The following is a 57,671-nucleotide window of genomic DNA, read 5'->3' as shown; positions in this document are numbered from 1 at the left end:
ACACTTCACTCTCTTAAATGCTTGTCATTCTTGTCTCATACGTGCATATAAATTATTGTAAATCATTCCATTGATTTTGAGAAGGTAGGAGAAGAGTATGACGAGACAAAGCTTTTTAAAAGGTGCATTTATTTTAATGATAGCTGGCTTTATTACAAAAATCCTTGGATTTATTAACCGCATTGTAATGGCACGTATACTAGGAGAAGAAGGCGTTGGCCTTTATATGATGGCTGTCCCCACCTTCATTTTAGCGATTACTTTAACACAAATCGGCCTTCCTGTGGCAATCGCAAAATTTGTAGCAGAAGCGGAAGCGGTGAATGATAAACAAAGAGTCAAAAAAATATTAACTGTCTCCTTAGCTGTTACATCCGTTATTAGTATCATTTTAACAATTGGGATTATGCTCCTCACACCTATTTTAGCAAAAACATTATTAACCGATGAAAGAACGTATTACCCGTTAATGGCTATTTTGCCTGTCGTTCCTGTTATTGCAGTTTCTTCCGTTTTACGTGGTTATTTCCAAGGGAAACAAAATATGAAGCCAAGCGCTTATGCTCAAGTTATAGAACAAGTTGTCCGCATTACAATTATCGCTGTATGCATTCGGTTATTTTTACCTTACGGCGTAGAATATGCTGCAGCCGGTGCTATGTTATCAGCCGTTCTCGGTGAAGTTGCATCCTTATTATTTTTACTCACTTTATTCCAGCGTGAAAAACATTTATCTATTCGTTCTGGATTTTTCACTACTGCAAGAAACAGCAAAGGGACATTTTATTCTCTTATGGACATTGCCCTTCCTACTACAGGGAGCCGTTTAATCGGTTCCGTTTCATATTTTTTTGAACCTATCGTCGTTATGCAAAGCTTAGCGATCGCTGGCGTTGCTGCTTCTGTCGCAACTCAGCAATATGGTATATTAAACGGCTATGCATTCCCACTTCTATCACTGCCAGCCTTCATTACATACGCTCTTTCTACAGCACTCGTTCCATCCATTAGCGAGGCGATGGCGAAAAGGCAGCACAAATTAGTAGAACACCGATTACAACAAGCTCTTCGCATCTCATTAATTACTGGTGGATGGTCAGTCGTTATACTATACGTATTTGCTTCTCCTGTTTTAACCCTTATGTACGGATCAGACAGTGCAACAGCATTCATTCAGCTCCTTGCACCTTGCTTTTTATTTCATTATTTCCAAAGCCCACTTACCTCTGTTTTGCAAGCTTTAAACCTAGCACGAGCTGCAATGATGAATACATTTATTGGCGCCATCGTGAAATTAATCGTTATTTTTGTACTAGCTTCAAGACCAGATTTTCAAATGATGGGCGTTGCACTGGCCATTGCAGCAAATATAGTAACGGTAACCTTCCTTCACTACGCTACCGTTTTAAAAAAGATTACATTTACCATTTACGCAAAAGACTATATTTTTGGCGGGCTTGCCATCGGTATTGCAGGTGGCTTCGGTTTTTACCTTCATAAGTATATTGTTTTTTCTCATTCACTTGGTGTGCAAACATTATGGGAAATCATTTTAACAACAATCGTTTATATCGTTCTCCTCTTCACTTTCAAACTGATTCGAAAAGAAGAGCTAAGTCGTCTCCCTATCATTCGTAAACTTTCATTTTTGAAGTAAACAGGCTTACTATTTCATATGGTAAGCCTCTATTTTTCTTTTAAATCAACAAAAAATTGTCCATTTTGAAAGCTGCAGTACAAAACTTGTGTTATATCGTTATAACCTAAGTTTTTTAATTTTCCAATAAGCCATTCGTTTGTATGTTCAATCATTTGCAAATGATTCGATTGAATTTCCCCATCAATAATAAGAGGAAAAGTAAACTGCAATGCATCCTGCTCACCTTTTTGTTTTTGAAAGACAGATAGCCTCCCAGACGGTTCTAAAATAGCGTATTCTACATCCCTAATGTCTCCAACACCTTGTTCCCTTAATTGCATCATCAAATCATCTATGTTATAACGCTGCTTTCTCATCTTCTTTTCATCGATCTTTCCTGCATTTACAAGAATAGCCGGCTCCCCTTCTATTAAATGCCGAAAGCGTTGAAACTTTAAAGAAATAATCGACAAAACGATTTGGATGCACATAAGAAAAGTCATCGGAACTAATTGATGCCAAAGTGATTTATCTGTATTTTCAATTGCCACTACAGCCATTTCGCCAAGCATAATAAATACGACTAAATCTAATACACTTAGTTCTCCAATTTCACGTTTACCCATAAGTCGAAAAATAATTAAAATGATAATATACAAAAGCATCGTCCGGCCAATGATTGATACCCATTCCATTTCTACATCTCCTTTTTTAATTATCTCGCATGAACGCCCGATTGGTGAGAGCTAATAATTAGCGGGGATGGTACCCACTGATTAAAGTTTCACTTTATAGATTCCCCTATAAAAAAGAAACTAGTCTAACCTGAGCAAAATGAAAATATGCTTGTATTAAAAAGGGGGAATGTATAAATGGATGGAACGAAAAAATTATCAACTGCAATTGGCTTCGGTATTATTACCTTATTAATTCTTGCCTCTATTACAAGTATGGTCATGGCTCTTTTATTAAAGTTTACGAATATTAGTGAAGGGACATTAGTAATTACGATTTTTATACTAGCCCTCCTATCCATGCTTATGTCTGGATTTATCGCTGGCAAAAAAGCGCAAGGGAAAGGTTGGCTAGTAGGTTTCACAACAGGACTTACATTCACCGCACTTGTTTTTCTAGTTAACTATTTAGGCTTTTCTCAAACTTTATCAAACTCACAGTTACTTTATCAATTAGCATTAATGGGTGCGAGTACACTCGGTGGTATTTTCGGTGTAAATATGTCAAAGCAAAATAATTAAAAAAAGGCCCTGCACATTTCATGCAGGGCCTTCCTCATTAGTTTTTCACAACTTCACGAATCGCATTGCGATCGAAAGTTAAGTGTGAACCACCAGATTTAACAACGATTTTCGTTTCATCTACTGATTCGATTGTACCGTGTAAACCACCGATTGTTACGATAGCATCACCTTTTTTTAACTCACTTTGCATTTGAGCAACTGCTTTTTGACGCTTTTGTTGCGGGCGAATTAATAAGAAATAGAAAATCGCAAACATCGCAACGATCATAACGATATTCATCATACCTGCATTCATCTTTTGTTCCTCCTTTTAAATTATGTATTAGAAGTTTTTAGCATTCGGTTTATTAAAGCCATACTGTTCAAAGAATTCTTCACGGAAATCGCCAAGACGGTCTTCACGAATAGCTTGTCTCACCTGCTCCATTAAGTTTAACAGAAAATGAAGGTTGTGATAAGACGTTAAACGAATTCCGAACGTTTCATCACATTTCATTAAGTGACGAATGTACGCACGAGAGTAATTTTTACATGTGTAGCAATCACAGTTTGGATCAAGCGGACCGAAATCTCTAGCAAATTTCGCATTTTTCACAACAAGGCGACCTTCACTTGTCATACATGTACCATTTCGAGCGATACGAGTTGGAAGCACGCAATCAAACATATCAATACCACGAATTGCACCATCAATTAACGAGTCAGGAGAACCTACTCCCATTAAGTAACGCGGTTTATTATCTGGAAGAAGTGGTGTTGTAAACTCAAGTACACGGTTCATAATATCTTTTGGCTCCCCAACAGATAACCCACCTACAGCGTAACCAGGGAAGTCCATTGAAACAAGATCTTTCGCGCTTTGACGACGAAGCTCTTCAAACTCCCCACCCTGTACAATACCGAATAAACCTTGATCTTGTGGACGTTCATGTGCTTTTAAGCAACGTTCTGCCCAGCGGCTTGTACGCTCTACAGACTTCTTCATGTATTCAAAAGTAGCCGGGAATGGTGGACACTCATCAAATGCCATCATAATATCTGAACCTAATGCATTTTGAATTTCCATCGCTTTTTCTGGTGATAAGAATAATTTATCTCCATTTAAGTGGTTACGGAAGTGAACGCCTTCCTCTTCAATACGGCGGAAGTCACTTAAACTGAATACTTGAAAACCACCAGAGTCTGTTAAAATTGCACGGTCCCAGTTCATAAACTTATGCAAACCGCCTGCTTCACGAATAATTTCGTGACCTGGACGTAGCCATAAATGATACGTATTACTTAAGATAATGCCAGAATCCATTGCTTTTAATTCTTCTGGTGACATCGTCTTAACTGTTGCAAGTGTACCAACTGGCATAAATGTTGGTGTATCAAATGAACCGTGTGGCGTATGTACACGTCCTAAACGCGCACCCGTTTGTTTACAAGTTTTAATAAATTCATAACGAATTGCTGTCATAATTTACTCCTTTTATTTGTTTCTCATTTTAGCGTGAGATGCAACGAACATCGCATCACCGAAGCTAAAGAAACGATATTTTTCTTTTACTGCTTCATTATAAGCATGAAGTACATTATCTCTGTTTGCAAATGCACTTACAAGCATAATTAATGTTGATTTTGGTAAATGGAAGTTTGTAATTAAACCATCAATTGCTTTAAATTCATAACCTGGGTACATAAAAATATCTGTCCAGCCAGAAGCAGCAAAAAGCTTACCATCATGATCTGTTGCAATTGTTTCTAACGTACGAGTTGATGTCGTACCTACTGTAATAATACGTCCACCATTCTCTTTTACGCGATTTAATAATGCCGCTGTCTCTTCAGACATATGGTAATATTCTGCGTGCATATGGTGTTCTTCAATCGTGTCTGCAGAAACTGGTCTAAATGTTCCAAGCCCTACGTGAAGTGTAATAAATGCTAACTCAACGCCTTTTTGTTTTAACTTCTCAAGTAACTCTTCTGTAAAGTGAAGTCCCGCAGTCGGCGCTGCTGCTGAACCGATTTCTTTCGCATATACCGTTTGATAGCGGTCGCGATCTTCCAGCGTTTCTTTAATATATGGAGGAAGTGGCATTTCCCCAAGTTCATCTAAAATTTCATAGAAGATGCCGTCATATGAAAATTCAAGCTGACGTCCACCTTGATCTGCAGTTCCTATGCAAGTTGCTTTTAATTTCCCTTCGCCAAAAGAGATAACAGTTCCTTCTTTTACACGTTTCGCTGGCTTCACAAGCGTTTCCCACTTATCGCCTTCTTCTTGTTTCAAAAGAAGCACTTCAATGTGCGCGCCTGTATCTTCTTTCACACCGTGCAAGCGAGCAGGCATAACTTTCGTTTCATTTAAAACTAAGCAATCCCCCTCATGTAAGTAAGAAAGAATGTCTGTAAAATGTTTATGCTCAATATCACCTGTTTCACGGTCTAACACCATTAATCTTGATGTTTCACGATCTTCTAACGGGACTTGCGCAATAAGTTCTTCTGGTAAATGAAAATCAAACAGATTAATATCCATAACTATATCCACCTATTTCTTATTTGAATCGATTTATTATATACATAATAAAAGATAATACAATACTTAACACAATACATGTGATGATAGGAAAATAAAAGGTAACGTTTCCCTTTTTCACAAAAACATCGCCTGGAAGTCTTCCAATAAACTTCCAAGCTAATCCAACAACGATAAGTAAGATACCTGCTGTAATAAGCAATTTTGGCATCTCCGTCATACTTTTGGCATCTCCATTCCGAAATGATCATATGCAAGTGGCGTTACGATGCGTCCTCTTGGCGTTCGTTGTAAAAAGCCAATTTGTAATAAATACGGCTCATATACATCTTCAATCGTATGAGATTCTTCTCCAATCGTTGCCGAAACCGTTTCTAATCCAACTGGACCACCACGGAACTTTTCAATAATACCAAGCAATAATTTATGATCGATATGATCGAGTCCTAATTTATCTACTTGCAATAGTTCTAACGCCATTTGTGTAATTTCTATTGTAACCGTTCCGTTACCACGAACTTGCGCAAAATCACGTACACGTCGTAATAGACGATTTGCAATACGAGGTGTACCACGGGCACGTCTTGCAATTTCTAGTGCGGCTAACGAGTCAATCTCAACTTCGAATACTTCTGCTGTACGTTCAACAATCTCAGAAAGCTGATCTACTGTGTAATATTCTAATCTTGAAAGTACACCGAAACGGTCACGAAGCGGCGCTGATAATGCCCCCGCACGCGTCGTTGCTCCAACTAATGTAAAGGGAGGTAAATCTAATCGTACAGACCGTGCTGACGGTCCTTTTCCAATTACAATATCAAGACAGAAGTCTTCCATCGCAGGATATAGTACTTCTTCAATTGATCTATGCAGACGATGAATTTCATCAATAAATAATACATCCCCTGGCTGAAGCGCTGTTAATACAGCCGCTAAATCACCTGGTCTTTCAATTGCAGGCCCTGAGGTTGTTCTAACATTAACGCCCATTTCATTTGCAATAATATTCGCAAGCGTCGTTTTACCAAGCCCTGGCGGTCCATATAAGAGCACGTGATCCAACGTTTCTTCACGCATTTTTGCCGCTTCAATAAACACCTCTAAATTATGTTTCGCCTTATCTTGGCCAATATACTGACGGAGCGTCTGTGGCCGTAATGAATATTCTAAATCCACATCTTCATATGCAGATTCCCCTGAAAGGAGACGTTCGTCCATTATACTCACCTCTTACCATTTAGTAAAAGACTAAGTGCCTTTTTAATATACTGATCCGTCGTTAATGATTCTTTTAATAACTCTGGTACAACACGAGAAACTTCTCGTTCTGCGTATCCAAGTGCGCGCAGAGCTTCCAACGCCTCATCAAGCTCAACTGAAGAACCTTTCTTCTCATCAAAACGTTCTTCCTCTGAGAATAAATCAACAAATGCATCTGGCACGACATCTGCTAATTTTCCTTTTAAATCTAAAATCATTTGGCGCGCTGTTTTCTTCCCGACACCTGGGAACTTCACTAAAAACTTCTCATCTTCATGTTCTATCGCTTGCACAACCTGTCCGGTTTGACCAGAAGCTAAAATGGCAAGAGCACCTTTTGGTCCAATACCAGACACACCTAACAACTTTGTAAATAATAAACGCTCTTCACGTGTTTTAAACCCGTAAAGTGCCATAATATCTTCTCTCACATAATGATATGTATAGACACGGATTTCTTGCTTACTTCTTTGAAATACATACGGATTTGGTGTAAAAATTTGATAACCAATTCCATTATGGTCAATTACGACATATTCCGGTCCTACATATTCCACGTGACCTGTAACATATTCAAACAAAATACGATCTCTCCCTCTTAAATCATGTATTCCATTTTAACATATTTAACGATAGAAAAGCGAGACTGCCCCAACAAATGTTCTCCAGTTAAAACTTCTGTTATTTTCCATTGACAGAAAGTATAAAGCCCCTTAATATACAGTGATCGATAATGATTATCAATATTAATTAAAGGGGTTACATTAGGATGAAACGCAAGCTATTTATTTTATTTACTATTATGTTAGTTGTTCTTTCTATTGTTGGCTGTTCTTCCCAAAAAGAAGAAACAAAAGCAAAAGAACAACCGAAAACAAAAGTTGTCAAACACGCTAAAGGAGAAGCTACAATTCCAGTAAATCCAAAGAGAATTGTAGACCTATCGGGATCAACAGAAGACTTGTTACTTCTTGGACACAAACCTGTTGGTACGGCAAATACGTATAAAGATAAAATCCAAAATCATTTAACAGAAAAGTTAGACGGAGTAAAAGCAGTTGGCTGGTACTGGGCACCTAAAGTTGATTTAGAAGCTGTTACGGCTTTAAAACCAGACTTAATTATTTTAAACAATCGTCAATTAAAAATTTATGATCAACTAGAAAAAGTAGCACCGACAGTTGTTCTAGAAACGAACTTAGAAGACTGGCGCGGTAAGTTTAAAGAAGTAGGCAAGCTATTTGACGAAGAGAAGGAAGCTGACAAATGGATTGCAGACTACGATAAAAAAGCAGACTCTTTATCTAAAAAAATTAAAGAAAAAACAAAAGATGAAAACTTTATGTTCGTTGCAGTTACACCACAAAACTTCCGTGTATACGGTAGCTTCGGATATGGTGATATCCTCTTTAACGACTTAAAACTTCCAGCAACAAAAGGTACAGATTTAAAACAAACGATGGCACAAGTATCACTAGAAGGTCTTGTTGCATTCCAACCTGACCAAATGTTTATTGTAAACTTCGGCGGAGAAGCTGATAAAGTGTACGAAGACTATAAAAACAGTGCCGTTTGGAAAGATAATAAAGCAGTAAAAAGCAATCACGTATATGAAGTATCAAACGAAGTCTTCAATACACAAGCATTCAATCCAATCGGAAAAGATATGCTAATTGATGAGATCGCAAAACAAATTTTAGATAAAAATAAATAAGAAAAAGCAGCTCACCATGAGCTGCTTTTTTTCTTACTTTGCACTGCATATTGCTTCATTTTTTCAATTGTCTTCACAAAACCTTCTTTTGATTTAATACGAATACCACGTTTCAATTTCGCACGCTCATAACTCTCAAGCTTTTTCATATCAATTTGAAAGAAGGAATGAATCGCATTATCACTTTTCGGCACACCTTTGAAAATTTGTAATATCCCTTCCTCTGAAACACCAAAATAACCACTCGTTTTCAATAAAGGAGAAATATCATCAACTTTCTTTTGTAATACAATTTGTACATCATCACGATCAACAAGTTGCCACTCTTTATATTGCTGTAAAAACTTTTCTAAATCCGCTACTTTTTCTGTAAATATTTCTTCACTTACTTCTCCATCAACATACATACGCTCTAATAAAATTGTAACTTGAGGGTCTTTCTCTGTTACTTCTGGTACTGGCCCTTCCGCCCTCGCACTCGTTTCATAAACTAAACAAAACAGCATAACGAAAGCTTGTACTGCAATCAGTATCCATTTCATTTCCGTTCACCTCTTTTAGGCAAGATCAAACTTTCATTTGTAGCTTTTCCGGAAATGAGGGTTTTATCCCTAATTCATAGATTGCTCCTATTAAAACTTATAGAGTTCAATATTTTCTGACTTTAAAACCAACAAAAAAGAGAAGCTTGGATTAATCCAGTCTTCTCTTTACATTCATATAAAATGAAAGACGCCTGCAAAGCAGGCGTCTTGATGCGTTTACGGCGAGAGACCAGGCGACCACATTCGCGTGTTTAGCACTTAAGCATATCTCTCGTCTTACGTAAATTAGCTCATCGCTTTGCTAATATAACATTAATAACGTATACGTGCAACATATTTATAAAAAATATTTTATTTCCTCTTTCATACAAATTTTTTTATGTAAATTATAAATTGATAAATGCAATATATATGTTACAATAAATATAACAGCGAAATCATAATAAACAGGGGATGTGTATTGTGAAAAAAATAAAGGATGAACGTCTCATTCTTCAAACATTAAAAAATATACGTATCGCTTTTCTTTTTCAATCCATTGGTATAATAGGTATTTTGGGTTATATCGGATTCACTGAAGGAATGGATCAAATTACGAAATCTCCATTATGGTTATTATTTATTCTTACAAGTATTGTACTTAGCTATTTACAGTTAAGTGTTTCAATCGATGTAGAAGAAAGTGAAAAGGAAATAAAGTTAACTCCTTATTATAAACTTGTCTTCCGCTCCCTTATTGTAGGAATCGTTATGGCTATTATTTATATTATTTTCAGTCCAGAAAGACCTCTGTTTGAAGCTATTTTAACAGGTAGTATTCTTTTCATATGCTTTTTAGTTTCTTACTCCGTTAGTTATTTTATTAAAAAACGTCGTTTACAAGACAACGATGAATAAAGAGGAAGGGCTACCCCCTCCTCTTTTGTTTTGCTATCGCACTGTACCAGTTAAACCGTAACGAATATCTCGGAACATATTCGCTATGTCACGATTAAAGTCGTTTGTAACTGTACCGTTACGTAGACGTGTACTCATTGCATCGACACGAGTAAACATGTCATTTCTTACAGAAACGTATACGTTTCTGTTTCCAACTTCATTTGCAACCGCTTGGCGAATTTCGTTCGCCATTGTTGTTTCATTTGTCACTGGATTACGTGGTTTTACCGCAATCGCTACATCGTTTCCATATACAACTGTAGATACTCGATCTACGTTATCCATACGTTTCACACGATTTGTAATTTTTTCTGCAGTTTTACCATCGTTGTTAACATATGAATTGTTCATTGTAATATTACGAGTCGGATTCGGATTCGCAATTTGCCCGTTATAATTTACATCGCGGTAATAATTATATCCTGTATCGTTACGACCATTCTTATATGTTACATAATCTGTATATTGATTGTTACGCGTTACATTATCGCGATACTGGTGTGTATCATTATAAGATGTATGCTCATAATTGTAATTACGTCCATCCATTGCGTTGTTATCTTTTGGTGTACCACATGCAGCTAATGCACTGGTAACTAACAAAGAAGCAGCAATCACTTTTACTTTCGTATTCAATACAAAAACCCCCTCTGTTAGAATGAACTTCTCTTCTGAAAAGCTCCCTCTTATGATGAGTAACAGAGGATGTTTTTACACTGTTAATATTTCACTAGGAATTTTCTAACACTTCATGCAAACATTCATTGTTCTTAATTAACATGAATACAAAAAAGGCGGGAATACTCCCACCTTTTTTAAACTTCCTCTTCGTCCTCTTCTTCTGAAACTGGCTCGCCAAATACATTTGGTGGCTCTGGTTGGTAATACATCGTCCCTGGCTGCGGCGCATAGGCTGACTGAGTTGGTTGATAATACAAAGGATTCGCATATTGTGGTCCTCCAGGTTGCGGACTATACAATCTACTCTCTCCTCCGCATCCACAGTCTTCTTCACCTTGCACGAGCGGTGGCATATTATTATCCATTGGCATCATATTTGGATTTGGCATAGACGTATATTGTGGCCCAAATGGTGCTCCTTGTTGATACGGCATATTATAGTACGGATTTTGTTGTTGATAATACGGATTCGGTGGCATCATAGGCTGTTGATATGGCATTTGATACGGCATCATGTTCGGTGGCTGATTGTTATCCATAATCGGCATCATGTTTGGCATTTGGTTGTTATCCATAATTGGCATCATATTTGGCATTTGATTGTTATCTATAACCGGCATCATGTTTGGCATTTGGTTGTTATCCATAATTGGCATCATGTTTGGCATTTGGTTGTTATCCATAATTGGCATCATATTTGGCATTTGATTGTTATCCATAATCGGCATTATGTTTGGCATTTGATTGTTATCCATAATTGGCATCATATTTGGTGGCTGATTATTATCCATGATTGGCATCATATTTGGTGGCTGATTGTTATCCATAATCGGCATCATATTTGGTGGCTGATTGTTATCCATAATCGGCATCATATTTGGCACTAGAATATTTGGTGGTATTACTTGTGGAATAACTACATTTTCTTTCGATACGTTTGGTGACACAATATTCCCTATATTTTCTTTCTTCACTTGTGGTGATACGATATTTCCTATATTTTCTTTCTTCACTTGCGGTGATACGATATTTCCTATATTTTCTTTCTTCACTTGTGGTGACACGATGTTATCTTTTTTCGCTTGCGGAGAAATGATGTTATTAGGTTTCATTTTCGTAATCTGCGGAGCAATTAACTCGCTTCCTTTTTTTATTACGTCTGAAATTTTATACTCTTTTTTCTGTTTTATTGGTGGTTGCGGCGGCTGTGGTAATACATTTACCGAAAACTTCGTATTTTCTTTTTCCGCCGGTTTTTGTTTTTCTATAACAGGTGGTTTTTGAATGACAGACGGTTTTTCAACTGGTTGTTCTTTTTGAATCGGCTGTTCTTTTTGAATCGGCTGTTCTTTTTGCGGTTGTACCTGTACTTCTTTTTGCGGCTTCACTTGCATTTCCTTCTGGGGCTTTACTTGCACTTCTTTTTGTGTTTGTTGCATAGCAGGCTGCTGTGTAATTGGTGCCGATTGATACGTAACTTCTTCCTCATCCTCTATTCCAAGCGGAGTTGGTGTTGCTGCAAATTCTTTTTGTTGCACTTCTTTTACGTATTGTTTTGGAGGTGCTGAACCTGATCCAGCATGTTGTTTCACGTGGACGCTGTTTGATGGTACTTTAATTTTCATACCTGGCATGATTAAATCTGGATTACTAAGTTGTGTATTTGTTTTTTTCAACGTGTCAAAATCCACTCCGTACTTTTTCGCAATTTTCCAAAGGGTATCCCCTTTTTGCACGATATGAATTTTCAAATTTTCCCCCTCCTGTATAACTTATCTATAAGTAACAAATCTCATGAAGTAACACTTTCACGTTAACTTCTCTTCACTTTTATCACTTCTTCTATTTTCAATATAGTTCGAAGTGGAATAAGCATAAGAAAATCACAATGATTTCTTCAAAACAATGTATGCCCATTTCGTTCTCGTTATGATTATATGTATGAAAAAAGCAACGGGAATCCCGCTGCTTCACACGCGCTCTAACATACGATTTAATGCAAGAACCGCCTCTTCTGTCACCTGTTTATCTACGGTAATAACGTTAATTTCTTCTCCTCTTTCTATCGTTTCAAGTACCCATAATAAATGCGGTAAATCAATTCGGTTCATCGTTAAACACGGACACATAAAGGGATTAAGTGAAACGATTTCTTTATCTGGATGTTGTTGAATAATTCGATTCACCAAATTCATTTCTGTACCAATTGCCCATTTACTTCCAGATGGAGCCGATTCAATCATATCAATAATATATTTCGTCGAGCCTGCATAATCTGAAGCTGCTACAACTTCATAGCAACATTCCGGATGTACAATAATGTTCATATCCGGATGATTTTTTCGTACACTCTCAATATTTTTCACTGTAAAGTTTTGATGAACAGAGCAATGACCTTTCCATAAAATCACTTGAATTTCTTCTATATCTCCATCATACTCTAATGAATCTGTATGCGGGTCCCATACTGCCATTTTATCTAACGGGATACCTAAATCGTACGCTGTATTTCTCCCTAAATGTTGGTCTGGCAAAAAAACGAGACGTTCTTTTTGTGTAAACGCCCAAGATACCATTTGTTTTGCATTTGAAGACGTTACTGTTGCTCCTCCGTTACGACCACAAAATGCTTTAATTGCAGCTGTAGAGTTTACATACGTTAACGGAATCATCGTATCTCCAAATAATTTCGTTAGCTCTTTCCATGCTCTTTCCGTTTGTTCAATATCTGCCATATCTGCCATTGAACAACCTGCACGCATATCTGGTAAGATAACAATTTGTTCATCTGTCGTTAACATGTCTGCTGTTTCTGCCATAAAGTGAACGCCACAAAATACAATATATTTCGCCTCTTTATTACTTGCTGCAACTTGCGCAAGCTGCAGCGAATCCCCTGCTGCATCTGAAAATTGTACAACTTCATCTTTTTGATAATGATGCCCCGGAATAAATAACGTTTCTCCCATTTTTTCTTTAATTTCGCGAACGCGCTTTTCCATATCTTCCGTTGACATCGTGTAATAACGCTCTGGTAACATCGTTTCAATTGGCTGTACTTTTTCTAAAATACTCATATACCGTTCTCCCCCTCTAAGCCACGTTCCTTACTCTTCAATATTGAAACTAATATCAAGTGCTTTCACTGAATGCGTTAACGCTCCAAGTGAAATATAATCTACCCCTGTTTTTCCGTATCCCGATAAATCTTCAACTGTAATTCCTCCTGAAGCTTCCGTAACGATGGCGCTTGGCACAATCTTTGAAAACTCCCGAATCTCATCTGGCGTACGATTATCGAACATAATAATATCCGCACCAGCAGCTACAGCTTCTCTCACTTGCCCCTCCGTTTCTGTTTCCACTTCCACTTTCACCATATGTCCTAATTTTTCTTTCACCGATGTAACGGCTTTCGTAATAGAACCAGCAAAAGCAATATGATTGTCTTTAATCATGACACCATCATATAAACCGAAACGATGGTTAAATCCACCTCCGCATACAACTGCATACTTATCAAACATACGTAGCCCTGGCATCGTTTTTCGCGTATCACAAATGCGTGTATGGCTGCTATCTAAAGCAAGAACAGCTTTATGTGTCATCGTCGCTATCCCACTCATACGCTGGATAACGTTTAATATAACGCGCTCTGCCGTTAATAACGATGCGATTGGTCCTTGCACAGTTGCGATTATTTCGCCTTTTTCTACAAGATCCCCATCTTTTTTATGAAGCTCCACTTCAATTCTCTCATCAATTAATTTAAATCCTGCTTCAATTACTAAACGTCCCGCAAAGACCCCTGTATCCTTCGCCAGAAACGTTCCTTTTGAAAGTAAATTGTCTGGAAAAATAAGCTGAGATGTTACATCTCTTTCTCCTATATCTTCTAGAAAAAATCGATTTAATGCTTCTTTCACTTTTATCGTGTTCATAAAGCCCCTCTTCCCCTCATCACACAAGTTGTAGTTTTCTTTTCACTCGAACGATTTCTTTTTTTACGCTATTTTTCCCTGGATAATCACTTCGATAATGTCCACCAAGACTTTCTTCTCTTTGCAGAGCTGAAATGACTATGAGCTCACAAACCGTTAACATATTTATAAGCGTTATCTCTTCATTTGTAAGAGCATTATGTTGCAATATCATATTGCGAACACCATACTTACTAAGCCATCTCCTTGCATAAGATAAACTTTGCTCTGTTCGTACAATCCCAACATATTTCATCATGCATTCTTGTATTTCTTCTTTCGCCGGCAAATGATTCAGAACAATAAACTTATCTTCCTTCTCCGCTAGGGTGTTCAATCTTTCTTTTGTCGCTTTAGTTAAAATATGTTGTCCTATTCTTCTTCCAAACACAAGACCTTCTAATAATGAATTACTTGCTAACCTATTTGCTCCATGAACACCATTACAGGCTACTTCACCGACCGCATATAAATTTGGAATGGACGTCTCCCCATCACAGTTCGTTTTCACGCCGCCCATATGAAAATGAGCGCCGGGTACGATCGGAATACGTTTTTCATTTATATCGACACCATTCTTTTTGCACAATGATGATACAGTCGGAAATCGTTCTTCGAAATTTTGGATAGACTCGATATTCAAATATACTTTTTCACCCGCCAAAAGCTGTTCATGAATTGCTCTTGCCACCACATCACGCGGCGCGAGATCATAATCAGGGTGTATATCCATCATAAAACGCTGCCCTTTTCCATTTATAAGGACAGCTCCTTCACCGCGGACAGCTTCAGAGACGAGGCCACAGCAACGCCCGCTCGCGTATAACATTGTTGGATGAAATTGGACAAACTCTAAATCTACGAGCTCTCCGCCCGCTCTGTACACCATTGCAAGCCCATCGCCTGTAATTGTCTCATCATTAGAAGTAAAAGCGTATAAACCACCAATTCCTCCTGTTGTTAATACGGTATAATCAGCAGTATAACGTTTTAATTCCCCTTCATTATTTCGCGCTAGAACTCCAACACATTTTTCATTTTCTATAATAAAATCGAGCACCATTTCTTGTTCCACTACCGTAACGTACGGGGCTATTTCTTGAATAAGATGCTCTAATAAATTCTTTCCTGTTGCATCGCCGCCCACATGTAAAATACGGCGCTTTCGGTGCGCGCCTTCTTTTCCAAGATGTGGGCCTGTTTCATCTCCATCAAATTTCATTCCATCTTCAATGAGAGTATTTATTTCTTTCGGTCCTTCCTCGACTAAATAACGGACCATATCTTCATTGTTATAATGACATCCTGCTACTAACGTATCTTCAAAATGATCATTTGGATTGTCATATGTAGCAACCGCTGCCGCAATTCCACCTTGGGCTAAATGTGTATTATTATTACGTTCCGTCTTCTTTGTGATAATAATCACATTCTTTTCGTGACAAATCTCTTTTGCAACACGAAGTGCCGCAACGCCACTTCCAATAATTAAGACATCTGCACTTGGCATAATTGTTGCCTCCTACTTTACACTTTTCAACTGTCTTGACACCTATATTTACATAGTTTTAAAATAATGACAAGAGTTTTTTTATAATTCTTATTTTCACTACTATAAAAAATACAAGGAATGTAACTCTTACTAGAGAGAGGAATTTACATGATGATATATCTTGACTATGCAGCTACTACACCTATGAGCGAAGAAGCGTTACAAACATATATGAAAGCAGCATCGCAATACTTTGGAAATGAACAAAGTTTACATGATATTGGAGGGACAGCCTCTTCTTTATTACAAGTTTGCAGAAAAACCTTTGCAGAAATGATTGGAGGAAAAGAACAAGGAGTATTTTTTACAAGCGGCGGTTCAGAATCTAACTATCTTGCGATTCAATCACTTCTAAATGCTAGAAACAAGAAACATATTATTACGACACCTATGGAACATGCATCCATTCGAAGTTATTTTCAATCTTTACAATTACAAGGCTATACAATCACTGAAATTCCTGTTGATAAACGCGGAATCATTCGTTTAGTAGATTTAGAAGCTGCTATTACAGAAGATACTGTTCTAGCAAGTATACAGCACGGAAACTCTGAAATCGGAACCGTTCAAAACATAGCAGAGATTGGGCCACTTTTAAAAAAATATAATGTTTTATTTCATACAGATTGTGTGCAAACGTTTGGCAAACTCCCTATCCATGTTTTTGAGATGGGGATTGATAGTCTGTCTGTTTCAGCACATAAAATATACGGGCCAAAAGGTGTCGGCGCTTGCTACATAAATCCGCAAGTTCGCTGGAAACAAATATTCCCAGGTACTTCTCACGAAAAAGGATTTCGCCCTGGTACAGTGAACGTTCCCGGAATCGCCGCTTTTTTAACAGCAGCTGAGAACATATTAAAAAATCATATGGAAGAGAATTTACGTTTCAAAGAGTTACGAACCTACTTTTTAGAACAATTACGAACACTTCCGCTAGAAATTGAAGTAGAAGGTCATTCTACTTCTTGTTTACCACATATTATTGGGGTTACAATAAAAGGAATAGAAGGTCAATATACAATGCTAGAATGTAATCGCCGCGGTATTGCCATTTCCACTGGCAGTGCATGCCAAGTCGGCAAACAAGACCCTTCGAAAACAATGCTTGCAATTGGAAAAACGTATGAAGAGGCAAAACAATATGTTCGCTTCTCTTTCGGACAGCAAACAACGAAAGATCAAATTGATACTACTATTCATGCACTACACACAATTGGAAATCAATTTTATAGAGGTGTTAAATCATAATGAAACAAAATGAACAAAAAAAGATTTTAGGTGAAGAAAGACGACAGCTTATCCTTCAGTGGCTTCTTGCTGCAAACGAACCGTTATCAGGGAATGAACTATCAAAAAAGACGAACGTAAGTAGACAAGTTATCGTACAAGATATTTCCTTGCTTAAAGCAAGAAACGAACCAATTATTGCAACTGCTCAAGGCTATTTATATTTAAAACCACAAGAGAAACAACAAGCTTTTGAACGTGTAATCGTATGCCAGCATAAACCAGCAGAAGTACGTCAAGAACTTACAATGCTTGTTGATCACGGCGTTACGATTAAAGACGTAAAAGTTGAGCATCCTGTATACGGCGACTTAACAGCATCCATCATGGTAAGTAATCGCTTTGATGTAGAGCAATATTTACAAAAAATCGAAAACACAAATGCTTCCTATCTATCGCAACTTACAGATGGTATTCACTTACATACAATTGAAGCAGATTCTAAAGAAAAATTAGATGCTGCTTGCGAGGCTTTAGATAAAGCAGGATTTCTCGTTTATTAATGTAAAGCACAGAGTTTTTATCATTCTCTGTGCTTTTATTTTGGAAATGATATAATATTGTAATCAATTGTAAAGGAGATCAAAGATGGAAATTGAACTCGTTCACTTTAGCACTGGTAAACCGAAACAAATGAAATATGGCGAAGATAAAGAAATGATAACAGGTATATGTAAAGATCCTACAGAAGAGGCCTTTCTCTCAAAAGACGGATTCCTTGGTGATGACGTAGCAGATTTAAAACATCACGGGGGACCTGATCGCGCTGTTTGTGTATACCCATATGAACATTACGCACTATGGGAAGAAGAATTTCAAACTACGCTCCCCGCTTCCACATTTGGCGAAAACATTACCGTAACAAATATGTTAGAGCGTGATGTTTGCATCGGAGATACATATGAACTAGGCGAAGCAATTATTCAAGTCACACAAGCAAGAGTACCTTGTAGCACGATTTCAAAACGCCTCGGTATTCCTGGCATACTGCCGCGCATTGTAGCAACCGGATATACTGGCTACTTATGCCGTGTTCTTCAAGAAGGTACCGTGCGTAAAGATTCTAAAATGACATTACTAGAACGTCATCCAAGCAATGTTTCTGTTCTTTTCTCTAACGAAATCTATTTCCATAATAGAAAAGATAGAGATGGCCTTGAAAAAATTCTTGCTGTTCCAGAACTAGCTGATATTTGGCGTGGTCAGTTAGAAGATCGTCTTGCGAAGTTAAAATAAAGAATCCCACCTTCTGCAGGTGGGATTTTATTAATCTAGCAAAATTGTTTCTGTTGCTTCGATAGAATAGACAGCTTGCTCTGCCCCAAATCGATAATACTTTTGAATTAGCTTCATACGTAACCGTTCTAAAAGTTTACGTGAAGGTATATTAGCCATTTGTGTTACTGCGATTACTTTTGGAAGTTGTAATTCATGAAAAGCATAACGAAGTACTTCTTGAACAACTTCCGTTGCATAGCCAACTCTCCAATACATCGGTAATAATTGATAGGATACTTCAATATCTTGGTTCACATCATTTGGATCGAGCGAGACTACCCCCATGAATGTTTTCGTCTTCCTGTCCCTAACAATCCAATACCAACAGCTTTCTTCTGGGGATAACATATCATTGACAACATCCCTAAGTGTCTCCTCTTTCCGCGGACCACCGAGATATTTCCTCACTTCTACATTTAAATACAGTTCTTTTATACTTTCGTAATCTGATTCATGAACTACGTCTAATAAACAACGTTTCGTTTCAAGCAAGTTTAACAGCTCCTCACCTCTTACAACCAATAAGAAGAATAACTCCCAAGCACCGTAACAGAAAAACCAAGTGCTTCAAGTTCCATCGTTACGCCTGGCAATAATACATCATCGTATGCTTTATCAACATCGATTAAGAAAAAGTAATTTCCAAGACCTGTTTTCATCGGGCGAGATTCAATTTTAGATAAGTTTAATTTTCTCCATGCGAAAGCTGATAACACTTGATATAGCGCTCCTGCATAATCTGCAGGTAACGTTATCATAAGCGTCGTTTTCTCTCCGCGATTTTCTCCATTATTCGGGAGTGTCGCTTTCTTTTTCTTATGCAGAACAAGGAAACGTGTATGATTGTTTTTATGCGTATGAATGCCACTTCTTACAATTGTTAAACCGTATTTTTCTGCAGCTGCTTCATTTGCAATAGCAGCGATTTTTTCTTCAGGATGTTCTTTCACATATTGCGCAGCGGCACTTGTTGATGTCATATCTCGAACAGTTACCCCTTTTAATTCTTCATTTAAAAACTTATGACATTGTGCAATAGCATGTGGATGAGAATGCACTGCATATACTTCTTCCCACACTTCTGCATACTGCGGATGTACGAGTAAATGTTGCTGAATTGGTACTGTAATTTCTCCTACAATAGAAAGTGGTTGCTCATGTACGAGATAATCAACCGTTATATTCACCGAACCTTCTATGGCGTTTTCTAGTGGTACAACTGCAAAATCTACATTTTCATTTGCGGCTGCATCTATACAATCTGGAATCGTTCGATACGGTACATGCTCTGCTTCCGGAAAAAAACGACTCACCGCCATATTTGTAAATGTTGCTTCTGGTCCTAAATATCCTACTCGAATCATCGTCTTTTCCCCTCTTTTTCGTTTTCTTACTGTTATACCATAATTTTTCATATTCTTCTATGTAAATTTCGAATATTTAAAAAAGACTAGCATACGCTAGTCTAAATGTTTCTTATATTCTCTTTGAGCGAAAAAGAAATACATGATGCATGCGGCGATATAAAACAGAATAAACAAAGCTACTTTTCTTAATGAACCATCCATAAAAATCGTATTATGAAACGTATATAACGCAACTGCACTATGCATACTTCCTACTATAATAGGCGCAAAAAATAGCATACACAATTGCCAACGAGAAACCTTCCACACTTCTTCCTTTGTCATTCCAAGTTTAGAAAGTGCCCCGTACTGCTTTCGATCGGATGCAATATTATGAAACCATTTAAAATATACGATGCTACATGATGTAAGGAAAAATAATATACTAATGAATGAACCTACAAATAAAGTAATATCGCCAAACTCTTTCATATTCACATATAACTCCATATTACTTCGAAATGCATTATTATCATCTTGTTTCATATGTTTCCGTAAATCTCCATTTAATTTTTTCGTATTTTCGATATTGGGTAATGTGTATCCTCGATATACCATTTTTTCAGAATCCGGAACTTTATTTGCTATACTGTCAAAATCTTCATCATTCATGACGAAAAACAAACCGTTAATGTGCGCGAGATGATAATTAAATCGCGCCCCTTCTTTCTGACCGTTAAATACGAATGGATACGTTTGATTCATTACTTGTAATTGAATCTCTTTTTGATTATATACATTCGGATAATTACTTTTATTATAATAAACGAGTGTAACTGTTCCTTTTTTCGGATGATACGTTTTCTTTTTTTGTTTTCTCGCTTCTTGATTGTATTCACTTTCCTTTATAAGCGGTGCAACTTCGATTTCTCCCTTATTAGACTGGAAAGATGCATACACTCCAACAAAACTCATAAATTGAAAATCATCATATCCATATTGATGCAGTAATTTTTCAACCTTACCTTCTTCAAAGACTTCATGGGTAGAAACACCTTTTTCTATGTATGAAAATGAGTGCGCGCCCCCATCCCGCCACATATCTTGCATGCTAGAAAAATATAAGAACACCGTACCTGTTGCCGTAACTACAAATGTCGTTGCCATAGAAAGCATAAAGAAAAAGCGACCATTTTCCTTCATTCGATGTGACAATTGATTCACTATAAATAAATACGGATATGTATACATAATCTTTTTATTTCGTTTAATCATTTCTAACAATTGGATTGTACCGTGTGTAAAAGAAAAGTACGTTCCGAAAAAGACAAGTATAGACACAGGGAAAAAATATAATCCTATCGTTTCCATCGTCACTTGTAGTGCTAACGTATATCCTGTCCCTAAACAAATAAAGCCGAATATACAAAGCCATATTGATGTTTTCTTCTCTTTTTTATCCGTTCGAAATTCTTTCAATAACCGAATGATTTTTATGTTCCATATACGTAAAGCACTTATAAAAGATAACAGAATAAAAACAACCATATATGTAATAAACGTTACCCCAATCGCTTTCGCGTCAAATATGACAGGGAGTTCTTTCGGAAGACGCATTAGCATGCTAAACACCATAAAAAAGAGTTTCAAAAAAATCATGCCAATCCCTATACCGAAAATATTAGCAAATACCCCAATCAACATTTGCTCGGTCATAATCACTCCTATTACGTTAGACTTCGTTGCTCCCATTAACATATATAATCCTAATTCTTTCTTTCGTGCTTCTATGAAAATAGAAGTAGAGTACAAAATAAATACGACGAAAAAAGAAATAATGATGACGTTACATATGATAAGTCCCCAGCGTACGTTTTGATACCACATCGTCTCTTGCATATACGGATGTACAATGACAGACATGTATGCAAAAGACGCAAATATTGCAAAACAACTACTCAAAAAAAACACTTTATAATTACGCCAATTTCCCTTTATATTTTGCAGCGCAAGTTGCCGAATGTTCATCTATCGTCCTCCTGTAACTTACTACATACGTAAAAAGCTAGAGGTTTCCCTAGCTTTTTACGTGTTTTAAATATCCTCTTTGCGCGATCATAAAGTAAATCGCAGAAGCTACAAAGTATGCCCCAATTACAATCGCACCTGATTTCCATAAATCGATATAAAGCATTTTCCCTAACGTATGAAGTGCAAATCCACTATGAATGGAACCGATTAATATCGGGATAAAGAAGATAACGCCCATTTGTCGAATTGCAATTTTACGAATCTCTTTATCTGTCATACCGATTCTCTTTAACGATTTAAATTGAATACGATCTTGTTCTTTATCGTTAAACCATTTAAAGTACGTCATACTACAAGCGAAGAAGAAGAATAGTACTGCTACGAAGAAACCGATAAACATTGTAATTGCTCCTGATTCCCTTATATTTTTATAAGCGAGCACCGAGTTATTTAATTCCGCTTGCTTATCTGGCGCAATTTCCTTTTTCAAATCTAACACAAGATCTTCAGTACTTTTCCAATCTTCTATATAATAACCGTAATATTTCGTCTTTTCTTCATCTGGTACGAGTTTTGCGTATTTCTCAAAATCTTGATCATTCACGATGAGATATTCACTATCATTAAAAACAGAAAATGAAGTTGGCTCATTTAATTGAACAGAGTGCGTTTGTCCGTTAATTTTAAATTCATACGGTTTCGAAAGATCTACCTTCATCATATCTTTCGCCATATCCATTATGACCATCGTTGCACTACCTGGTGCATTATGAACTTCTCTAACTTGCTCTCTCTTTTGTTTACGTACTTCAGCGTTATATTCTTTTTCTGAAACAATCGCCATTGGCACTTCATGTTCACTGTTAAACATCGTGATTTTTTGAGTTCCAGGAAGTTTTACGTACGTTACTTCCCGCGCTTTTCCTTCAAATCCGTGTTTTTTTATTAATTCTTTTGTTTTTCCTTCTTTGATGACATTATGCGAATTGATTCCTTTTTCCTCATACGAAATAGCATGCGGAGTACTAGTTACCGTCTTATAACTCATATCCTCAAAAAATACGTACAGCGTACCAACTGCTGAAGATACAACGGCCGTAATGATAGAAATTACAAATAGAAAACGAGCATTATCTTTCATTTTATAAATAAGATTGCTAAGTACGAACATATTTGGATATGTATAAAAAGATTTTTTTCGTTTTTGTAACACCTTTAATACGACTGTACTACCTTGTGTAAACAGCAAATAAGTTCCGCCTATCGTCAGCCCTACAATCGGTAAAAACAGCATGATAAAATTCATAAATGTCACTTGGAAGCTAAGTACATATGCAACAATAATACATCCTATACCCGCTACACATAACCATGTAAATGCAAAAGGTTCTACTTTCTGTTTTCTTGCTTCTCTTAATAAATCAATAATTTGCAAGCGTCCTACTGTCCAAACACTAAACAATGATAAGATTAAAAAGAGAATAAAGTATACACCAGCTGTAATCAAAACGGCTTTACCATTCCATACGAGCGGGAGTGTTTTATCAACTTTTAGTAATACGCTTAATGCTTGGAAAAACAGTTTTGAGCAAAGCATGCCAATCCCAATACCTACTACAATTGCAATGCCACCTAACATAAGTTGTTCTAGTATAATTATTCTGCCAAGTTGAGACTTCGTTCCACCTATTAATGTTAATAGACCAAATTCTTTTTTTCGTGCTCGTAAAAACGTTGAATTTGCATATAAAATAAAGAGTGCTGAGAAGATGACTACAATATAGTTCATCGATTCTAACCCTGTTGAAATCATCTCCCTCATACTAATATTACCGCTTACGACATCTGGATGATAAATGAAGGAAGCATACATGAAAAATACGACAATCGATAGACAACTACTAATCAGAAACGCTTTATAATTACGCCAATTTCCTTTTACATTATTAAGCGCGAGCTGGCGAAAGTTCATGATATTCTCCTCCTAGCATCGCAAGTACGTCCAGAATTTCTTGGAAAAAGGCTTGCTTCGTTCTTCCTTTATGAATTTCCGAGAAAATTTCTCCGTCGCGAATGAAGAGGATACGTTCGCAATAACTCGCCGCCACTGGATCATGCGTTACCATTGCAATTGTCACTTTCTTTTGCTCATGTAAATCTTGCAATGCTCCCATTAATGATTTCGCCGACTTTGAATCTAAGTTTCCAGTTGGCTCATCAGCTAAAATTAGCGTCGGTTCATGAATAATTGCTCTCGCTGCTGCTGCACGTTGTTGTTGTCCGCCTGATACTTCATATACTTTCTTATTTAAAATTTCTTCGATGTTTAAAAACTTCGCAATTTCCAGCACTTTCGTATCAATTTCATTTACAGATTTCTTCGCCATTACAAGCGGTAAAATGATATTTTCTTTAATTGATAACGTATCAAGTAAGTTGAAATCTTGGAAGATGAATCCTAAATGTGTACGGCGAAACTCCGCTAATTTTGCAGCACGCATTTGATTAATTTCTTCTCCATTTACAAGCACATGACCTGAAGTTTGCTTATCAATTGTCGCTAATAAATTTAAAAGCGTTGTTTTCCCGCTCCCTGAAGGACCCATAATTCCTACAAATTCGCCTTCTTCAATTTTAAAATTTATATCGTTTAAAGCAGTCGTCGCTACTGAACCTTTTGATTGATATACCTTCGTTAACCCTTTCACTTCAAGAACACTCATTTCTAATCCCCCTATGTGTTTTCTTCTTACATTTACTATAAGAAAAATAAGAAAAAGAAACGAGTGATTTCCCTTACAAAAAGTTTTGTTATCTTACAGTTTTGTCATTTTTCTCATTAATGTATGATATTCTTCATCTTTTGCAAATTGGAACGTGAATGTTGCCCCTTCCCCTTCAGCCGATTGCACATACATTCCATGATGTAAATTATCGCAAATTTCCTTCGTAATATATAAACCCATCCCGGTAGCTTCTCGCGTTTTACGGCCATTTATTCCCGTAAAGAACGGATCAAATATACGCTTTACATCTTGCTCTGGAATACCGATTCCATTGTCTTTAATATGCAGTAACACCTTTTGATCTTTCTCTTCAATTTGAAATTGAATTTCTTTTTTCTCTGCTTCTGAAATTTTCGTATACTTAATTGCATTTACAACAATTTGACCGATAGCAATGCTCAGCCATTTTCTATCAGATGCAACCACACAAGTATCTTCTTCAAACATCACTTTCGGAAATACAGACGATTGAATAAAAGACTTTCTATTCTCATTAATAATGCCTCGCACGACATCTATCACATTTACTACTTCTACTTTATAATCTTTCGCAAACTGCTCTAGCCTTGCCATATGTAATGCTAAATCTAAACCATTAAGTATACGATTATTTTCTTCACGAATACTTTCAACTGTTGTTCTTGCTTCACGATGCTCTTTACCAAACTTCTGTAATAGTAACTCTATAACAGATACCGGTGTTTTCATTTGATGAATCCATTGGTTCATAAATATCATTTGCTGTTGCTCTTTCGTATGTTGTTTATGAACTTCATTCATATATTGCTGTCTTAACAAAGTAAATGATTCAACGATCAACTCTTGCTCTGATGTATAAGAAGTATCAATAAGTAACGAGTCATGTAATGTATTTCCACCAGCAACATATTTTTCAATTCTCTTTAAAAACACACTCCGTTTTCGGTAATCGTAAATGAGGTATACAGTAAACACAACTGTCCCTAATAAAAGTCCGTATAACCACGTACTCCAATCAATGGATCGCTTTTCTAAAAGATTTTGCAACTGCAATACGAGCCCAAATAAACAAAGACTAACAATATAAGAAAGAAGTAAAGAAAATCGGTCTATGAGATAATTTTTAACCTTCATTCCCTGCGCCCCACTCTGTAAGAAGCGCATAACCGTATCCACGTTTCGTTACAATTGCATTTTTAATGCCTAGCTCCTCTAGTTTCTTCCTTACACGTTTCACATTTACGGTTAATGTATTATCATCAACAAATGCTACTTCATCCCACAAAGCTTCTAACAGTTCTTCGCGCGTTACATATTGATTCGCCTGTTTCATTAAACACTCTAACAAGTAAAATTCATTTTTTGTCAGTTCTGTTTGTTGCCCTTGCCACTCAACAACGTGTTGGGACGGGAATAACAACAGTCCATTAACACCTAAGCAATCGCTCTCTGCCGCAGAAGCGTACTCACCATACCCACGACGAAGTGCACTTTTCACCTTAGCCATTACAATATCTAAATGGAATGGCTTCGTAATGTAATCATCTCCGCCATTTTCAATTGCCATTACTTGATCCATTTCCCCTGTTCTTGCAGAAACAAAAATAATCGGCGCATTCGATACACTTCGGATTTGACGACACCAATAGAAACCATCAAAGTACGGTAAATTAATATCCAGTAATACGAGATGTGGATTCACTTTTACGAACTCATCTTTTATATGACGTAAATTACTTGCTCTAAATGACTGGTAGCCATACCTTTCTAAATGCTCCTCTAATATCCCCGCGATTTTTTCATCGTCTTCTACAATTAATATTTTATACATATTCTTTTTCTCCCCGTAAAATATAGTTCTAAAATCACTCCTTTTCCCATTATAAAATGAAAATTTAACCAGTGGGGATTTTTTCCTATATCAATCTGACTTTTACGGATAAAAAAAAGACCGCCATATTTCGGCAGTCTTAATCGATAAATTCAAATTCATATTCAAGAATTTTTACAATATCTCCGTCTTTTGCACCACGTGCACGAAGCGCTTCATCAATACCCATTCCGCGCATTTGACGAGCGAAACGACGTATAGATTCATCACGTGAGAAGTCCGTCATTTTGAATGTCTTCTCGATATCGTAACCAGAAATAACAAACGTGCCATCACTTTCACGTGTAATTTCAAATTTAACACCTTCAGTCTCAAATTTGTACATTACACTTGTATCAGACTCATCCACAACTTCATGTATTGGGAATTCAGGTGTTGTTTCTATTAAGTTCGCTACTTCAAACAGTAAGTCACGAACACCTTGTTTCGTTACAGCTGAGATTGGGAAGATTTTTACTTCGTCTCCCACTTTCTCTTTAAACGCTTGTAAGTTTTCTTCTGCATCTGGCATATCCATTTTGTTTGCAACAACAACTTGCGGACGCTCAGTTAAGCGAAGATTGTATTCTTTTAATTCATTATTAATCGTTACGTAATCTTCATATGGATCACGGCCTTCTAAACCAGACATATCAATAACATGCACGATTACACGTGTACGCTCAATATGACGTAAGAATTGGTGTCCAAGTCCAACGCCAGCATGTGCGCCTTCAATTAGTCCAGGAAGGTCAGCCATAACGAAGCTGCGGTTATCACCCGTTTCAACAACACCAAGATTTGGAACGATTGTTGTGAAGTGATACTCTGCAATTTTCGGACGCGCTGATGATACAACAGATAACAATGTAGATTTACCTACACTTGGGAATCCAACAAGTCCAACGTCTGCTAGTACTTTAAGTTCTAGAATGACATCACGCTCTTGACCTGGTTCCCCGTTCTCAGCGATTTCTGGCGCTGGGTTCGTAGCTGTTGCGAAACGTGAGTTACCACGGCCACCGCGGCCACCTTTTGCGATTACAGCAGTTTGTCCATGCGTTACTAAATCGGCAAGAATTTGACCAGTTTTTTCATCTTTTACTACTGTTCCCGGTGGAACCTTTACAAGTAAATCTTCAGATTTACGACCGTGCTGCCCTTTACTCATTCCGTGCTGACCACGATCAGCTTTGAAATGACGTTGGTAGCGGAAGTCCATTAATGTACGTAAGCCTTCCTCAACAATGAAAACAACATCTGCACCTTTACCACCGTCGCCACCTGCTGGGCCACCTTTAGGAACATACTTCTCACGACGATACGCAACCATTCCGTTACCACCGTCGCCGCCTTTTACATATATCTTGACCTGATCTACAAACATTATTTCACCACACTTTTTTCAATTGGTTGTAATATAACCGAGACTTCTTCGTCTCTTACTGTATAAGAAATGGAATACCATTTATTGTTTTGGTTCGCAAGCCAATTCTGTAGTTCTTCTACACTCGTTAGCTTACCACGAAAATCAAAAAAGAAACGAGCATTCTCCGCGTCACATTCAATTGTGATACAAACATAATTTTCAACATATACGTCTAAACTATGCTGAAGCATTGAGAAAAATTGATTCGTCCATGTACATACAGTCTCATCTAAGTGAGATAAGTTATGTAAATTCCCTAATACTTCGTACTCCAATAAGCACGGCTGCTGTTTCCAATTATATGTTAAAATCCACTCTGAAAATAAAGGCATTGATAGCCCCATCAGATTGGATTCTTGTCTCGCTTCTTGGACAAAACGATCGATGAGACTATGAATTTCTTCCACTTTTCCAAGGGAAAGGTTTCCTTTCACCATCTGCATACGATTGAGCCAATCATGTCTTGAATGGCGCAATGCATCTATAATTGTCCATTTTTCATTCATTGAGATACCCCTTAATATAGAAAAACTCTAACCTGCACTCAGGTTAGAGTTTTCCGTGAGTTCTTATGCTTCTTGAGCAACAGGATATACGCTCACTTGTTTGCGGTCACGGCCAAGACGCTCAAAGCGTACTACGCCGTCAACTTTCGCGTATAAAGTGTCATCGCCACCACGACCAACGTTAACACCTGGATAAATTTTTGTACCGCGTTGACGGTAAAGAATTGAACCACCTGAAACCGTTTGACCATCTGCGCGTTTAGCACCAAGACGTTTTGACTGAGAGTCACGACCGTTCTTTGTACTACCTACACCTTTCTTAGATGCGAAAAACTGAAGATCTAATCTTAACATACGTTACACCTCCTGCACTTTTTCTATTAAACGGATATACTTTCCGTAATCAAGTTCGATCGTCTTAAGCGAAACAACCAATCCTTCTAAAAGCGTTTGTGCTTTTTCTGCTGCATGAACGTCTAAATCATTAGGCAATTCATACGTCAAGAATCCGCCATCACTTCCGAGTTCAATAGTTGCCTGCACATTACAAAGTTCTTCCACTGCATTTATAGAACCAAACACAACCGCTGTAGTTCCAGCACAGACAAGGTCTTGTCCATGTGGCGCATAATTGGCATGTCCAGTCATTTTAAATGATTGGATACTTCCTAATTTCGTGCGACTTATCGTAATTTTAATCATGTTAACCAGAATTAAGCGTTGATAGCTTCAACAACTAGCTTAGTGTAAGGTTGACGATGACCTTGTTTCTTACGATTGTTCTTTTTCGCTTTGTATTTGAAAACGATGATTTTCTTAGCGCGACCTTGTTTTTCAACTTTCGCAGTAACTGTTGCACCTTCTACAACTGGGCTACCAACTTTAACGTTTTCGCCACCAACGAAAAGAACTTTGTCAAAAGTAACAGTTTCACCAGCTTCAACATCTAATTTTTCAATGTAGATTGCTTGACCAGCTTCAACTTTAATTTGTTTTCCACCTGTTTCGATAATTGCGTACATACTTGCACCTCCTCTTAATTACTAAGACTCGCCAAAAACGAGGTAGACATAAATGCCTTTAGGGAACCTGTTTTGTGCGGTTGTAGCATATAGCCGTTTAGGTGCTATAAACTATAACATAAAGATGTTACCATAATTCGTTGACTATTGTCAATGAATCTTCTACTAACTATTTTTTCCGTTCTATAATTTCTTTTTTACTCCCAAAACGGATAATAGCGTACTTTTCGATCATATCATCTTTGAAATAAATTTCAAATGGAATATTTTTTTGTAATTCTTTTTGTAAAAATTGTTTTTGCAGTTCTTTAGGTGCGGCGATTAATACTGCTTCATCTTCTATATTGCCATATGTGATGAGTTCTCTCTCTAACTCATATGCAATTGTTTCATACGACATAACATAGCCCGTCGCTTTGCAAGGCACACACTCTTCTAGTAATACGTCACGTAAAGAATGTTTCTTACGTTTACGTGTCATCTCCAAAATCCCTAACTCAGTAAACCCAAGCACTCTTGTATACGTGCGATCATTTTGCATAGCAGCTATGAGGCATTCTCTTACCTTTTCTTTATCTTCTTTTCTTTTCATATTAATAAAATCAATTAATATCATACCACCAATATCACGAAGTCTTAATTGGCGCGCAATCTCTTCAGCAGCTATTTCATTTGTGCGAAGAACTGTATCTTGTAAATTTTGTTTTCCAGTAAACTTGCCCGTATTCACATCAATTACCGTCATCGTCTCCATTTGTTCTACAATTAAATACGCGCCATTTTGTAGCCATACAATTTTTTGAAGTGCTTTTTCAATTTCACGATCCACACCAAAATGACTGAACATAGAAAACTTTTCGTTATAAAAAGATACTTTTTCTCCCCCAAGCTTCTCTTCTAATTCTTTTATTATACTTCTTGTATCTACAACTACTTTTTCAATTGTTTCAATTGGGTTCTCTTGAAATACACGATCTAAAAAGGTCGCTGGTCGATGAAGTAATAATGGTGCTTTCCCCTGGCTCTCTTTTCTTTTTAACTCTTCATATAACTGCTGCAGCCTTTGCATTTCAGCCTGTATTTCTTCAATTGGTCCTTTTTCAGAAGCAGAACGGAAAATATATCCTCCTGTTCCTTCTACCTCAATTTGAAGTAACTCTTGCCTTCTTTTATTATTTTTTATTTTCCGAGAAACAGCGCGCATTTCATCAAACGGCATATAAACAACATATTTCCCTGTAAACTCTATATTCGCTGTCAATTTAGGCCCTTTCGTATCAATTGCCTCTTTCACAACCTGTACGAGCACCGCTTGTCCTTCATGTATACGATAGGAAGATGGCACATCATCATATGAGAGGTATGCATGTTTTTCTAAACCGATATTTACAAATGCCGCGTTCATGCCGGCAATTGTCCTTGCGATACGTCCAACATAAATATGTCCGACAATTTCTTGCTCTTCATTTCGTTTCCATAACAACTCAACAATTTTTTTCTTTTCTTCAATTGCAACTCGCTTTTCCGATCCAGCATAATTCATATATAACGTTTTCAAAATTATTTCCTCACTTTATAATCTTCTTTGCTTTTACAATAATAAAAGGTTAGTGCTATCGTCAACACTAACCGATTAATTCTTCAACAGATGAAGTTGTTCGTTTTTCAGTAAAATACGCATAGAGTAATTCATTCTCATCCAACGTGTAATGCTCTTTATATTTTCCATGGACGATAATAGAGTGCTTATATCCTCTGCGAAATTTCGTGAAGATTGTATATAAACGATCTTCTGTTTGCACCTCAATAGGTGCAATCTTTTCAATTCCTCTTTTATTCCCGTAATAACGTTCTAATAAGAAGCGCATAAATGCATAGCGTCTTTGTTTCCACTCTTGATATAACGACACTGCCAAAAATATGAGCAGTATCCACATCATAATATTATTGCTATTCCAAAGTAGCTGCCATCCTAATATTACACCAAAAAAAACACATGACAATTTCATCATCTTTTCATGTGCTTGTAAATAAGGAAAACGATATGATAGTACATTAAATAGTACTTTTCCACCATCAAGCGGCCAAATAGGTAATAAATTAAATGCTAAAATTACTATATTGTTCCACATAAAGAAATAATACAACTCTGTCCCAAGCCAACCAGCTTCAAACAGTACATAACCAACGAGCATCATCCAAACGTGTTGAACAGGTCCTGCAATTACGACAACAAGTTCCTCTTTCAACGACTTATTTCCGTGTTCCTCAAGCTCAGCCACACCACCGAACGGTAACAGCTGAATTCTTTTAATACGCCAATTATAATATGCTGCTGCAAAAGCGTGCCCAAGTTCATGAATGAGAACAATACAAAATAATAATAGTAACTCTTTAAAACGCGCTGTAAAAATACCAATGACAATAATAACCCAAAACAACGGATGCACTGAAATCTTCGTTAAAACATCTCTATATTTAATCAAATGAAATCACCTGAATCGGGTCAATAAATTTTTCATTCTTTTTTATCGCGAAATAAAATTTCCCATTTTTATCATTTGCATCATTACTTACCGTTCCAATTTTTTGTTTCTTTGAAACGTAATCATATAATTTTACTGACATGTCATTTAAATTTGCATACCATGACTCAGTGCCATCTGCATGCTGAATTTGAATTGTATTTCCAAGTTCCTCTTTCTTACCTGCAAAAACAACCAACCCCTCATTCACTGACTCAACTGTTGCATTTGTAGCTGTTTGGACAAATACACCTTGGCCATTTTTTTGAAATCCTTGCATTACCTTTCCAGAAGCAGGAATTGCATAATCTTTTTGTTGAATCGCCCCTTCCTTTTTCTCATTAGGCGAATAAAAGACGAGAGGTTTTCCAAACTGTTTTTCATACCATTTCGCTACAGTAGCAAACTGAAATTCCTCTTTCATCACTCTCTCTGTAACAGCTTTAGCCCCATCAAAAGTAGAAGGAGCATTTTTATATAAAATAGCAACAGAAAGAACTAATATTGCTGATAATAAAACTTTGAAGAAAAATATTTCTTTTCGGAACAACGGGTGAATTTCCTTCTCTCCCTCTTCAACAAATACCGTTTCGCTATCAAAATTCCCTCCAGCAAAATATTGCTCTTCCTCCATCCTTTCTTGCTCTGCCTTCCTTTTTGCAATCCGCTTTTTAATTTCTTCTACACGTCTATTCTTCATACTGTCTCCTTTCTTTCGCTAAGCTAATTTAAGTAGAAACAGTTGTATACAGTTTGTACATATGTATGAGCTAGGAAAGAAAGATATTCATGTGAAGAAAAAAGAAAGCACTTCGCATATGTGCGAAGTGCTTTTAACGGATTCCAAAGAAATTTTTCATCTTTGTAAATACCGATACTTTTTCTTGTTCAAACGCTTGTAATGGTACATTCTCACCTAACAAGCGTCTTGCAATATTACGATAAGCTAACGCTGCTTTTCCGCTCGGTTGCAACGCTACAGGCTCACCTGTATTTGTAGCTCGAATAACTTCATCATCATCTTCAACAACACCAAGAAGCTCGATTGACAATGTACGTACGATTTCATCAACATCTAACATATCCTGTTCATGAAGCATATGACTACGTACACGGTTAATAACAAGTTTCGGTGGTTCAATATCCTCTTTTTCTAAAAGCCCGATAATACGATCCGCATCGCGCATTGAGGATACTTCTGGCGTCGTAACAACAATTGCTTTATCCGCACCAGCTACCGCATTTTTAAACCCCTGCTCAATCCCCGCAGGACAATCAATTAATATGTAATCATAATCTTGACGTAATACTTGTATTAATTCATCCATTTGTTCAGGTGTTACCGCTGATTTATCACTCGTTTGTGCTGCAGGTAATAAATAAAGATCATCAAAACGTTTATCTTTAATAAGAGCCTGAGGTAAACGGCAACGCCCTTCAACGACATCAACAAGATCAAATACAATACGGTTTTCCAGCCCCATTACTACGTCTAAGTTTCGAAGACCGATATCTGTGTCAATTAAGCACACTTTCTTTCCAGATAACGCTAGGGCTGTACCAATGTTCGCAGACGTTGTAGTTTTACCTACTCCGCCCTTTCCAGATGTAATTACTATTGCCTCTCCCACAGCTATACAATTCCCCTTTCTAACTTTGTTAAATTAGGTCTAAGATGAGTGAGAAGTTGCAGGCGATCGACAACAATGTGATTATTCTCATTAATATACGCACATTCTGCCGTCTCCGCTCCGTCTTCTTTCTCTTCCGGAGCCCGCATTGTCACATCACTAATTCGAAGTTGCATCGGGTTCATAACAGATGCCGCAATAACAGCTTCCGTATCTCCATCATAACCGGCGTGTGCAATTCCTCTTAATGATCCCACAACAAAAATATTCCCCCCAGCGATAACCGTTCCGCCTGGATTAACATCACCAATTAACAATAAATTTCCTTTTACATGTAAAACTTGTCCAGAGCGAACAATTTTGGAAATAGGGACAATTTCTGTTTCTTCTTTCCAAGCTATTGCTTCCGCTTTAGTCATAACATCACTTTCAATTGAATCCACAACGAGATTCTTCTTATTACGAATTAACGTACGAATCTCTTCTTGTTGGACTTCTGTTAAATAGCGATTGCCTACTTTCACGTGCACTTCAATTAAAGAGTGCCCATCACCACCATAGTAATGCGTAGAAAGCTTTTCGTCCAATTCACTTAGCAATTCAGAGAATGAACAGCAATCATCTAAATGAAGCGTTATCCCGTCTTTTGTCCCTTTTATCGTTACATTTTGTTGCTTTTTTTCTTCCACTAAAGTTCACCCCACCGATTCAATTCGACATAAAATTAGAAAATCCTTTTTTCTTTTTCTTCCATCGCTTTTGAAAGACGCGTTAAATATCGTCTCAGTGGGAAACAAACTATTAATAGGAAAATTCCATTTAGCAATAAAGTAGCTAGGAGACGATCCGTTAAAAAGACATACGCTGGCATATGAGTACGTCCTAACAAAGTTAAAAATCCATACACATAATACTCTAATGCTGCAATGCTAGCTAATACGATAGAAACAACAATAAATAAATTCAATTGTAATATCTTCATCACACTATAAACTAGATAAGCTAAAATCGGATAAGCAAATATATATACACCGACAAGTTCTGTGTATACGGTATCAAATAAGAAACCAAATAATAGTCCGTAATAAATCCCTTGGACCGGACTATAATACACTGTAATAAAACATAACACAATTATAAAGAAATGCGGCGCTGCTATACTGTCTTTCCAAAAAACCTCTGTTGGAACAACAGTAGCAAACATATTTTCAAATAGAAAAACAAAAAGGAGCAAAAGAGGAAGAGCTGCTCTTTTTAAAATCTTCATCATCTCTTCTTCTCCTCCTATTCTAATGGCGCTGAAGGCATTGCACGTTTAGCAACTATAATATGCTCTACGTCATTTAAATCAGCGGCAGGTTTTACATAAGCTGTTTTTGTTAAACCGTATGGATCTGGCTGAACATCAACGATTTTTCCAATGACAAGACCTTTCGGGAAAATATCACCAAGTCCTGATGTTACAACTAGTTGATCTTTTTCTACCGGTGCATCAGAGCCAATCTTTGTGAAAAGAAGTAATTGTTTTTCTTTATCATAACCTTCAATCAATCCAAAGATTTTCTCTTGCCCTTGTACGATAGCAGAAACACGATTTGTTCGGCTCATAGAACTTAACAGCTCTACTGATGATGTAAACTGAGATACACTTTTCACTCGCCCAACTAAACCTTGTGAAGTGATTACAGCCATATCTTTTTTAATTCCTTGCTGTGCACCTTTATCAATCCCAATTAAATCGTACCATTTATCTGGATTACGAGAGACAACAGTAGCTGGAATTTCAGTATAATCACTATTTAATTGTGTTTTACCAGTTAATTCTTGTAATTTCTTTTTGTCATCTTCTAATTGCTTTACGTCACCTGATAGCTTTGCATAGTTATCTAATTTTGCTTTTAATTCTTTATTCTCTTCATACGTGCGCTTTACATCTTCTACATTTTCGAAGAATCCGGCAACATAATTCGCTGGCTTTTGGAATACACGCTCTACAACACCGACAGTATCTTTTATAAACTGCTCTGGCCATGTTAAACTGTTCCGTTCTTTCAATGAAATTCCAATCAATGCCACGAGAAGAATAATACTAACTAACAAAACAATTAATCTTTTGTTTAAGAAAAACTGTGGCACGTTCACACCCTCTTAATTTTACTGATTTTTATTTTGCAATATTATCGAGCAGCAGTTTTGAAAAGGTCGATATTGTCTAATGCTTTACCCGTTCCAATTGCTACGCAATCTAATGGGTCTTCTGCAACAAGAACTGGCATATTTGTTTCTTCACTAATAACTTTATCTAAGTTACGTAGTAATGCCCCGCCACCTGTTAATACGATACCGCGGTCCATAATATCTGCCGCTAATTCAGGTGGAGTTTTCTCTAACGTATTTTTAACTGATTCTACAATCGCATCTACTGTATCTTTTAATGCATCTGCAATTTCTTCTGGTTGAATTAGTACTGTTTTTGGTAAACCACTTACTAAATCACGACCACGAATTTCCATAGGCTCGATACCTTCTGGCTCACCTGCAGAACCGATTTCTAATTTTAATGCTTCAGCTGTTCTTTCACCGATCATTAAGTTATAGCTTTTCTTAATGTACTGAATAATTGAATCGTCCATATCATCACCAGCAACACGAACTGACTGACTTGTTACAATACCACCTAAAGAAATGATTGCAACTTCTGTTGTACCGCCACCGATATCAACAACCATACTACCAGTCGGTTCCCAAACAGGTAAGTTCGCACCAATTGCTGCTGCAAATGGTTCTTCGATAGGATAAGCATCACGTGCACCCGCTTGACGAGTCGCATCGATTACTGCACGTCTTTCTACAGCTGTAATACCAGATGGCACACATACCATTACGTATGGTTTACGTGAGAAGAATCCATTTGATTTTTGAGCTTGTTGAATATAATATTTCATCATTGTTGCTGTTGTTTCATAATCAGCAATTACACCGTCTTTCATCGGGCGAAGTGCCACAACGTTTCCTGGTGTACGACCAATCATTTGTTTTGCATCGCTACCTACAGCAACGATTTGTTTCGTATCAGTTTGTAACGCTACTACTGAAGGTTCACGTAAAACTACACCTTTTCCTTTTACATATACAAGCGTGTTCGCAGTTCCTAAATCTATTCCAAGATCGCGAGTAAAGCCACCAAATCCAAACATATTATTTATCTTCCTTTCTTGTTTTCACGGACTCATTTTTTCTTACTTTATATGATAAAAACAGTACGTTTTTTATATCTGTATCCTTTTTGCAGATAATTTTCTACAAAAAACTCATAAATCACATTATAAAACAAAATAAGTAAAAAGCATAGTCTTAAATATGACCTTTTTCCTTTAAACTCACGAATTTATGGTCACCTATTATAATATGATCAAGCACTTCAATTCCGATAATTCGGCCGCATTCTACTAAACGTTTTGTTACTTCAATATCTTCTCGGCTCGGCGTAGGATCGCCTGAGGGATGGTTATGAAGACAGATGATAGAGGCTGCTGCACGACGGAACGCTTCTTTAAAAACTTCCCTTGGGTGTACAATTGATGTGTTTAAACTTCCAATAAAAATCGTTTGCCTATGTATAACTTGATTTTTTGTGTTCAAATATAAACACACAAAATGCTCCTGCTGCAGGAAACGCATTTCTTCCATCATATACTTCGCGCAATCTTCTGGGCTTCGAATGCTATATCTATTTTGATATTCTAAACGCACCATTCTTCTCCCTAGTTCAAAGGCTGCCATAAGCTGAGACGCCTTTGCAATCCCGACACCATGTATACTAACTAGCTCTTCTAACGTTGCATCTTTCAACATACGTAAGCCATCAAAGTGATGCAAAATTTTATCTGATAACTTTAAAACCGTTTCTTCTTTAGAACCTGTTCTAAGTAACACTGCAAGGAGCTCTCGATTTGACAGACTTTCAGCTCCTTCTAATAATAAACGCTCCCGTGGCTGCTCTTCCCTGACAACATCACGAATACCGTTCATCTCTCCACCCCTTTATTTGTTCTCTCAAAGAAAACCCCATGCAATTTTACGCATGGGTTACATCAATATTAAATTGCTTCAATTCCCGAACAAGGCGTGCAATCGGTAAGCCAACTACGCTGTAGTAGTCCCCTTGAATATGTTGAACAAAAATAGACCCTTTACCTTGAATTCCATAACTTCCTGCTTTATCGAGAGGTTCCTTTGATGCAACGTATGTATCAATTTCTTCTTCTGTTAATTCCCAAAACGTAACTTCTGTACGCTCATAAAAAGTAACAGTTTTTTCTTTCGCTATAATTGCAACACCAGTATACACTTCATGTGCTTTCCCTGATAATAATTGTAACATTTCTTTCGCCTCAGCCTCACTTGAAGGCTTTCCAAGAATACGTGACTCATATGTAACAATTGTGTCTGCACCTAACACAATGTGATCACTATTCGTTTCTGCTACCGCAGATGCTTTTTGCAGAGCAAGGGACATAACAATATCAGAAGGCGATGAATACGCACCAATCGTTTCTTCAACTTCACTTACAACGATTTCAAATGGCACACCAGCTAATTCAAGCAATTCCTTCCTCCGAGGCGATCCTGAAGCTAAAATAATTTTTCTCATATTTTCTCCTTCCTTTCTCATATGAAGCAGAACAATTTACATCAATCGTATCAAAGGAATAGTTTGCCCACAAATGAAAGAAATATCATTTTCCCTGGACAAAATAATATTTCTTTATTGAATACGATTATATTCCGACCATAGAGAAAGCACTTTGCTCTAAATTCAAAAGAAAAGAAAGAAGCACCTATACTTCTTCCTTCGCCATCTCATTATCCTATCATTTCACTTTTTGTGAAACAATTTTTTCATACGAAAGTATACCATCAATAATAACTTGATTTAATTTCGTCAAAGATTCCTTATCACCTTTCCCTTCTTTCACTGTTTGTACAGCTACTGACGTATACATATACAGTTTCTTTGCTTCTTCCTGCTTCATACTTTTCCCTTCTTTTTCAATTGCTGTCCATTCTTTTTCAATCACACCTATATCTTTTTCATTACTTTTTCCGCTAGCTTGTACGCTAGAAACATATTTTATTAAATGATTATATAATGGCTGCACTTTTGTTAAAAACGCTCCTACTTCTTTATCATCTTTAAGTAACGCTTTATCTGTTATATCCCAGTTCTTTTTCAAAACGGAGACACCATCATTTTTATACTGAGTCATTAATTGATTTACGGCCTGTTCATCGCTAGCAATACCAACAACTAATGCATACTTATCGCCGCTCGGTTTCAAAGCTGCAATACCCCCATTAGCTTTCCATTCTTCAAGAGCGGCCTGTCCCTTTTCTTCAGAAGAGTAAAGCCCTCCTTGAACAAAAAATAATTTCATCGGATCTAATGACGTTCCTACCTGTGCTTTTTGTTTTTCCTCTTTTGGTCCTGGTGTTTGTTCTGCCGTTCCACCCACCTTTGATTCTTCATTCCCGGTCTGCTTTGAAGTTACTTCACTTCCCCCTGCCGTACCTTGCTTGGTGACATGCAGCATTCCCATTCCAAGCGCCGTACCCATAACAATAGCAGTAGCAACAATTATAATTAATCTATTACTCCACTTCTTTCGATACTTTTTCATAGATATCGATTTCGCTTTTTGAAACGGAACGACGTTTTTCGGTCTCTCACTTTCTACTACCATCCAGTCAAATTCATCTTTCTTCTTTTCCTCATACTTTGCTTCTGTTCCATTCACTTTCACTGAGATCGTTCGTGATTGCTTGTCCATACACTCACACCTCACCTCTTATCGTTGTCCGAATCATATCATATTCATTTCACAAAAAAACGAGATATTTGTCAGAGGAATTCGCCAAATTACCCTATATTATTATCTTATATGTATGCATTTGACTTCATTTGTAGAACAAAAAAACTAGATAGTAAATACTATCTAGTTTTTTTCGCGAATATACTTTCGAACCTCAGAAATGAAATACAGAGAACCTGTTATGATGAAAACATCATTTTCTCCTATCATTTCCATCTTCGTATCAATTGCCTCTTTCCAATTCTCGAAAACTAATTTTGACTCTTTTTGTGAATATGATGCAAGCTTTTCAGCAGAAATAGCACGATCAAAAGCAAACGTTGTAAAAATAATTTCATCAGAAATAGTTTCTAATTGACCTACCATGTTATGCAGTTGTTTATCACCAAGAGCTGTAAATAAAACGATTACGTTTTTATCTTTATAATGTGAGTCTACTGTTTTCACAAGACTTTCGATACCTTCTGGATTATGAGCACCATCTATAATAATATCTGGATTGCTTTGCAGTTTTTCAAAGCGCCCAACCCAATACGCTTCCTGTAATCCACTTCTTATTTCCTCTTCCTCAATTAAAAATGATAAGTATGTTTTTACATACATGACTGCCATAAGCGCTAGCGCTGCATTTCCTACTTGATGACTACCTTTCATTGAGATTCGCACCTCTTCAAACGCGACGAAAGGACAAGTAAAATCAAATTGTTCTCCATCTGCACTAGACTGTTTATGTAACGCTGTAAAATGTGTGCCAATCTCGTATAAGTTTGCATGATTTTCCTTCGCAACCTTTTGAATGACTTGCAACGCTTCCTCATTTTGCACACCTGTAATTACCGGAACACCAGACTTAATAATTCCTGCCTTTTCATATGCAATTTCTCCTAGTGTATTCCCTAAAATATGCATATGATCGTGACCGATATTCGTAATAATTGTTAAAACAGGGTGAATGACATTGGTAGAGTCAAAGCGCCCTCCAAGACCTGTTTCAAATAAAACAACATCACAGAAATTGACTTTACCGAAATAACAAATTGCCATAACAGTAATAATTTCAAACTCAGTCGCTTCCCCTAAATCCGTCTCGTCTAGTTTTTCAACGACTGGCTTTACCATCTTTACAAGTTCAGTAATCTCTTCATCTGCAATTGGTGTTCCGTTCACACTAATACGCTCATTAAATGTTTCGATATAAGGAGAGGTAAACGTTCCTACCTTATATTTCGCGCCTTCTAGCATATAGCGCATATATGTTAAAGTTGAACCTTTTCCATTCGTACCAGCAAGATGAACACATTTTATGTGACGCTCTGGATTTCCGAGTTCTTCTAACATCCATCGCATTCTTTCTAATCCTGGTTTAATTCCAAACTTCAATCGGCTATGAATCCATCCTATCGCTTCTTCGTATGTATGTATCACGTATGCTTTTCCCCTTTCAAAAGACAACCTTCATACTTCTATTATACGCAAAGAAAAGAGACTCACCAATATAGTGAGTCTCTAAAAAATATTTTTATTTCTCAAGATCTGCTAGACGTTGGCGAACTGCTTCGCGTTTTTCTAAGTAATCTTGCTCTTTCGCACGCTCTCCTTCAATAACTGCTGCAGGAGCTTTCGCTACGAAACCTTGGTTTGAAAGTTTCTTCTGTACACGTTCTACTTCTTTATCAAACTTCTCAAGTTCTTTCTCAAGACGAGCTCTCTCTTCATCAAGATTGATAAGATCAGCTAACGGTAAGAATAACTCTGCACCCGATACGATTGCAGTCATTGCTTTTTCTGGCGCTTGTAAATCCGTTTGAATTGTTAATTCGCTCGGGTTACAGAAACGCTCAATGTAAGAGCTGTTTTTCGTAAGTTGAGCAAGTACAGTCTCATCTTTTGCTTTAATTTGCATTTGAACTTTTTTGCTCATTGGCGTATTTACTTCGGCACGGATGTTACGAACAGAGCGAATAATATCAACTAGAAGGTGCATTTCTGCTGCCGCTTCTGTATCTTGTAAATCTTCGCGAACTGTTGGCCACGCTGCTACTGTAATAGATTCGCCTTCGTGCGGTAAATGTTGCCAAATTTTCTCTGTTACGAATGGCATGAATGGATGTAATAGACGCATTGTTTGGTCTAATACGTAAGCTAAAATAGAACGAGTTGTTTTCTTAGCCGCTTCATCTTCACCGTATAATGGAAGTTTCGCCATTTCAATGTACCAGTCACAGAAATCATCCCAAATGAAGTTGTATAATGAACGACCAGCTTCACCGAACTCATATTTATCCATGTTACGTGTTACACTTTCGATTGTTTCATTTAAGCGAGTTAAAATCCACTTATCTGCAACTGATTTTTCACCAGTTAAATCGATTTCTTCATACTTCATATCATCCATGTTCATTAATACGAAACGTGATGCGTTCCAAATTTTATTAATGAAGTTCCAAGTAGATTCTACTTTTTCCATGCTGAAACGTAAATCTTGGCCTGGTGCACTTCCTGTTGATAAGAAGTAACGCATTGCATCTGCACCATACTTCTCGATAACATCCATCGGGTCGATACCGTTACCAAGAGATTTACTCATTTTACGTCCTTGCTCATCACGAACTAAACCGTGAATTAATACATCTTTAAATGGGCGCTCGCCTGTAAACTCTAAACCTTGGAAAATCATACGAGATACCCAGAAGAAGATAATGTCGTAACCAGTTACTAATGCATCCGTTGAGTAGTAACGTTTAAAGTCTGCTGAATCTTCATTTGGCCAACCAAGTGTTGAGAACGGCCATAATGCTGAGCTGAACCATGTATCAAGTACATCATTATCTTGATTCCAGTTTTCAATATCCGCTGGTGCTTCTGTACCTACGTATACTTCACCAGTTTCTTTATGATACCAAGCTGGAATGCGGTGTCCCCACCATAACTGACGAGAAATACACCAGTCATGAATGTTTTCCATCCAGCGTAAGTATGTGTTTTCAAAACGCTCTGGTACGAACGTTACTTTTTCTTCTTCTTTTTGTTGTAGCTCTACTGCCTTTTCAGCAAGTGGCGCCATTTTTACGAACCATTGTGTTGATAAGTAAGGCTCAACAACTGCACCGCTACGCTCACTATGACCTACTGAATGCATATGAGGCTCGATTTCTACTAATACGCCAGCTTCTTGTAAGTCTTTCACTAATTCTTTACGACATTCGAAACGATCCATACCGTTATACTTACCAGCTTTTTCATTCATCGTTCCATCTTCGTTCATTACTAAGATGCGTGGTAAGTCATGACGGTTACCTACTTCAAAGTCATTCGGGTCATGAGCTGGTGTAATTTTTACAACGCCTGTTCCGAAGTCTTTTTCTACGTACTCATCAGCGATAATCGGAATCTCACGGCCTACGATTGGAAGCGTAACTGTTTTTCCGATTAAGTGTTTGTAACGATCATCTTCTGGATGAACTGCTACTGCTGTATCACCAAGCATCGTTTCTGGACGAGTAGTTGCAAGACGAATGTGACCAGAACCATCTGTTAATGGATAGTTCATATGGTAGAATGCACCTTGAACTTCTTTATGAATTACTTCAATATCAGAAAGAGCTGTACGTGTTGCTGGATCCCAGTTGATAATATATTCACCACGGTAAATTAAGCCTTTTTCGTATAATTGAACGAATACTTTATTAACCGCATCAGATAAACCTTCGTCTAATGTGAAACGTTCACGAGAATAGTCTAGTCCTAAACCAACTTTTCCCCATTGTTGACGAATGTGAGAAGCGTATTCTTCTTTCCATTCCCAAGCTTTTTCAAGGAATTTTTCACGGCCAAGATCGTAACGTGAAATACCTTCTTCACGAAGTTTCCCTTCTACTTTCGCTTGTGTTGCAATACCCGCATGGTCCATTCCTGGAAGCCATAATACATCGTAACCTTGCATACGCTTCGTACGAGTTAAAATATCTTGAAGAGTCGTATCCCAAGCATGACCTAAGTGTAACTTACCAGTTACGTTCGGAGGTGGAATTACAATTGTATATGGTTGTTTCTTCTCATCTCCTGTTGCTTCAAAATATTTGCCTTCAAGCCACCATTGGTACAGGCCTTCTTCAACGGACATATGATCATATTTAGTTGGTAAATTCTTTTCCGTGTTTGACATTATTTTCCCTCCTTAAAATAAAAAATGCCCCTCATCCAAAAAAGGACGAGGGACATCGCGGTACCACCTTTATTTACAAACAAATTCAGAATTTGCTTATACTCTTAATTTGATAACGGACAAATCCGTCTTTTCCTAATGAGAACTATTCCGTTCAGAAAAGATGCTCCAGGGCTACCTTCTAACATAACTATCTAGAGAATCTCCCAGCTAATGATTCTCCTCTCTGAAGACGTTTCATGTTATACTCTTCCCCTTCAAGGCATTTATATGATTGTTAATTATTATATACAATAGTGTAAAAAACGAAACCTTATTCGTCAAGATAAATTTAATACTACCACTTTCGGGCGAATACAAAAAAAGAAGATAAGTAGCACCCTCTACTTATCTTCTTATCCGTTCCCTTGCTGGGCAGCTTGTAATTGTGACAGGAAATATTCTATATTGCTAACGAGCCAATGCGATTGTTGCAAACTCTTTACTCCGCGAATTTCATTTTCCTCATTGCGATTCTCTCTTCTTTTCTTATAAGACTGGATTTGCCGAATAAATTGCGATGGATACGTCATATAAGCAAACATGAGAAGTTGTTCTTCTTTCGTAAACGGGAAGTTTTTTTGGTACATTTGATACCATTCAAACCGATCACTTCGCGCAATTGGGTATGTGTTTAAAGACCGAGAATAAAAGCCTACAATATCTTGCACAGGCGTTGCAAACTTTGATTTTTCTAAACTAATAAAATAGCCATTCCGCTCATAGTCAAATAAAAAATGATTCAGTGACACGTTACCATGTACAAACGTAATGCGTGTTTTTTCTTTTTCTTTCATCGCATCGTTCCACTCATTTAATTGCTTCGTTGCAAATTCCCGCGCCCTCATTACATGATGATAGTACGTACAATATTGTAATTCAAACGGAGACATATACCACTTCGCTTCAGACTCTACAAGAAACTCTTCTAGCATCTCACCATCATTTTCCCAACGCTCGGATATATTCGTATAATGCTTTTCTAAATCCTCTTCTGTATACGTTTCTTCTTTTACCGTTTTTTGATGCAACGTTCCAAGTGTCTGAAACATTTTATGGTATTGATCATTATCCTCTCCGTTTCCTTCCGCACGCTCTAACCAAGGCATTAAATAATAATTATACGTCCCGTCACTTAAAATATAATTCCCATCCGTCGCATGGTATATAGGTACATAATTTGAAAAACCTTTCTCTTTCAAATATTGAATATGATGCAGAAAATTATTTCGCTCTAATTTTCTATCTTCTATTTTTTTGAGCGCATATGGACCTTGATTCGTGTAAATTTTCGTTACACTTCCGTGCTCTTCCATATGCTGCGTATCCAATCTATATTGCCTTACAATGGGTTCATAACGATTTCGTAATTCAATATCCATACGAATAACCCTTTCTATTCAAAGCATAACCTCTAGGAAAATAAGGGGAAACTCTTCCCCCTTATTTTGCCTTCGCTCTTGAAACCGGAATATAAATAATTTGTCCCTCAGTTAAATATATATCTTCTGTTTGGTTGACACGGTACAAGTTCTGTACAGACGTTTCATAACGTTCTGCAACAGATTCGATTGTATCTCCTTCTTGCACGAAATACATTCTTAACTTTGTAAATTCTTCTTCCGGTTCTTTCGTAAATAATTTCGTTAAATAAAGTGCATTCTCATCTCTCTGTGAGTACACTTCTTCTTGCTCTTCCTGCTTTTTCGCTTTTTCTTTCTTGAAATCTTTTCGTCCGAACAATTCAAATTGCGGCGTTATTTCTTTCTCCTCTTCACGCCCTGCAAATTCATGTTCTTCTATTTCCTCTTCCTCTACTTCTTGCTCTTTTCTTTCTTCTAGCTGGAACGGTTCAAATGCATAATCTTCCCACTCATCCGATTCCTTATAGGCTGGTTCTTCTACATGCGGCGTAGGTCTATTTTCCTCCTCTTGTGCTGTATCATCTTCTTCTAACTCCGCATACACCGGTTCTTCCTCTTCATCCTCGATTCTTTCCTCATCACATAAACCTGTAATAGATATATCCGCTAGTAATTGTAAGCAACCATTTTCCTTTAATTCATAATCAAATTCCTCGATTGATACAAATAGTTCTTCAATTACTTTCACCCGGTTTCTTGGTATTGATATTTCAAGCGGGAAGGAATGAACAAGTTCATTAACCCCATCTTCCCTTGTTTCTACATAATCAATTGACTTTGCTGGCGATAGTTCTCTTAATGAATAAGCTGAATCATCTTGCCGTGCGACATACTCTCCCGTTAAATCTAATTGCCCTCTCACGATAACTTCATGATCAAGCTCTTCTATTTCAACGTCTGGATCTAACGAAATTGACAAAAGTTCTTCGACTTCCTGTCCTTTTTGGAACCAAACAGATTCTTTTAATGAGAATCGTAATGAATGATCTGTTGTCACTTCTTTTCCCCCTCCCAAACTATATGTCATTACAGATTTATGTTTCGAAAGCCTACTTTATGAATAAAAAAATCGCTCCCCTTATGGAGAGCGATTTTCTTTCATACATTATGCTTTTAATTTTGACATTGCAATTTCAGCCGCTGCAATCGTCGCTTCAATATCAGCATCACTATGCGCTGTCGATAAGAATAACCCTTCGAATTGAGATGGCGGTAAGAATACACCTTGTTCTACCATTTCACGATAGTAAGCTGCAAAGAATTGTAAGTTTGAAGATTTTGCTGCCTCATAATTAATAACTGGCTCATCTGTAAAGAAAATACCAATCATAGAACCCGCACGATTAATATGATGAGGAATGCCATGTTTTTCCGCCGCTTTACGTAATCCAGCTTCTAACATTTCGGCTTTACGCTCAAATTCTACATATGATTCTGGCGTTAACTGTACTAACGTTTCATAACCTGCTGCCATTGCAAGTGGATTACCTGATAAAGTACCAGCTTGGTAAATCGGTCCGCTCGGTGCAACTTGGCGCATAATTTCTGCTTTACCACCGTATGCTCCTACCGGTAAGCCACCACCGATTACTTTACCTAAACAAGTTAAATCAGGTGTTACACCGTAGTAACCTTGTCCACAATTGTAAGCAACTCGGAATCCTGTCATTACTTCATCAAAAATAAGTAATGAACCGTTTTGCTCTGTCACTTCACGAAGTCCTTCTAAAAATCCTGGCTGAGGAGGAACAACGCCCATATTTCCTGCCACTGGTTCTACAATTACACAAGCAATATCATCACCAAATTGTTCGAAAGCGTATTTCACACTTTCTAAATCGTTATACGCTACTGTAATCGTATTTTGTGCTACACCTTCTGGTACACCAGGGCTATCTGGTAAACCTAGTGTCGCCACACCAGAACCCGCTTTAATTAATAACGAATCTCCATGACCGTGGTAGCAGCCGATGAATTTCAAAATCTTATTACGACCTGTATAACCACGAGCTAAACGTAGCGCACTCATTGTCGCCTCTGTTCCAGAGTTAACCATACGTACAATCTCAATTGATGGTACGCGCTCAATAACAAGTTTCGCTAATTTATTTTCAATTTCTGTTGGTGCACCGAAGCTTGTCCCTCTTTCAGCAACAGATTTTAACGCTTCAACAACTTGATCATTTGCATGACCATGAATTAAAGGTCCCCATGATAATACGTAATCGATGTATTCATTTCCATCGATATCATATACTTTAGAACCTTTTCCGCGCTCCATAAATAACGGATTCATACCGACAGATTTAAAAGCACGAACAGGGCTGTTTACGCCGCCCGGCATTAAATCTTGAGCTTCTTCAAACGCCGCAATCGACTTATCAAACTTTTTCATTATTTAGCGCCTCCTTCTTGTAACCATCTTGCTGCATCCTTCGCATGATACGTAATAATTAAATCTGCTCCTGCGCGTTTCATGCTAATTAACTTTTCAAGTACAACTTCTTTTTCATTAATCCAACCATTTTGCGCTGCCGCTTTGATCATCGAATATTCACCACTCACGTTATAAGCAACCACTGGTAAGTTAAAGTTATTTTTCACATCACGAACGATATCTAAGTAAGAAAGAGCTGGCTTTACAATTAAGAAGTCTGCCCCTTCCATTACATCTGATTCTGCTTCACGGAATGCTTCCATACGGTTTGCTGGGTCCATTTGATATGTTTTACGGTCACCAAATTGCGGTGCACCGTGCGCAGCATCACGGAATGGTCCATAAAACGCTGATGAATACTTCACAGCATATGACATAACTGGTACGTGTCCAAAACCATTTTCATCTAATGCATGACGAATTGCTGTTACGAATCCGTCCATCATGTTTGATGGCGCAATAATGTCCGCTCCTGCTTTCGCTTGGCTTACAGCTGTTTTCGCAAGAACTGCAAGAGACTCATCATTTAAAATAATCCCATCTTCAATTACACCGCAATGACCGTGACTTGTGAATTGACATAAACATGTATCCGCAACTACTACTAATTCAGGGAACTCACCTTTAATTTGCTTAATTGCACGTTGTACAATTCCGTGATCACAATATGCTGATGATCCAACTTCATCCTTTTCAGCAGGTAAACCAAATACAATAACAGAACGAATACCTAAATCAACAACTTCTTGCATTTCAGCTTGCAATAAATCTAAAGACATTTGATATACGCCTGGCATAGAAGGAACTTCATTGCGAACATTTTCACCTTCTAATACAAAAATAGGGTAAATAAAATCTTCCGTATGTAAAAACGTTTCACGCACAAGCGCACGCATATTACCGCTTTGTCTTAAGCGACGATGACGATTAAATTGTAAAGAGTTCATAGATTTCTATCCCCATTCTTTTATTTTATAGATTCACAAATGCATTGTAGCAATGCTTCTACAGTGTACTCTTTCGGCACAATAACATGCGGAAAATAAAGACTCGCCTCTTTTTCCGTAATAGGACCTATACAAGCAATTGTACATTTTTTTGTCCATTCTCTCCAGTTTGTGCCCTCAAGTAAACGAACAAAGCTAGTAACAGTTGAAGGACTCGTAAATGTAATAATGTCAACTTTCCCTACTTCTAATGCTTCTATAAGCGCTCGCTTTTTCTCTACATTTTCTTTCGTACCATATACGATTAATTCATCTAGAGAAATACCAATTCCTCGAAGTGTAACTGGAATTACATCCCGTGCTAAATTCCCTTTCGGAAATAAAATACGCTCGTTTCCACTTAGTTTTTTGATAAACTCTTCTGCAAATACTTCTGCAACAAATGATGTTGGTACAAAGTCTACTTTATAACCTCGTTTTTCTAACTCTAGCTTTGTTTTCACACCGACAGCAGCAATTTTAATCGCTGCTGGGATTTTCTTTCTCAAACTATCTAGAAAAAAAGCTACACCATTTTTACTCGTAAAAATAACCCAGTCATACGAATGTAGTTGCTCTGCTATATGTTGAATTTGCCTAGAAGACATACCTTCCATACGCAAAAGCGGAATTTCCAATGGAATTCCGCTCTTTTCTTTTACCGCCACACTCATTTGTTTCGCTTGATGCTGGGCACGTGTAATCAATACCGTTTTACCAGCGAGAGCGTTCATATTTATTGTTGCCCCTTATTTGCAGCAAGAATGAGTTCTTTTGCGCCTTGTTTAATTAAACGGTCCGCCGCCTCTAATCCTACTTCCACTGGATCAGTGCCTGCTACTGTCTCTTTCAATAAAACAGAGCCATCCATAGAACCGACAAGAGCTGTTAATTCAATTGCATCGTTTTCTGTAAGCGTTGCGTATCCAGCGATTGGAACTTGGCATCCACCTTCAAGTTTATGAAGAAATACTCGCTCTGCTGCTACTGTTCTCTCTGTTACGGCATCATTCATATGCGCTAACAACTGCAGTAAATCCTTATCGTCCTCACGACATTCAATCGCTAATGCCCCTTGCCCTACAGCTGGTACACATAGCGTTTCATCTAAATGTTCTGTAATAACTTCCCCGTCCCAGCCCATTCTCTGTAATCCAGCTGTCGCTAAAATAATTGCATCGTAATCTTCATCTTTTAACTTACGTAAGCGTGTATCAATATTTCCACGAATCCACTTCACTTGTAAATCTGGTCTCGCGGCTAACAATTGTGCACTACGTCTCAAACTACTCGTCCCTAAAATCGCACCCTCTGCTAAGTCTTTAAATGATTCTCCATTTTTAGAAATAAAAGCATCGCGAGGGTCAACACGCTTTGGTGTACAACCGATCATCAATCCTTCTGGAAGTACGGCTGGCATATCTTTCATACTATGTACAGCCATATCGATTTCTTTCGTAAGTAACGCATGTTCAATTTCCTTTACAAATAAACCTTTTCCGCCTACTTTTGAAAGCGTAACATCTAAAATAACATCACCTTTTGTGACGATTTCTTTCACTTCAAATTCATATGGTAAGCCTAGCGCTTTTAACTGATCGATAAACCAATTTGTTTGTGTTAATGCTAGTTTACTCTTTCGTGAACCTACAATAATTTTGCGCATAATTCTCTCTCCTCATTATAAATACCAAAAGTGGAAATTAGATAAACTACTTAATAGAAAAATGTTAACTAGCATTACGAGAAATGCCCCGATATTCCACAGTACAATTTTCTTCCCTTGCAACACGTCTGCCGCTCGTAAATATAAACCTGCGCAATATACAAATAAAACGACAAAAGATCCGATTACTTTCGTATCATACCAATGAAAATTGTCCAATTTTGTATATCCCCATATGCATCCTAATAAAATCGCTAATAAGAAAAACGGAACAGAAAATAAATTTAATCCGTAAGACGTAGATTCGAGCTTTGGTAAATTCCCTAACCTTCTTAATCTCGCATTCCACTTTTTCTTTTTTAATAGGCGATATTGCAATAAATACATAATAGAAAAAATAAACGATACAGTAAACGTGGCATAAGAAGTAATAGCCATACCGACATGCACGTATACAAGTTCTGAAACTAATTGCTCTGCAAGTACTGGCGACATCTTTCCGAGCGGTGTAAAAATAGAAAAAGCGCTTACGCCAAATGCTACAACATTTGTAAAAAAGACTAAAAAGTCCACGCGCATAAATCGGTTAATGACTAACGACATCGTAATCAATAACCAAACATAAAAATAAATCCCTGATAATAAAGTTAAAATAGGGTTTGTTTCTGAATCTGTAGCCCGAAGCAGCATAAAAATAGACTGCAGAACCCATACAATCGAAAGTAACCAAAAAGCAAATCGGTTCGCCTTTCGGTTACTTTGGAAATAATCTATAAAATATAAGCTAATGCTGCAAGCATATAAAATAATTGCAATATGATAAATAATGCTGTTATTTAAAAAACTCATCCGATCATCCTTCCAAATTATAAAGATGGAACGGATGGTGTCCACGCTCTTTTATGTTTTACTTCTTCCGCACGACTCTCTACTTCTTCCATTTCTAAATCAAAAATCTTTGCAAATAAAGCGAGTTTTTCTGTCGCCCCATCTTCAGCAGCTATTTCTTTCGCTACTAGAATTGGGTCTTTTAATAATTGGTTAATGATACTTTTCGTGTGCTTACTAATTACTTTTTTCTCACGGTCACTAAGATTTGGTATTTTCCTTTCAAGGCTTTCCATCGTTTCACTTTGAATAGCAAGTGCTTTATCACGGAGAGCCGATATTAACGGAACAACGCCAAGTGTACTTAACCACGTTTTAAATAAAACCATTTCCTCTTCAATCATAAATTGAATTTTCTCCGCTTCTTTCAAACGCTCAGCACGGTTTGCTTCAACTACTCCTTGCAAATCATCGATATCATATAAGAAAGAACCTTCTAACTCATCAATTGCAGGATCAATATCACGTGGCACTGCAATATCAACCATAAATAATGGACGACCAGAGCGCATTTTCTCTACCTTTGTCATCATCTCTTTCGTAATGACATACTCCGATGCACCAGTTGAACTAATTAAAATATCTGCTTCTAATAACGCACATTGCAATTCACTTAAAGGTTTTGCATGTCCCATATACTTCTCAGCCATTACTTCCGCTTTCGATAGCGTTCTATTCATGACAGTTACTTTACGAGCGCCACTTCCGTATAAGTTTTGCAGCGCAAGTTCACCCATTTTACCAGCACCAAGAATAAGCACATGACAGTCTGTTAACTCACCAAATATTTTCTTTCCGAGCTCAACAGCAGCATAACTAACAGACATCGCACTTTCACCAATTGTCGTTTCTGAGTGCGCACGTTTTGCTAACGTAACCACTTGCTTAAACAATTCATTAAAAATTGTGCCTGTTGTTTTCACTTGTTGCGCTTCTAAAAAGCTATCTTTTATTTGACCTAAAATCTGCGTCTCTCCAACTACCATAGAATCTAAACCGCACGTTACGCGGAATAAATGATCTACTGCACCATCTTGTTCAAAAATAGTTAAATATGGTGCAACCTCTTCTATCTCAAGCTGAAACCAATCAGCTAAAAATTTCTTAATATAATACCGTCCCGTGTGTAATTGATCGACAACAGCATAAATCTCAGTGCGATTACAAGTTGATACAATGACATTCTCTAACACGCTCTTTTGATTTTGTAATGTAGTCATTGCTTGCTCTAGCTCTGCTGCCTGAAATGTGAGTTTCTCACGAAATTCTACAGGGGCTGTTCGATAATTTACACTAACAACAAGAATATGCACGCAGCATGTCCCCCTTCACCCGTTTTATCACTTTATCTACTATCATAATACAACTTTCCTCTTATGAATCTGACAATCGTGTGAACAACTGGTTATTTTTTAATTATTCTCCGTATGTAATGAAGGAGATTCCATAAAACTAATAAAAGGCTTCCTACTTTATAATGATTATAAATTAACAACTCTATTTGTACGTTACCAAAAAAAGTCCTCATAATCAAGTGATGGAAACTATTCCATATTCATTATAACATCATCTTTTCTATCTTCTTTCATCATGCAGGAAAATATGTATGATTGTTCCAAAATGTAGCACTCACTTTCCAAGTACAATGTATTTGACATTGTGTTTCTTTTTCGTTATATTGATTTTACAAAATTAAATTGTGCACAACTTAATTAGAAAGGAGTTATGTATGACAGAGGACTCTTTGCATCTAGATAACCAACTTTGCTTTTCTATTTACGCTTGTTCTAGAGAGGTTACTCGTTTTTATCGACCATATTTAGAAGAAATGGGTATTACGTATCCCCAGTACATTACTTTACTCGTACTATGGGAGCAAGATGGACTAACAGTAAAAGAAATTGGAGAACGTCTATTTTTAGATTCTGGTACGTTAACACCTATGTTAAAACGAATGGAATCATTACAACTTGTAAAACGTGTTCGTTCCAAAGAAGACGAGCGAAAAGTTTGTATTGAATTAACAGAACAAGGTAACGCTTTAAAAGAAAAGGCTTGTTCCTTACCGACAACGATGGCTACAAATTTAGGAATTACTGAGCAAGAATATCGCTCTTTATTAATTCAATTAAATAAACTAATTGAAACAATGAAAACAGTAAATGATAGAAAAGGGGAATAAACATGGATAAACTATATACTGCTTCAGTAACAGCAACAGGTGGAAGAAACGGGAAAGTAATCTCCGATGACGGCATATTAAATCTTGATGTAAAAATGCCAAAAGCACTAGGTGGTGCAGGTGGAGAGGCAACAAATCCTGAACAACTATTTGCTGCTGGTTATGCAGCTTGTTTTGATAGTGCATTACAACTTGTCATTCGTACAAAACGTGTGAAAGTGGAAAGTACAGAAGTAACTGCTCATGTTTCGATTGGAAAAGATGCAGATGGTGGTTTCGGACTATCTGCTGTACTTGATGTACATGTCGCTGGCGTTTCTCATGCCGAAGCACAAGAACTTGTAGAAGCTGCTCACGGTGTATGTCCGTACTCGAAAGCAACGAGAGGAAATATTGAAGTTACATTAAATGTACGCTAGTATATATAAAGAAAAAAACGCGCGACATTCGTCACGCGTTTTTTGTTTTTGTCATTTTATGAATTGCCTTCCACGCTTCTTCTTTTCCAAGTCCTGTCTCAGAAGAGAAGAGAACAATTTCATCACCAATTTCAACAGCAAGCGTTTCTTTTACAACTTTTAAATGCTTTTGCCATTTTCCTTTCGGAATTTTATCGGCCTTCGTTGCAATAATAATTGTTGGGATTTCATAATGCTTTAAGAAATCATACATCATCACGTCATCGTTTGTTGGTTTGTGACGTAAATCAACTACTAACACAGCTGCGTCTAATTGCTCACGTGTTGTAAAGTACGTTTCAATCATTTTGCCCCATGCTGCACGCTCCGATTTAGATACTTTCGCATATCCATAACCTGGAACGTCAACAAAATGCATCATCTCATTGATTAAGAAAAAGTTCAGTGTTTGCGTTTTTCCTGGTTTAGAAGAAATACGTACTAACTTTTTACGATTTAAAATTTTATTAATAAAGGAAGACTTCCCGACATTTGAACGACCTGCTAATGCAATTTCTGGTAAATCACTGTCTGGATATTGTTCTGGTTTAACAGCACTAATTACAATATCTGCTTTTGTTACTTTCATTGTTTCACTCCTACTAATGCGTGCTCCAATACTTCATCTAAATGAGATGCAAGCACAAACGTAAGGTTTTCTTTTACGCTCTCTGGAATATCATCTAAATCTTTCTCGTTTTCTGCTGGCAAAATAATTTTTGTTAAGCCTGCGCGGTGAGCACTTAATGTTTTTTCTTTTAAACCACCAATTGGTAATACACGGCCACGAAGTGTAATTTCACCTGTCATACCAACTTCTTTACTTACAGGAATACCTGTTAGTGCAGAAATAAGTGCCGTTGCCATCGTAATACCTGCTGACGGTCCATCTTTTGGAACTGCTCCTTCTGGAACATGAATATGAATATCATTTTTCTCATGGAAATCCGGATCAATATGAAGCTCTTCTGCACGAGAACGAATATAACTAAACGCTGCTTGTGCGGACTCTTTCATAACATCCCCAAGTTTCCCTGTTAAAATTAATTTCCCTTTACCTGGTGCTACAGATACTTCAATTGCAAGTGTATCGCCACCAGCTGCTGTATAAGCTAAACCGGTTGCCATTCCGACTTGGTCTGTTTTCTCTGCTTGCCCATAACGGAATATATGTTTACCAAGTAAATCTACAATATTTTTCTCTGTCACAACAATACGTTTACGTTCTGCTGTAACGATAATTTTCGCTGCTTTACGGCAAACTTTTGCGATTTGGCGCTCTAGCGTACGAACACCCGCCTCACGTGTATAATAACGAATAATTTCAAGAAGTGCTTCATCACGTACTTGTAAATTACCTTTTCGCAGGCCATGCTCTTTTAATTGCTTCGGCAATAAATGCTCACGAGCAATATGAACTTTTTCAAGTTCTGTATAGCCAGCAATCGAAATAATTTCCATGCGGTCAAGTAATGGACCTGGAACACTTGAAAGTGTATTAGCAGTTGCTACAAACATAACTTTCGATAAATCATATGGTTCTTCAATGTAATGATCACTGAAGTTATGATTTTGTTCTGGATCTAATACTTCAAGTAATGCAGCTGATGGATCTCCTCTGAAATCGTTAGACATTTTATCAATCTCATCTAATAAAAAGACTGGGTTAACTGTCTTCGCCTTTTTCATACCTTGAATAATGCGTCCTGGCATTGCCCCAACGTACGTACGACGGTGACCACGAATTTCAGATTCATCACGTACACCACCAAGAGATACACGGACAAAGTTACGATTCAATGACGTTGCAATCGAACGCGCTAACGAAGTTTTTCCGACCCCAGGAGGTCCTACTAAGCAAAGGATAGGTCCTTTTAATGAATTCGTTAACTTCTGTACAGCTAAATATTCAAGTACGCGCTCTTTCACTTTTTCAAGACCGTAATGATCCTTGTTTAAAATCTCTTCAGAATGAGCAAGATCAATCATATCTTCTGTTGCTTCTGTCCACGGAAGTGCTAATAACCAATCAATATAATTGCGAATAACACCGCTCTCCGCAGAACTTGCTGGTAACTTTTCATAACGATCTAATTCTTTCAGCGCAGCCTTCGTTGTTTCTTCAGGCATTCCTGACTGTTCAATTTTCTCACGAAGTTCTTCAACTTCCCCGCCCTTACCTTCTTTATCGCCAAGTTCAGTTTGAATTGCCTTCATTTGCTCACGTAAGAAATATTCTTTTTGTGTGCGCTCCATTGAACGTTTCACTTTTTGTCCAATTTTCTTTTCTAAACTAAGTAACTCTTGTTCATCTTGAATAATTGAAATCAGTGTATGTAATCGTTCTTTCACAGATACTATCTCTAAAATCTCTTGTTTCTGCTTCGTTTTAATCGGCAAGTGAGAAGCAATTAAATCCGCTAGTCTGCCTGGTTCTTCTACATCAGCTACCGTTGCAAATGTTTCATTTGAAACTTTTTTCGAAACTTTAATATATTGTTCAAAATGCTCCAGTAACGTACGCATAAGAGCTTTCTCTTCTAGATCATCTTCCACTTCTTCAGTTACCGTTTGAATAGAAACTTGTACAAAATTCTCTTCCTCGATAAACTCTACTACTTCTGCTCTATGTAAACCTTCTACAAGGACACGAAGCGTACCGTTCGGCAATTTTAACATTTGCTTCACTTTCGCGACTGTACCTACACTATATATGTCATCTTCTTTCGGATCATCGATATTCATTTCTTTTTGCATCGCTAAAAAGATGATATTTTCATCCATTGCCGCCTGCTCTAGTGCTTGTATCGATTTATCACGTCCTACATCAAGATGCAGAACCATCGTTGGATATACGAGAACGCCTCTTAATGGTAGGAGGGGTACGATTTTTTCATTCGTATTCATACTAGACATAGCACCTCCATAATAAATTAAACTCCTGTTCAACTATTTTATATTACAATACATCTAGATGCAATTGCAGAGATTCTCCGCAACTGTAAATCCCTTGTTTTTTCTTCCTTATGAAACGAAAAAGACTCCGCTTAAGCATACAAACTTAAACGAAGTCTTGCAAATTTTATTATCATCTATCCTCACATTGATTGTGCATCTGTTTCATCTACAGCAGTATGTACATCAAGCCCGCGATGCGTATTTTCCTGCATAAACGTTAGCTCAAATACTTCTTTTAACTTACGAACAGGAATAATTTCAATTCCCTTTATTGTATACAAAAGCGGTTGCATGTTTTCAGCAGGGATGATGACTTTCTTAGCCCCGGCTTTTTTCGCAGCTTTTATTTTCGCGTACACACCACCAATAGGCTTCACTTCTCCGTGTATACTTATCTCACCTGTCATCGCTACTTCATTATTCACATACGTACGATGCACTGCTGAATATACACCTGTTGCCATAGCGATTCCTGCCGAAGGCCCATCAATCGGGATACCGCCTGGAAAATTAATATGTATATCGTACCCTTCTGGCAACACATCTAGAGAACGAAGTACTGTTAATACATTGTCTACAGAACCTTTCGCCATACTTTTACGGCGAATCGATTTCGTTTGACTACCAATACTTTCTTCTTCTACAATTCCGGTAACATTTACGGATCCTTTATCTTTTGCCTCGATTGCTGTTACTTCAATTTCTAATAACGCGCCCGTATTCGGACCATATACAGCAAGTCCGTTTACAAGACCAATCCTCGGAATCGGATAAATATGTTTTTCATATTTCGGTGTAAGTTGACT

General features: G+C 37.3%; 57 protein-coding genes, 1 pseudogene and 2 other annotated features (1 of these 60 cut by a window edge). Of the genes and pseudogenes, 9 read left to right on the top strand and 49 right to left on the bottom strand.

Features of this window, described 5'->3' with window-relative positions:
* Positions 1-97 precede the first annotated feature (97 nt).
* Positions 98-1,657 carry a stage V sporulation protein B gene (spoVB, locus tag COE49_RS03940; RefSeq protein WP_088230672.1) on the top strand — a complete coding sequence of 520 codons (1,560 nt, stop codon included), beginning with the start codon at positions 98-100 and terminating at the stop codon, positions 1,655-1,657.
* 29 nt (positions 1,658-1,686) lie between these two features.
* On the opposite strand, the gene COE49_RS03935 is transcribed toward spoVB, so the two are convergent.
* Positions 1,687-2,334 carry a DUF421 domain-containing protein gene (locus COE49_RS03935; protein ID WP_088230673.1) on the bottom strand — a complete coding sequence of 216 codons (648 nt, stop codon included), beginning with the start codon at positions 2,332-2,334 and terminating at the stop codon, positions 1,687-1,689.
* A gap of 177 nt (positions 2,335-2,511) precedes the next feature.
* On the opposite strand from COE49_RS03935, the gene COE49_RS03930 reads away from it, so the two are divergent.
* The gene (locus COE49_RS03930; protein ID WP_088230674.1) at positions 2,512-2,895 is read left to right on the top strand and encodes a TIGR04086 family membrane protein; all 384 of its coding nucleotides are present in this window, start codon (positions 2,512-2,514) and stop codon (positions 2,893-2,895) included.
* Between the two features lie 37 nt (positions 2,896-2,932).
* Here COE49_RS03930 and yajC read toward each other — a convergent pair whose 3' ends face one another.
* From yajC to ruvA, 6 genes are read right to left on the bottom strand one after another with little or no spacing between them, the layout of a single operon-like run.
* A complete protein-coding gene (yajC, locus tag COE49_RS03925) occupies positions 2,933-3,193 on the bottom strand; it encodes a preprotein translocase subunit YajC (RefSeq protein ID WP_000991117.1) in 261 nt (86 codons plus the stop codon).
* A gap of 27 nt (positions 3,194-3,220) precedes the next feature.
* Positions 3,221-4,360, bottom strand: coding sequence for a tRNA guanosine(34) transglycosylase Tgt (tgt, locus tag COE49_RS03920; protein WP_000125362.1), 1,140 nt, complete (start codon positions 4,358-4,360; stop codon positions 3,221-3,223).
* Between the two features lie 12 nt (positions 4,361-4,372).
* Positions 4,373-5,425, bottom strand: a complete 1,053-nt coding sequence (gene queA / locus COE49_RS03915; protein WP_088230675.1) for a tRNA preQ1(34) S-adenosylmethionine ribosyltransferase-isomerase QueA — start codon at positions 5,423-5,425, stop codon at positions 4,373-4,375.
* 19 nt (positions 5,426-5,444) lie between these two features.
* Positions 5,445-5,645, bottom strand: coding sequence for a DUF2905 domain-containing protein (locus tag COE49_RS03910; protein WP_088230676.1), 201 nt, complete (start codon positions 5,643-5,645; stop codon positions 5,445-5,447).
* Positions 5,642-6,643: a Holliday junction branch migration DNA helicase RuvB gene (gene ruvB, locus COE49_RS03905; protein WP_088230677.1), complete on the bottom strand. Its 1,002-nt coding sequence runs from the start codon at positions 6,641-6,643 to the stop codon at positions 5,642-5,644. The genes COE49_RS03910 and ruvB overlap by 4 nt, the downstream gene beginning before the upstream one ends.
* Positions 6,644-6,648: 5 nt before the next feature.
* Positions 6,649-7,266, bottom strand: a complete 618-nt coding sequence (gene ruvA, locus COE49_RS03900; RefSeq protein WP_088230678.1) for a Holliday junction DNA helicase RuvA — start codon at positions 7,264-7,266, stop codon at positions 6,649-6,651.
* Positions 7,267-7,454: 188 nt separating this feature from the next.
* On the opposite strand from ruvA, the gene COE49_RS03895 reads away from it, so the two are divergent.
* Positions 7,455-8,399, top strand: a complete 945-nt coding sequence (locus COE49_RS03895; protein WP_088230679.1) for an iron-hydroxamate ABC transporter substrate-binding protein — start codon at positions 7,455-7,457, stop codon at positions 8,397-8,399.
* An 11-nt stretch (positions 8,400-8,410) separates the two neighbouring features.
* Here the strand turns inward: COE49_RS03895 and COE49_RS03890 are convergent, their stop codons facing one another.
* Positions 8,411-8,941, bottom strand: a complete 531-nt coding sequence (locus tag COE49_RS03890; protein ID WP_088230680.1) for a BofC C-terminal domain-containing protein — start codon at positions 8,939-8,941, stop codon at positions 8,411-8,413.
* Between the two features lie 465 nt (positions 8,942-9,406).
* On the opposite strand from COE49_RS03890, the gene COE49_RS03885 reads away from it, so the two are divergent.
* Complete coding sequence (locus COE49_RS03885; RefSeq protein ID WP_140417357.1) at positions 9,407-9,841, top strand: branched-chain amino acid ABC transporter substrate-binding protein; 435 nt, start codon at positions 9,407-9,409, stop codon at positions 9,839-9,841.
* A gap of 33 nt (positions 9,842-9,874) precedes the next feature.
* Here the strand turns inward: COE49_RS03885 and COE49_RS03880 are convergent, their stop codons facing one another.
* The 5 genes and pseudogenes from COE49_RS03880 to nadB form a co-directional block, all read right to left on the bottom strand.
* Complete coding sequence (locus tag COE49_RS03880) at positions 9,875-10,519, bottom strand: YhcN/YlaJ family sporulation lipoprotein (protein ID WP_088230682.1); 645 nt, start codon at positions 10,517-10,519, stop codon at positions 9,875-9,877.
* A gap of 1,639 nt (positions 10,520-12,158) precedes the next feature.
* Positions 12,159-12,315 (bottom strand): annotated as a pseudogene (gene safA, locus COE49_RS28410) (SafA/ExsA family spore coat assembly protein); the annotation flags it as partial.
* A gap of 219 nt (positions 12,316-12,534) precedes the next feature.
* Positions 12,535-13,641 (bottom strand): quinolinate synthase NadA, encoded by a 1,107-nt coding sequence (nadA, locus tag COE49_RS03870; protein ID WP_098945711.1) that lies wholly within the window; start codon positions 13,639-13,641, stop codon positions 12,535-12,537.
* A 30-nt stretch (positions 13,642-13,671) separates the two neighbouring features.
* Positions 13,672-14,505: a carboxylating nicotinate-nucleotide diphosphorylase gene (gene nadC, locus COE49_RS03865; protein ID WP_088230685.1), complete on the bottom strand. Its 834-nt coding sequence runs from the start codon at positions 14,503-14,505 to the stop codon at positions 13,672-13,674.
* A 19-nt stretch (positions 14,506-14,524) separates the two neighbouring features.
* Positions 14,525-16,054, bottom strand: coding sequence for an L-aspartate oxidase (gene nadB, locus COE49_RS03860; RefSeq protein WP_088230686.1), 1,530 nt, complete (start codon positions 16,052-16,054; stop codon positions 14,525-14,527).
* Positions 16,055-16,204: 150 nt separating this feature from the next.
* On the opposite strand from nadB, the gene COE49_RS03855 reads away from it, so the two are divergent.
* From COE49_RS03855 to COE49_RS03845, 3 genes are all read left to right on the top strand, one after another.
* Entirely contained in the window at positions 16,205-17,347 is a 1,143-nt protein-coding gene (locus tag COE49_RS03855; RefSeq protein ID WP_098253402.1) for an IscS subfamily cysteine desulfurase, read from the top strand.
* The gene (locus tag COE49_RS03850) at positions 17,347-17,889 is read left to right on the top strand and encodes a transcription repressor NadR (RefSeq protein WP_000812272.1); all 543 of its coding nucleotides are present in this window, start codon (positions 17,347-17,349) and stop codon (positions 17,887-17,889) included. Before COE49_RS03855 ends, COE49_RS03850 begins: the two co-directional genes overlap by 1 nt.
* An 85-nt stretch (positions 17,890-17,974) precedes the next feature.
* Positions 17,975-18,622 (top strand): MOSC domain-containing protein, encoded by a 648-nt coding sequence (locus tag COE49_RS03845; RefSeq protein WP_088230688.1) that lies wholly within the window; start codon positions 17,975-17,977, stop codon positions 18,620-18,622.
* A gap of 30 nt (positions 18,623-18,652) precedes the next feature.
* On the opposite strand, the gene COE49_RS03840 is transcribed toward COE49_RS03845, so the two are convergent.
* From COE49_RS03840 to hemA, 33 genes are all read right to left on the bottom strand, one after another.
* Positions 18,653-19,156, bottom strand: a complete 504-nt coding sequence (locus COE49_RS03840; protein ID WP_098253416.1) for a GNAT family N-acetyltransferase — start codon at positions 19,154-19,156, stop codon at positions 18,653-18,655.
* Between the two features lie 20 nt (positions 19,157-19,176).
* Positions 19,177-20,028: a prephenate dehydratase gene (gene pheA / locus COE49_RS03835; RefSeq protein ID WP_098253403.1), complete on the bottom strand. Its 852-nt coding sequence runs from the start codon at positions 20,026-20,028 to the stop codon at positions 19,177-19,179.
* Positions 20,029-20,124: 96 nt separating this feature from the next.
* Positions 20,125-22,038 carry an ABC transporter permease gene (locus tag COE49_RS03830; RefSeq protein ID WP_098253404.1) on the bottom strand — a complete coding sequence of 638 codons (1,914 nt, stop codon included), beginning with the start codon at positions 22,036-22,038 and terminating at the stop codon, positions 20,125-20,127.
* A gap of 49 nt (positions 22,039-22,087) precedes the next feature.
* Positions 22,088-24,013, bottom strand: coding sequence for an ABC transporter permease (locus tag COE49_RS03825; RefSeq protein WP_088230691.1), 1,926 nt, complete (start codon positions 24,011-24,013; stop codon positions 22,088-22,090).
* Positions 23,988-24,764: an ABC transporter ATP-binding protein gene (locus COE49_RS03820; RefSeq protein WP_088230692.1), complete on the bottom strand. Its 777-nt coding sequence runs from the start codon at positions 24,762-24,764 to the stop codon at positions 23,988-23,990. Before COE49_RS03820 ends, COE49_RS03825 begins: the two co-directional genes overlap by 26 nt.
* A 93-nt stretch (positions 24,765-24,857) precedes the next feature.
* Entirely contained in the window at positions 24,858-25,940 is a 1,083-nt protein-coding gene (locus COE49_RS03815) for a HAMP domain-containing histidine kinase (RefSeq protein ID WP_098945710.1), read from the bottom strand.
* A complete protein-coding gene (locus COE49_RS03810; RefSeq protein WP_088230694.1) occupies positions 25,930-26,637 on the bottom strand; it encodes a response regulator transcription factor in 708 nt (235 codons plus the stop codon). The genes COE49_RS03815 and COE49_RS03810 overlap by 11 nt, the downstream gene beginning before the upstream one ends.
* A gap of 139 nt (positions 26,638-26,776) precedes the next feature.
* A complete protein-coding gene (obgE, locus tag COE49_RS03805) occupies positions 26,777-28,063 on the bottom strand; it encodes a GTPase ObgE (protein WP_088230695.1) in 1,287 nt (428 codons plus the stop codon).
* The gene (locus COE49_RS03800; protein ID WP_088230696.1) at positions 28,063-28,611 is read right to left on the bottom strand and encodes a sporulation initiation phosphotransferase B; all 549 of its coding nucleotides are present in this window, start codon (positions 28,609-28,611) and stop codon (positions 28,063-28,065) included. The genes obgE and COE49_RS03800 overlap by 1 nt, the downstream gene beginning before the upstream one ends.
* Before the next feature lie 63 nt (positions 28,612-28,674).
* The gene (gene rpmA / locus COE49_RS03795; RefSeq protein WP_000944957.1) at positions 28,675-28,965 is read right to left on the bottom strand and encodes a 50S ribosomal protein L27; all 291 of its coding nucleotides are present in this window, start codon (positions 28,963-28,965) and stop codon (positions 28,675-28,677) included.
* A gap of 3 nt (positions 28,966-28,968) precedes the next feature.
* Complete coding sequence (locus COE49_RS03790) at positions 28,969-29,313, bottom strand: ribosomal-processing cysteine protease Prp (protein ID WP_061677162.1); 345 nt, start codon at positions 29,311-29,313, stop codon at positions 28,969-28,971.
* A gap of 11 nt (positions 29,314-29,324) precedes the next feature.
* A complete protein-coding gene (gene rplU, locus COE49_RS03785; protein WP_000270907.1) occupies positions 29,325-29,633 on the bottom strand; it encodes a 50S ribosomal protein L21 in 309 nt (102 codons plus the stop codon).
* A 14-nt stretch (positions 29,634-29,647) separates the two neighbouring features.
* Positions 29,648-29,725: a sequence feature (ribosomal protein L21 leader region), on the bottom strand.
* Positions 29,726-29,802: 77 nt separating this feature from the next.
* A complete protein-coding gene (locus COE49_RS03780; RefSeq protein ID WP_088230697.1) occupies positions 29,803-31,191 on the bottom strand; it encodes an Rne/Rng family ribonuclease in 1,389 nt (462 codons plus the stop codon).
* A gap of 67 nt (positions 31,192-31,258) precedes the next feature.
* The gene (gene spoIVFB / locus COE49_RS03775) at positions 31,259-32,119 is read right to left on the bottom strand and encodes a stage IV sporulation intramembrane metalloprotease SpoIVFB (protein ID WP_088230698.1); all 861 of its coding nucleotides are present in this window, start codon (positions 32,117-32,119) and stop codon (positions 31,259-31,261) included.
* Positions 32,112-32,858, bottom strand: a complete 747-nt coding sequence (gene spoIVFA / locus COE49_RS03770) for a stage IV sporulation protein SpoIVFA (protein WP_088230699.1) — start codon at positions 32,856-32,858, stop codon at positions 32,112-32,114. Before spoIVFA ends, spoIVFB begins: the two co-directional genes overlap by 8 nt.
* Positions 32,859-32,991: 133 nt before the next feature.
* Positions 32,992-33,789: a septum site-determining protein MinD gene (gene minD, locus COE49_RS03765; RefSeq protein WP_000503310.1), complete on the bottom strand. Its 798-nt coding sequence runs from the start codon at positions 33,787-33,789 to the stop codon at positions 32,992-32,994.
* 2 nt (positions 33,790-33,791) lie between these two features.
* Positions 33,792-34,478 (bottom strand): septum site-determining protein MinC, encoded by a 687-nt coding sequence (gene minC, locus COE49_RS03760; protein WP_088230700.1) that lies wholly within the window; start codon positions 34,476-34,478, stop codon positions 33,792-33,794.
* Positions 34,479-34,513: 35 nt separating this feature from the next.
* Positions 34,514-35,059, bottom strand: a complete 546-nt coding sequence (gene mreD / locus COE49_RS03755; protein ID WP_098253406.1) for a rod shape-determining protein MreD — start codon at positions 35,057-35,059, stop codon at positions 34,514-34,516.
* Positions 35,060-35,073: 14 nt separating this feature from the next.
* The gene (gene mreC, locus COE49_RS03750; RefSeq protein ID WP_088230702.1) at positions 35,074-35,925 is read right to left on the bottom strand and encodes a rod shape-determining protein MreC; all 852 of its coding nucleotides are present in this window, start codon (positions 35,923-35,925) and stop codon (positions 35,074-35,076) included.
* Positions 35,926-35,966: 41 nt separating this feature from the next.
* Positions 35,967-36,986, bottom strand: coding sequence for a cell shape-determining protein MreB (gene mreB, locus COE49_RS03745; RefSeq protein WP_000466737.1), 1,020 nt, complete (start codon positions 36,984-36,986; stop codon positions 35,967-35,969).
* A 157-nt stretch (positions 36,987-37,143) separates the two neighbouring features.
* Complete coding sequence (gene radC / locus COE49_RS03740; RefSeq protein WP_088230703.1) at positions 37,144-37,821, bottom strand: DNA repair protein RadC; 678 nt, start codon at positions 37,819-37,821, stop codon at positions 37,144-37,146.
* Positions 37,822-37,867: 46 nt separating this feature from the next.
* Positions 37,868-38,443, bottom strand: coding sequence for a Maf family protein (locus tag COE49_RS03735; RefSeq protein WP_088230704.1), 576 nt, complete (start codon positions 38,441-38,443; stop codon positions 37,868-37,870).
* Positions 38,444-38,663: 220 nt separating this feature from the next.
* Complete coding sequence (locus tag COE49_RS03725) at positions 38,664-39,620, bottom strand: stage II sporulation protein B (protein WP_098945709.1); 957 nt, start codon at positions 39,618-39,620, stop codon at positions 38,664-38,666.
* 165 nt (positions 39,621-39,785) lie between these two features.
* A complete protein-coding gene (locus COE49_RS03720) occupies positions 39,786-41,087 on the bottom strand; it encodes a bifunctional folylpolyglutamate synthase/dihydrofolate synthase (protein WP_088230707.1) in 1,302 nt (433 codons plus the stop codon).
* A gap of 94 nt (positions 41,088-41,181) precedes the next feature.
* Positions 41,182-43,827 (bottom strand): valine--tRNA ligase, encoded by a 2,646-nt coding sequence (locus COE49_RS03715; RefSeq protein WP_088230708.1) that lies wholly within the window; start codon positions 43,825-43,827, stop codon positions 41,182-41,184.
* A 38-nt stretch (positions 43,828-43,865) separates the two neighbouring features.
* Positions 43,866-44,097, bottom strand: a binding site (T-box leader).
* 125 nt (positions 44,098-44,222) lie between these two features.
* The gene (ysxE, locus tag COE49_RS03710; protein WP_088230709.1) at positions 44,223-45,248 is read right to left on the bottom strand and encodes a spore coat protein YsxE; all 1,026 of its coding nucleotides are present in this window, start codon (positions 45,246-45,248) and stop codon (positions 44,223-44,225) included.
* Between the two features lie 61 nt (positions 45,249-45,309).
* Positions 45,310-46,317, bottom strand: coding sequence for a stage VI sporulation protein D (gene spoVID, locus COE49_RS03705; protein WP_098357521.1), 1,008 nt, complete (start codon positions 46,315-46,317; stop codon positions 45,310-45,312).
* Between the two features lie 78 nt (positions 46,318-46,395).
* On the bottom strand, positions 46,396-47,685 hold the full coding sequence (gene hemL, locus COE49_RS03700) for a glutamate-1-semialdehyde 2,1-aminomutase (protein ID WP_098945708.1): 1,290 nt from the start codon (positions 47,683-47,685) through the stop codon (positions 46,396-46,398).
* Complete coding sequence (gene hemB, locus COE49_RS03695; RefSeq protein WP_001087076.1) at positions 47,685-48,674, bottom strand: porphobilinogen synthase; 990 nt, start codon at positions 48,672-48,674, stop codon at positions 47,685-47,687. The genes hemL and hemB overlap by 1 nt, the downstream gene beginning before the upstream one ends.
* A 20-nt stretch (positions 48,675-48,694) precedes the next feature.
* A complete protein-coding gene (gene hemD, locus COE49_RS03690) occupies positions 48,695-49,447 on the bottom strand; it encodes a uroporphyrinogen-III synthase (RefSeq protein WP_088230712.1) in 753 nt (250 codons plus the stop codon).
* Positions 49,448-49,449: 2 nt separating this feature from the next.
* On the bottom strand, positions 49,450-50,379 hold the full coding sequence (gene hemC, locus COE49_RS03685) for a hydroxymethylbilane synthase (protein WP_088230713.1): 930 nt from the start codon (positions 50,377-50,379) through the stop codon (positions 49,450-49,452).
* Positions 50,380-50,394: 15 nt separating this feature from the next.
* Positions 50,395-51,228, bottom strand: a complete 834-nt coding sequence (locus COE49_RS03680; RefSeq protein WP_088230714.1) for a cytochrome c biogenesis protein — start codon at positions 51,226-51,228, stop codon at positions 50,395-50,397.
* Between the two features lie 17 nt (positions 51,229-51,245).
* Positions 51,246-52,580: a glutamyl-tRNA reductase gene (hemA, locus tag COE49_RS03675; RefSeq protein WP_088230715.1), complete on the bottom strand. Its 1,335-nt coding sequence runs from the start codon at positions 52,578-52,580 to the stop codon at positions 51,246-51,248.
* Positions 52,581-52,996: 416 nt separating this feature from the next.
* Between hemA and COE49_RS03670 the strand changes: the two genes are divergently transcribed.
* Together COE49_RS03670 and COE49_RS03665 are read left to right on the top strand one after the other, a co-directional pair.
* The gene (locus COE49_RS03670; protein WP_088230716.1) at positions 52,997-53,449 is read left to right on the top strand and encodes a MarR family winged helix-turn-helix transcriptional regulator; all 453 of its coding nucleotides are present in this window, start codon (positions 52,997-52,999) and stop codon (positions 53,447-53,449) included.
* A gap of 2 nt (positions 53,450-53,451) precedes the next feature.
* Entirely contained in the window at positions 53,452-53,868 is a 417-nt protein-coding gene (locus COE49_RS03665) for an organic hydroperoxide resistance protein (protein WP_088230717.1), read from the top strand.
* A gap of 31 nt (positions 53,869-53,899) precedes the next feature.
* On the opposite strand, the gene ysxC is transcribed toward COE49_RS03665, so the two are convergent.
* From ysxC to lonB, 3 genes are all read right to left on the bottom strand, one after another.
* The gene (gene ysxC, locus COE49_RS03660) at positions 53,900-54,496 is read right to left on the bottom strand and encodes a ribosome biogenesis GTP-binding protein YsxC (RefSeq protein WP_088230718.1); all 597 of its coding nucleotides are present in this window, start codon (positions 54,494-54,496) and stop codon (positions 53,900-53,902) included.
* Complete coding sequence (gene lon / locus COE49_RS03655; RefSeq protein ID WP_088230719.1) at positions 54,493-56,823, bottom strand: endopeptidase La; 2,331 nt, start codon at positions 56,821-56,823, stop codon at positions 54,493-54,495. Before lon ends, ysxC begins: the two co-directional genes overlap by 4 nt.
* A 182-nt stretch (positions 56,824-57,005) precedes the next feature.
* On the bottom strand, positions 57,006-57,671 hold the end of the coding sequence (gene lonB / locus COE49_RS03650; RefSeq protein WP_140417367.1) for an ATP-dependent protease LonB. The gene runs 1,005 nt beyond the window's last position; 666 of the gene's 1,671 nt are visible here — the last part of the coding sequence; its start codon lies beyond the right edge, outside the window — the gene reads right to left on this strand; it ends in the stop codon at positions 57,006-57,008.

Source organism: Bacillus sp. AFS029637 (genome assembly GCF_002584985.1).
Classification (GTDB): Bacteria; Bacillota; Bacilli; order Bacillales; family Bacillaceae_G; genus Bacillus_A.
The sequence above is the reverse complement of the archived record's forward strand: the minus strand, read 5'-3'. Positions and strand labels throughout refer to the sequence as shown.

What these genes read in the sequence shown, in the direction of transcription:
- COE49_RS03790 (WP_061677162.1), bottom strand. Translation starts at nt 29,313, where the DNA reads ATGATTAAAATTACGATAAGTCGCACGAAATTAGGAAGTATCCAATCA.
- COE49_RS03845 (WP_088230688.1), top strand. Translation starts at nt 17,975, where the DNA reads ATGGAAATTGAACTCGTTCACTTTAGCACTGGTAAACCGAAACAAATG.
- COE49_RS03825 (WP_088230691.1), bottom strand. Translation starts at nt 24,013, where the DNA reads ATGAACTTTCGCCAGCTCGCGCTTAATAATGTAAAAGGAAATTGGCGT.
- COE49_RS03855 (WP_098253402.1), top strand. Translation starts at nt 16,205, where the DNA reads ATGATGATATATCTTGACTATGCAGCTACTACACCTATGAGCGAAGAA.
- obgE (WP_088230695.1), bottom strand. Translation starts at nt 28,063, where the DNA reads ATGTTTGTAGATCAGGTCAAGATATATGTAAAAGGCGGCGACGGTGGT.
- rplU (WP_000270907.1), bottom strand. Translation starts at nt 29,633, where the DNA reads ATGTACGCAATTATCGAAACAGGTGGAAAACAAATTAAAGTTGAAGCT.
- mreB (WP_000466737.1), bottom strand. Translation starts at nt 36,986, where the DNA reads ATGTTTGGATTTGGTGGCTTTACTCGCGATCTTGGAATAGATTTAGGA.
- spoIVFA (WP_088230699.1), bottom strand. Translation starts at nt 32,858, where the DNA reads ATGAAGAATAGACGTGTAGAAGAAATTAAAAAGCGGATTGCAAAAAGG.
- COE49_RS03735 (WP_088230704.1), bottom strand. Translation starts at nt 38,443, where the DNA reads ATGAGAAAAATTATTTTAGCTTCAGGATCGCCTCGGAGGAAGGAATTG.
- COE49_RS03935 (WP_088230673.1), bottom strand. Translation starts at nt 2,334, where the DNA reads ATGGAATGGGTATCAATCATTGGCCGGACGATGCTTTTGTATATTATC.
- nadA (WP_098945711.1), bottom strand. Translation starts at nt 13,641, where the DNA reads ATGAGTATTTTAGAAAAAGTACAGCCAATTGAAACGATGTTACCAGAG.
- radC (WP_088230703.1), bottom strand. Translation starts at nt 37,821, where the DNA reads ATGAACGGTATTCGTGATGTTGTCAGGGAAGAGCAGCCACGGGAGCGT.
- COE49_RS03670 (WP_088230716.1), top strand. Translation starts at nt 52,997, where the DNA reads ATGACAGAGGACTCTTTGCATCTAGATAACCAACTTTGCTTTTCTATT.
- rpmA (WP_000944957.1), bottom strand. Translation starts at nt 28,965, where the DNA reads ATGTTAAGATTAGATCTTCAGTTTTTCGCATCTAAGAAAGGTGTAGGT.
- COE49_RS03725 (WP_098945709.1), bottom strand. Translation starts at nt 39,620, where the DNA reads ATGGACAAGCAATCACGAACGATCTCAGTGAAAGTGAATGGAACAGAA.
- spoVID (WP_098357521.1), bottom strand. Translation starts at nt 46,317, where the DNA reads ATGACATATAGTTTGGGAGGGGGAAAAGAAGTGACAACAGATCATTCA.
- yajC (WP_000991117.1), bottom strand. Translation starts at nt 3,193, where the DNA reads ATGAATGCAGGTATGATGAATATCGTTATGATCGTTGCGATGTTTGCG.
- COE49_RS03815 (WP_098945710.1), bottom strand. Translation starts at nt 25,940, where the DNA reads ATGAAGGTTAAAAATTATCTCATAGACCGATTTTCTTTACTTCTTTCT.
- COE49_RS03895 (WP_088230679.1), top strand. Translation starts at nt 7,455, where the DNA reads ATGAAACGCAAGCTATTTATTTTATTTACTATTATGTTAGTTGTTCTT.
- COE49_RS03665 (WP_088230717.1), top strand. Translation starts at nt 53,452, where the DNA reads ATGGATAAACTATATACTGCTTCAGTAACAGCAACAGGTGGAAGAAAC.
- mreD (WP_098253406.1), bottom strand. Translation starts at nt 35,059, where the DNA reads ATGATGAAGATTTTAAAAAGAGCAGCTCTTCCTCTTTTGCTCCTTTTT.
- ysxC (WP_088230718.1), bottom strand. Translation starts at nt 54,496, where the DNA reads ATGAAAGTAACAAAAGCAGATATTGTAATTAGTGCTGTTAAACCAGAA.
- tgt (WP_000125362.1), bottom strand. Translation starts at nt 4,360, where the DNA reads ATGACAGCAATTCGTTATGAATTTATTAAAACTTGTAAACAAACGGGT.
- nadB (WP_088230686.1), bottom strand. Translation starts at nt 16,054, where the DNA reads ATGCCAAGTGCAGATGTCTTAATTATTGGAAGTGGCGTTGCGGCACTT.
- pheA (WP_098253403.1), bottom strand. Translation starts at nt 20,028, where the DNA reads ATGATTCGAGTAGGATATTTAGGACCAGAAGCAACATTTACAAATATG.
- hemB (WP_001087076.1), bottom strand. Translation starts at nt 48,674, where the DNA reads ATGAACTCTTTACAATTTAATCGTCATCGTCGCTTAAGACAAAGCGGT.
- queA (WP_088230675.1), bottom strand. Translation starts at nt 5,425, where the DNA reads ATGGATATTAATCTGTTTGATTTTCATTTACCAGAAGAACTTATTGCG.
- COE49_RS03890 (WP_088230680.1), bottom strand. Translation starts at nt 8,941, where the DNA reads ATGAAATGGATACTGATTGCAGTACAAGCTTTCGTTATGCTGTTTTGT.
- COE49_RS03810 (WP_088230694.1), bottom strand. Translation starts at nt 26,637, where the DNA reads ATGTATAAAATATTAATTGTAGAAGACGATGAAAAAATCGCGGGGATA.
- ruvB (WP_088230677.1), bottom strand. Translation starts at nt 6,643, where the DNA reads ATGGACGAACGTCTCCTTTCAGGGGAATCTGCATATGAAGATGTGGAT.
- hemD (WP_088230712.1), bottom strand. Translation starts at nt 49,447, where the DNA reads ATGAACGCTCTCGCTGGTAAAACGGTATTGATTACACGTGCCCAGCAT.
- hemC (WP_088230713.1), bottom strand. Translation starts at nt 50,379, where the DNA reads ATGCGCAAAATTATTGTAGGTTCACGAAAGAGTAAACTAGCATTAACA.
- lon (WP_088230719.1), bottom strand. Translation starts at nt 56,823, where the DNA reads ATGTCTAGTATGAATACGAATGAAAAAATCGTACCCCTCCTACCATTA.
- COE49_RS03850 (WP_000812272.1), top strand. Translation starts at nt 17,347, where the DNA reads ATGAAACAAAATGAACAAAAAAAGATTTTAGGTGAAGAAAGACGACAG.
- COE49_RS03910 (WP_088230676.1), bottom strand. Translation starts at nt 5,645, where the DNA reads ATGACGGAGATGCCAAAATTGCTTATTACAGCAGGTATCTTACTTATC.
- COE49_RS03820 (WP_088230692.1), bottom strand. Translation starts at nt 24,764, where the DNA reads ATGAGTGTTCTTGAAGTGAAAGGGTTAACGAAGGTATATCAATCAAAA.
- spoVB (WP_088230672.1), top strand. Translation starts at nt 98, where the DNA reads ATGACGAGACAAAGCTTTTTAAAAGGTGCATTTATTTTAATGATAGCT.
- COE49_RS03830 (WP_098253404.1), bottom strand. Translation starts at nt 22,038, where the DNA reads ATGAACATTCGGCAACTTGCGCTGCAAAATATAAAGGGAAATTGGCGT.
- ysxE (WP_088230709.1), bottom strand. Translation starts at nt 45,248, where the DNA reads ATGGATATTGAATTACGAAATCGTTATGAACCCATTGTAAGGCAATAT.
- COE49_RS03930 (WP_088230674.1), top strand. Translation starts at nt 2,512, where the DNA reads ATGGATGGAACGAAAAAATTATCAACTGCAATTGGCTTCGGTATTATT.
- COE49_RS03680 (WP_088230714.1), bottom strand. Translation starts at nt 51,228, where the DNA reads ATGAGTTTTTTAAATAACAGCATTATTTATCATATTGCAATTATTTTA.
- COE49_RS03800 (WP_088230696.1), bottom strand. Translation starts at nt 28,611, where the DNA reads ATGAATGAAAAATGGACAATTATAGATGCATTGCGCCATTCAAGACAT.
- COE49_RS03715 (WP_088230708.1), bottom strand. Translation starts at nt 43,827, where the DNA reads ATGTCAAACACGGAAAAGAATTTACCAACTAAATATGATCATATGTCC.
- nadC (WP_088230685.1), bottom strand. Translation starts at nt 14,505, where the DNA reads ATGAACACGATAAAAGTGAAAGAAGCATTAAATCGATTTTTTCTAGAA.
- hemL (WP_098945708.1), bottom strand. Translation starts at nt 47,685, where the DNA reads ATGAAAAAGTTTGATAAGTCGATTGCGGCGTTTGAAGAAGCTCAAGAT.